Here is a 57,671-nt window from a genome sequence, read left to right on the forward strand (position 1 = left end):
GGCAACTGCCAAGCCCAAAATCAAACATAAAAGTACAATTCCCATAAAGGCAGGACCTCCTTGGATAAACTGTTCTTTTAGTATTTGGGTGAAACCTTTACTGGCCGTAGCTGCAGCTTCTTCTTGTAAAACAGCCGCAGAAGCAGTTGTCGTTCCCATAACAAACATTCCGGCGATGGCCAGAGTAGAGGATATTTTCTTCATTTTGTTCAAACTTAAATTTAGTTAGTTAATAATGTTAAAGATATAAAAAAATTATAATTGAAAAACTAATAATGCTCAGCAGAGAGGAAGGGATTCGAACCCTCGATACACTTTTGGTGTATACACACTTTCCAGGCGTGCGCCTTCGACCACTCGGCCACCTCTCTATTATTATAGTTAGGTCGACCAAATAACAAAAAAATAATTAGTTAATAAAATTTGAGGCGTTAATTTTACTGCATTTCACCACGAAGTGAGGTTTCAAAAATAGTCTTGAAGAGTTTTCCCGAAACATTACTGCCCAATAGGTACATTGCCTTGGTAAGAGCAGCCTCTGTTGTAATATCCTTTCCGTTAATCATTTGCATTTCTTTTAACCTTTCACTTGTTTTGTAATGTCCCATTGAAACACCTCCTCCCGAGCATTGTGTAACGTTAATAATGTGAAGGCCATTTGTTATGGCTTCTTTTAGTGTATTTAAAAACCATTCATCTGTAGGGGCATTGCCAGCCCCATAAGTTTCCAATATCAATGCTTTCAATCCTGAAATTTTTAAGGTCGATGTCAAGACAGAAGGATTAAGTCCCGGAAACAACTTAAGAACAGCAACATTAGTATCCATTTTTTTATGCACCTTCAATTTTTTTCTTGAGTTACCATAGGGCTTAAAAAGGTAATTGTAATGAACGTTTAAATGAACACCGGATTCTACCAATGGCGGATGGTTCAATGAAGTAAATGCCTCAAAATGCTCCGCGTTTATTTTTGTCGTTCTATTGGCCCGATACAACTTATATTCAAAATACAGCCCTACTTCTTGCACAACTGCTTTTCCCTTTTCTTTTAAAGCTGCTATTTGGATAGATGTGATCAGGTTTTCTTTTGCATCCGTCCTTAAGTCGCCAATGGGGAGCTGTGACCCTGTAAAAATCACAGGCTTACCAAGATTCTCCAACATAAAGCTGAGTGCTGAAGCGGAGTAGCTCATGGTATCGCTGCCATGTAATATCACGAATCCATCATATACATCGTAGTTTTCTTCTATCATCGAAGCTATGGTCACCCAATACTCGGGGTTCATGTTGGAAGAATCTATGGGCTCATCGAAAGATATTCCCGTTATCTTACAATCCAATTGGTTCAATTCTGGAATATTCCCCATAAGCTCTTCAAAATCGAAAGCTCTGAGGGCTCCAGTCTCATAATCCTTCACCATACCTATGGTTCCGCCGGTGTAAATGAGCAATATGTTTGTTTGGTTTTGCATCTTGTCCTAAATACTGAACACTTCTTTAGAATTTTCGGTTGTTATCGCAGCTATTTCCTCTTTGGTTTTTCCATAAATTATAGAAAGTTTTTCCAAAACGTTCAAAATGTAGGAACTTTCGTTTCTTTTTCCTCGATATGGAACTGGTGCCAAATAGGGCGAATCCGTCTCGAGCACGATATGTTTTAAATCAATTTTGTCCAAGAATTGGTCAATCTTGCCATTTTTAAAAGTAGCAACACCACCTATGCCCAATTTCATATTATAAGATATTGCCTTATGCGCTTGCTCCAATGTTCCCGTAAAGCAATGAAAAATACCGTATAGATCATTGGCTTTCTCTTGTTCTAAAATTTCAAATATTTCATCAAAGGATTCCCTGCAATGTATCACAATGGGCAATCGATGCTTTTTAGCCAATCTAATTTGATGTACAAACGCCTCTTGCTGTTGTTTCAAAAAAGTTTTGTCCCAATATAGATCGATACCTATTTCGCCAACCGCATAAAACTTTCTATTTTCCAATTGTTGCTCCACATGGGCTAACTCCTCCTTAAAATTATCTTTTACATGGGTTGGATGTAATCCCGTCATCAGAAAAACATTTTCAGGATAATTGGATTCTAAATCCAACATGGCTTTTGTATACGTTGAATCGATTGCTGGAATAAAAAAACGTTCAACACCAGCTTGAATGGCTTTTTTCATGATATCGTCACGATCCTCATCAAAAGCCTCACTATACAAATGTGTATGTGTATCGGTTATAATCATAAAGCAAAAATAGGTTTATCTTAGACGTTTGTAATAGTTGATTCGAATAAAAATAGCCCTGTAAAATGCTTCGATTAGCCCAGCATGAAAAGTGGAACAATAAAAATGCATGAAATCACTCCAAAAATTTCTTAAATCCAAAGATTATACCAGAATACCCTTATCGCTTACCGAGACCAATCATTTTGAAATTGAAGCTAAAATCAATGGAGTATCAGGACGGTTCATTTTAGATACCGGAGCTTCCAACACCTGTGTAGGCATAGACAAAATCGAATTCTTTAAAATGGTTTCCGAAGTATCGGACATTAAGGCAGCAGGAGCAGGAGCCACAGAAATGGAAACCCTGGTTTCCACCAAGAACAAAATTAGAATTGGGGAGTGGAAAAAAAGCAAACAAAAAATAGTATTGTTTGATTTGATACACGTAAACCATGCGTTAACCGCACACAATGTAACGCCAGTGGATGGCATCATAGGTGCCGATATTCTTAAAAAAGGTAAAGCGGTTATTGATTATAACAAGGAATGTCTGTTTTTAAAAAACAGATGATAGCTGTTGATTCGAACATGGTCGAAGGTTTTATATCCGTTACATAAAACTCTCGACCGTGCCCAAACAATCTTGTTTTTAAAGCTCTAATGCTTTCTTCACATCGCCATCCATTAATAATTCTTCCGGGCTTTCCAAAGCTTCTTTAACCGCTACCAAAAACCCTACGGATTCCTTACCATCTATTATTCTATGGTCATAAGAAAGCGCAACGTACATTATTGGAGCAATTGCGATAAGACTATCCTTAACAATCGGTCTTTCAACAATATTGTGCATTCCTAAGATGGCGCTTTGTGGCGGGTTGATTATTGGTGTCGACAGCATGGAACCAAATACGCCACCATTAGTGATGGTAAATGTACCGCCGGTCATCTCATCCACGGTAATCTCACCTTCCCGTGCACGAATGGCCAATCGTTTCACTTCAGCTTCTACTCCTCTGAAACTTAGATTTTCAGCATTTCTGATTACCGGAACCATAAGTCCTTTTGGACCTGAAACAGCTATACTGATATCACAAAAGTCATAAGATATCATCTCTTTGCCATCGATCATAGAGTTTACAGCCGGATACAGCTCCAAAGCCCTAACCACAGCTTTTGTAAAAAAGGACATAAAGCCTAAACTCACCCCATGTTTTTCCTTGAAGGTTTCCTTGTATTCTTTCCTAAGCTCAAAAATGGGCGACATATCCACTTCGTTAAAAGTGGTCAACATTGCGGTTTCATTTTTGGCTGACACCAAACGCTCAGCAACTTTACGTCGCAACATAGAGAGTTTGGAGCGTGATTCGCCTCTATTGCCGCCCGTAGGAGTTCCCATAGAAGGAACGGCTTTTACTGCATCTTCTTTGGTGATACGACCATCTCTTCCTGAACCTGAAACAGAAGCAGGCGCTATACCCTTTTCATCAAGGATTTTCTTTGCTGCTGGTGATGGGGTGCCAGACGCATATGTTTTGGTCTCTTCTACCTCCTTCTTCTGAGGAGAGGTTTCTTTAGACTCAACCGTTTTGGGTTCTTCCTTCTTTACAGGTTTTTCCTCTGCTGCATCGTCACCCTCTGGTTTTTCTGCACTGGTATCAATTAAACAAACCACCTCCCCTACTGCAACGGCGTCTCCCTCTTCAGCTTTTAAGGTAATGATCCCGCTTTCCTCCGCCGGGAGTTCTAACGTCGCCTTATCCGAATCTACCTCAGCGATTGCTTGGTCTTTCTCAACATAATCTCCATCTTGAACCAACCATTCTGCAATTTCCACTTCTGTGATGGATTCCCCAGGCGAGGGAACTTTCATTTCTAAAACCATGTTATTCTAGTTTTGATGCTATAAAGTTATCTTAATTTCATGTTGTCCTTGGTCTTATCAAAGACGTAATCTATTATTTGGGCGTGCCTTCTTTGGGATCTCACCGCACTACCAGCCGCTGGAGCACCATAAAATCTTCTGGAAGCCACTCTAAATTGTTTTGCTTCATCAAAATGCATTAATAGATGGCCCCAAGCCCCCATATTTCTAGGTTCTTCCTGTGCCCAAACCACATCACCCGCATTTTTATATTTTTTTAGGATACTTTGTATTTCTTTGGTCGGTAGCGGGAACAATTGTTCTAAACGTACCAAGGCCACATCGTCCCGTTTTTCCTTTTCTTTTTTATCCAGTAGGTCATAATAAAACTTACCCGTACAGAAAACCAACGTTTTAATTTTTGAAACAGCCGCTTTTTCATCATCGATCAATGGCTGAAAACTTCCGTTTGCCATCTCTTCTTTTGTTGACAATACTTTGGGATGCCTCAGCAAACTTTTCGGTGTAAAAACGACAAGTGGCTTTCTAAAATCGGCTTTCATTTGCCTACGTAACAAATGGAACATGTTTGCAGGTGTGGTCACATCTGCCATGTACATGTTATCTTTTGCGCAAAGTTGAAGATACCGTTCCATTCGTGCAGACGAGTGTTCTGCACCCTGACCTTCATAACCATGTGGCAATAACAATACAAGTCCGTTCTGTAATTTCCACTTATCCTCTGCGGAAGAGAGATATTGGTCAATGATAATTTGCGCTCCGTTACTAAAATCACCAAATTGTGCTTCCCAAATGGTCAATGTTTTTGGACTCGCCATTGCGTATCCGTAGTCAAAGCCCATTACGGCATATTCGGATAAGAGCGAATTATAGATATGGAATTTTCCATTTTGATTTTTGCCCAAAGTGTTTAATAACGTAACCTCTTCTTCGTGCATTTCAGTTTTGATGACCGCATGGCGATGTGAGAAAGTTCCACGTTCCACATCTTGTCCTGTCATCCTAACATCGTATCCCTCCTCTATCAATGAGGCATAAGCCAAGAGTTCCCCCATGGCCCAGTCCAACTGATTATCCTCAAAATACATTTTATTCCTGGCCGCCACCAGTCGTTCCAACTTTCTAAGAAACTTCTTTTCCTTGGGTAGAGCTGTAATGCTTTTGGCAACCTCATCCAGTTTTGAAAGTTCATAGGATGTATCTATAGGACTGAGCATAGCATCTTCCGTCTTTTGGCTAAACCCTTCCCATTCATCCTTCATAAATGGGGTGATCCTAGTTTTTTCCACTTTGCGCGAATCAAGCAAATCTTCTTCGAGATTCTTCTTGTACTCCGCTTCTAGTTGCTTTACGTAGTCTTTATCTATAATCCCCTGTTCAATCAGCTTTTCAGCATAGATATCCCTTGGATTTTTATGTTTGGATATTAACTTATAGAGCAGTGGTTGGGTAAATTTAGGTTCATCTCCTTCATTATGTCCGTATTTGCGATAGCCCAACAAGTCAAGAAAAATATCCCTTTTAAAGCGCATCCTATACTCCAAGGCAAAAATGGAAGCATGTACTACGGCCTCCGCATCATCTGCATTTACATGAAGTACCGGCGAGAGTGTAACCTTCCCAACATCGGTACAATATGTGGATGATCTAGCATCCAGGTAATTGGTCGTGAACCCTATCTGGTTATTTACTACGATATGAATGGTTCCACCCGTATGGTATCCTTCCAAACGGGCCATCTGTATAATCTCGTAAACAATGCCCTGACCTGCAAAAGCTGCATCGCCATGTACCAATATGGGCAGTACTTCTGAAATATTTTCTTGATGATCACTATCTTGTTTTGCCCTAGTGATACCTTCTACAATCGAATTGACTGTTTCTAAGTGCGAAGGATTTGGGGCAATGTTCATGTTCACCACTTTCCCGGAATCGGTTTCCCTTCTGGAAGTCCAACCTAAGTGATATTTTACATCCCCATCAAAAATGGTTTCCTCATAATCCTTTCCATCAAACTCGCTGAAGATATCCTTTGGTGATTTACCAAAAATATTGGTAAGCACGCTTAACCTACCACGGTGCGCCATTCCCATGACAAACTGCTTCACCCCGGCATCTGCAGCCTTTTCAATGATTACGTCCAAAGCTGGAATGAGCGATTCCCCTCCTTCCAACGAAAAACGTTTTTGTCCTACGTATTTTGTGTGCAAAAAGCTTTCAAAAGAAACGGCTTCGTTTAGCTTTCGTAAGATGTTTTTCTTTTCATCCGGTGAAAAAGTTGGGTGATTATCGTTGACATTTAAACGGTCTTGAATCCACTGAATACGCTCTGGGGTACGTATGTACATATATTCGACCCCTATGGCATCACAATAAATACGTTCTAAATGGGAAACAATCTCCTTTAAGGAACTGGAACCTATCCCAATAATTTTCCCTGCATCAAATACGGTATCCAAATCCGCTTCGGACAAACCAAAATTGGATATTTCCAAAGTAGGTTCGTATTTTCTACGTTCTCTTACCGGATTTGTTTGTGTGAACAGGTGCCCACGAGAGCGATATCCATTTATTAGTCGAATAACCTCAAACTCCTTTTGAAGGGTCTCGGGCATTTCGATTTCCCTTCCATTGGAAAGAACAACCTTTCCTCCATTTTCAGATTCGATACCAAGCTCTTCCAGAGAACCTTCCTGACCAAAATCAAAACCTTGAAAAAAAGCCCTCCAACTGGGCTCAAGACTATCGGGACTCGTTTGATATTTATCATACAGCTCCGCAAAAAATGAAGTATGCGCAGCATTTAAAAAAGAATATTTATCCATAGACAGTTTACAGCTAAAACTTATCTGAAAAATTTAATCAAAAATACAATAAATAATACTAAAGACAGACCTCTCAACATATTGATAGCCTTGAAAATCTTTCAAGAACTATATCTGTGCTTGAACCAAACTTTCTGCCACTCTCTTTTCAACAATAAAAAGCAGACCTCGTCCGAAACATCAACCTCATCCATAGCGCTTATCCTCTGTATCGCCTGTTCTGGAATATCAACAACATAGAGCAGGTTTAAATATTGTTGATGTTTTTCCAATAGCAAGAAATAAATCTTTTCATGCACCAGTTGTTTTAAATCGGCTGGAAGTACATCCAATGAAAAGTCCATCTTTATGTTTACCAATGAAAAGTCTTTTTTCAATTGCAGCAGAAAATTTTCATAAAGCGGTTCTTTATGAACAAATTCCAATAGTTCAATACTGTTGTTAAAGTCGGGTGACATCTTTATGTTTATATTTCTACTTCAAACAAACAATTATTCCGATTTGTATACTTGTCCTTCTTTCATAACAAAGACAACATTTTCCAAGGTTTTGACGTTCTGCTCGGGATTTTCATCCACAGCAATGATATCGGCCAAAAAACCTTCCTTTAGCTGTCCTAAAGTATCCCCCATTCCTAAAAGTTCTGCATTGGTAATCGTTGCGGATTCGATTGCTTTCATAAGAGGCATTCCAGCTTCGACCATATAACCAAATTCCCTTGCATTTTCACCATGTGGGAACACCCCTGCATCTGTACCAAAAGCGATAGGCACTCCTTTTTTATACGCCTTACGAAACATCCCTTGTATTTTAGGGCCAATATCGCTTGCTTTTTTCGCAACAACTTCAGGAAAATAACCAGGAATTTTGGCTTTTTCCGTTACCTGCTTTCCTGCTGTAATCGTTGGAACCAAAAAAGAATTGTACTGAATCATTAAGTCCATGGTTTCTTCACTCATCAATGTACCGTGCTCAATTGTTTTTATCCCTCCTTTCACGGCACGTTGCATCCCTTTATCCCCATGTGCATGTGCAGCAGTCAACATACCATAGTCTTTGGCAGTTTCGGTAATTGCCTTTATCTCTTCAATGGTAAATTGAGGGTTTTGACCGCTCTTTGCCATACTTAAAACACCACCTGTTGCTGTAATCTTAATTACATCGGAGCCATCTTTATAACGTTGTCTCACTGCCTTTTTTCCATCTTCGGGGGAATTTACCACACCTTCTTTTGGCCCAGGGTCTCCCATATTGGAACCTTTCATTCCATTTGTAGGGTCGGCATGCCCTCCAGTTGTTGCAATTGCCTTACCCGCCGTAAATATTCTTGGACCAATTACCGTTCCCTTATTGATCGCTTTTCGTAACGCTATATTCACACCAGTACCCCCTAAATCGCGCACGGTAGTAAAACCAGCCATTAATGTGTTTTTTGCATATACCGTGGATTGAAAGGCTACATCCGCATCATTTAAAGTAAATCTTTCAATATAGGACTGCGGGCTTGACTGACTCTCGATATGGACATGCATATCAATGAAACCGGGCAGCACAGTCTTGTTCTTCAAATCAATGACCTTATCTCCAGCATTCCCGGTTTTATATCCATTTTGAATTGATTTGACAATCTTACCAGAGACTACTATTGTTTTTTCTGATAGGGTTTTACCGGATTTTACATCTACAATACTTCCACAGTGTAAATACGTTTCTTGTGCAAACAGGAAAGAAGTAAAAAGGAAAAATGATACAAAAATATTTTTCTTCATCTTGATAGTGTTAGCTGATTATGTTTCTAAAAATAAGCATAGATTCCAGTTCTACCATGGAATGTACATCAACTTTTATCTAAAAAGAAAAGCCCGTCCAGAGGACAGGCTTTATGTAAAGGGTACATTTTTTCAACTTCTAATCTTTTGCTCCCAATCCCATGCAGATTTTAGGGAGTCATCTAGAGAAGAGGTTGCTTTCCAGCCTAGGACTTCATTGGCTTTTTTTGTATCGGCATATGCCTGAATTACATCCCCAGGCCTTCTATCCATTATTTTATAGTTCAGTTTTTTTCCAGAAACCCTTTCAAAGCTCTGAATCACTTCGAGAACCGAACTTCCTTTACCTGTCCCTAGATTAAAAACTTCGTAATTTGAATCATTCTTTTGGTCCAGTAAGCGCTGTAATGCCTCAACATGGGCTTTGGCCAAATCAACGACATGGATATAGTCCCTGATACAGGTACCATCTTCGGTTGGGTAATCATCTCCAAAAACCGAAAGTTGTTCTCGCAGACCTATACCTGTTTGCGTTATGAAAGGAATCAGGTTTTGTGGAACACCTATGGGCAATTCACCTATTTCAACTGACGGATGAGCTCCTGTGGGATTAAAATAACGAAGTGCGATTGCATTCAACTGTGGGTTTACCTTGCACGTATCTTTTATTATTTCTTCACCTACTTGTTTTGTGTTCCCATAGGGTGATTCAGCTGGTTTTACCGGTGCGTTTTCTGTTATTGGCATAGTATCCGCCTGGCCATAAACCGTGCAGGAAGAGCTAAAAATAAAACTAGCTTTTTCTTTTTTTATTAGCTCTTGCAAGATATAAACCAATACCCCAAGATTGTTTTCATAATACAACAAAGGCTTCTCAACACTTTCACCAACTGCCTTTGAGGCCGCAAAATGAATTATCCCATCAATATCATTATGTTTTGTGAAAAACGCTTCAACTTTGGGTTTTTCCCGTAAATCCATTTTCTCAAAAATGGGTTTCTTTCCGGTTATGGATTCAATACCATCCAAAACTTTTTCATCCGCATTGGAAAGGTTATCTATAATTACGACTTCAAAACCCTTATTTTGAAGTTCAACTACGGTATGGGAACCTATAAATCCTAATCCTCCGGTAACAAGTATTTTCATTCTTTCATTGGTTTACAAAGTCTATGACCAAGCTTGTGATAAATTCAATCTGTTCATCATCCAATTCCGTATGCATGGGCAGTGAGATGACCTCCTCTATCAGTTGGTTCGTTACGGGAAAATCGGCTTCGTCATAACGGTCATCCACATACGCTTTTTGTCTGTGCAAAGGAATGGGATAATATACACCACATGGAACGCCGTTATCATTCAAATGTTGCACCAACGCATCTCTTTTACCGTTTACAATCTTTAGGGTATATTGATGAAAAACATGGCAATCGCACGTATCGCATATACCCTCACAACCATTTACAGTTTTGGGCGTAACAATGTTGGCCTGTCCTTCAAATGCCTTGGAATATTTTTTTGCGGCTCCCCTTCGCTTTTCATTGTAAGCGTCCAAGTTTGGTAGTTTAGCTCTTAAAACGGCTGCTTGAATCGAATCCAATCGCGAGTTTACGCCTACCACATCATGATGGTATCTTTTGTACATTCCATGGTTTACCATTCCACGTATGGTGTGGGCCAAATCATCATCATTCGTAAAGATAGCCCCTCCATCCCCATAACATCCTAAATTTTTGGAGGGAAAGAAAGAGGTCGATGCCACATGGCCTATTGTCCCTGCCTTTTGTTTTTTTCCGTTCTTAAACGTATACGTGGCACCAATGGCCTGTGCATTATCTTCAATAACATAAAGCCCATGCTTTTCGGCCAACTCCGTAATGGCATCCATATTGGCACATTGTCCAAAAAGATGGACGGGGACAATGGCTTTTGTTTTTGGAGTGATTGCTTTTTCAATCGCTTTAACGTCTATGTTAAATGTATCGGGCTCAACATCCACCAATACGGGGGTAAGATTTAATAGCGCTATAACCTCAACAGTTGCGGCAAAGGTAAAATCGGCAGTAATTACCTCATCGCCGGGTTGCAAGCCAAGCCCCATCATGCATATTTGGAGTGCATCTGTACCATTTGCGCACGGAATAACATGTTTTATATCCAAATAAGTTTCTAACTCTTTTTGAAACTCATGAACTTGTGGGCCGTTTATAAAAGCTGAAGAATCCAAAACTTCCGTTATGGAAGCATTCACCTTATTTTTAATACCCTCGTATTGACCTTTAAGGTCAACCATCTGTATTTTATTCATCCAAATAAATTATGCCCTAAAAATAAGAAATTAACACACCATAACAACCTATTGATGAAAGAATGTATTTTAGCGGAAATATGATGTCAGTGCGATTTATCTACACTATTCTAATTTCTCTATCTTGGATTGTTTTAAAGGTTATTGCTCTTTTTAACCCCAAAATAAAATTATTCGTCTCTGGAAGAAAAGAGGTGTTTCAAAAACTTGAAGCAAAAGTTTCCAACGGCAATCGATTTGTTTGGATGCACGTAGCATCTTTAGGGGAATATGAGCAAGGGCTCCCGATTTTGGAACGAATAAAATCCAAGTATCCATCCCATAAAATTGCACTCACCTTTTTCTCGCCATCAGGTTACGAAGTGAAAAAAAATGCAGGAGTAGCAGATGTTGTTGTCTATCTTCCAATGGATACGTTATCCAACGCAAAACGGTTTTTAGACAACATCGATCCTGAAATCGCCATATTTATAAAGTATGAGATTTGGCCCAATTATCTGCATGAACTTAAAAAAAGAGGTATTCCAACACTATTGGTTTCAGCTATTTTTTCCAAACGACAGATTTTTTTCAAGGCATACGGTGGATTCATGCGAAAAAGTCTAAAGTCCTTCTCTCATTTCTTTGTTCAAAATGAATCCTCAAAACAACTATTGACCTCTTTAAATTTTGAAAATGTTACTGTAAGTGGCGACACTCGTTTTGACAGGGTTTCTGAGATTTTAAAGCAAGACAATGCATTGGAGTTTATGAAAGACTTCAAAAAAAGTGATTTTTGTTTGGTTGCGGGAAGCACCTGGCCTGAAGATGAAGAAATACTTGTTGATTTCATAAATTCTTCGGAAAAAACCGTAAAACACGTAATTGCTCCTCATACCATAAAGCCTGCACACATAGAAAAAATACAGACGAGCATAACTAAAAAATCAGTTTGCTATTCTAAAATAGCACAAGAAAACGTAGCGGATCATGAAGTCATTATTATAGATACCATTGGACTTTTGACAAGAATTTATAGCTATGCAGATGTAGCTTATGTAGGCGGGGCTTTTGCCACCGGGCTCCACAACACCTTAGAACCGGCAGTTTATGGCATTCCTGTAATAATAGGGCCTAATTATAAGGGATTCAGGGAAGCGGAGGACTTGGTGGACAGAAATGGAATCCACGTTATCACGGACAATGCGTCATTTAAAAGTTTGATGTCCCACTTTATTTCGGATAATGATTTCAGAAATGAAACAGGAAATACAAACACAGATTATATAAAGGAAAATTTAGGAGCAACTGAACTTGTTATGGAGTTTATACATGCGCTTCTTTGATTTTTTCCTAGTTTTAGCGAAATCAACCTATCATGAACAACCGTATTTTTAGAATATCATTGACTGCTGCTTTAGCGGGTTTTCTTTTTGGTTTTGACACTGTAGTTATCTCCGGTGCAAATTTACCCATTAAGGAACTTTGGGACACGACTCCATTATTCCATGGAATCTTCATTATGAGCATGGCCTTATGGGGGACTGTGCTTGGCTCACTATTTGGTGGCATACCTTGTGATAAACTAGGAAGAAAGAAAACATTGATATGGATTGGCATTCTGTATTTTGTTTCCGCTTTGGGTTCTGCAATTGCACATGACCCCTATCTGTTTTCCTTTTTCAGGTTTATTGGTGGTGTTGGGGTCGGTGCCTCCTCAGTAGCTGCACCCATATATATTTCTGAAATTTCAACACCGGATAACCGTGGCAAACTAGGTGCCATGTACCAGTTTAATATTGTTTTTGGAATTTTCATTGCTTTCATTTCCAACTACTTGTTAGAGGGATTTGGCGGTGCAAATGACTGGCGCTGGATGTTGGGCGTAGAGGCAATTCCAGCACTGGCTTATACCTTTATGGTTTTGAGCATCCCCAACAGTCCAAGATGGTTGATGATGAAACGACAAGATGAAGATGGAGCCCTTAGGACTCTGGAATATATCTCCAATAAAGAAATAGCTACTAAAAGATTGAATGAAATAAAAGAAGCTTTAGGGAAGACATTTTCTAAAGACAGTTTGTTTTCAGGGAAGTATAACAAGCAATTGTTACTGGCGTTTTTTCTTGCTTTCTTCAATCAACTATCAGGAATTAACTTTATACTCTATTATGCCCCCGAAATTTTGGAACGTGCTGGATTGGCAGCTAAAGAATCACTTTTTAGTTCTATATCCATAGGAATTGTTAATTTGATTTTTACTTTGGTCGGTATTCGTTTGATTGATCATTTGGGTCGAAAACAGCTCATGAAAATAGGCTCGATAGGCTACATCGTTAGCTTGGCCGTAGTTGGATGGTGTTTCTATAGTAATGCGAGTTCAACCTTACTACTTTCATTTATTTTGGTTTTTATTGCCTCACATGCTATTGGACAAGGTGCGGTAATCTGGGTTTTTATTTCTGAAATATTCCCGAACAAAGTACGTGCATCCGGTCAATCCTGGGGTACGGGAACCCATTGGATTTTTGCAGCAATCATTACCTTGGTAACGCCCATTTTCTTAGATGCTGAAAAAGGAATTTTCAAAGACAATCCTTGGCCCATCTTTTTGTTTTTTGCCCTAATGATGGTTTGCCAACTTGCATGGGTACTGTTCGTTATGCCAGAAACAAAAGGGGTTTCTTTAGAAGAGTTGGGTAGAAAATTGAGTGCTAAAAATACCAAGTCTAGTTAGCGATAATACGGAACATGAGTTAAAAATGCCCGTTAATCGAATAACCACATGGTATTTAGGATTGATGAGTGAATATTTCCGTACATTGGAAAAAATAACACTATTATGACTGATCAAGTTTCTTTTGGCAGTAAAATGCTGGTTGGCTTTTTACGGCTAATGGTATTCGTTCTTGTACTTATTCTTATCGCTATTCCTGTTTGTATAGTATTGGATTTTCTAGGAATTTTAGGGTAAGTGACAAATAATCAAGAATAACTAACTGTGTATACCGTTGCCAAGTAAGTGGGTTTTTCTTGCAAGAAGGTTAGCTATTTTTAAAAAATAACATCTTGCTCCTTCATTGCATTGGCTATGGTCTTCACATAGGAATCTATAGTTTTTTCAATTTTTACAGGTTCCATAATATCTAAATTACCTCTCCAAATAAGCTCTATTTCCTTATCCACACAAATGCAATACAATGAGGTTTCTGCATTATAGATATTGAAGGTCTCATGATCTTCAGAATTGTAATAAATATTTTGATTATCAAGATAATCTGTACTAAAACGAGTGTACATATCATTGAACCTATTTATTTTCCCTTTCAACGTACGCTTGTTTTCCGTACCAACAACCTTAGTAAAAAGAATGGCATCAAATCCCTTCTCCAATAACTGTTCTTCAACTTCTGAAAGTTCCTTCTCTGATTTTTCCGAAGATGTAAATTCAACATCAAAAAGGTCTATGCTCCGCATTGCCTCCACTCCCTTCGTTTTTAGTTTTTCGGCAAGTCTTGTCTCAAATGCCGTACGTACATCTTCATCCTCGGTCATGCCTACCACAAGCACTTTATAGGCATCGAACAAAACGATATCTGGACTCTTCCATGTGCTAACGAGCTTTGTAGATGAACAACCCGCTAGGAGCAACATGCAAAGGGCTACTAATTTTGGTTTCATCGGAGTAAGTTTTATACGGTTACTTTGGAATTTTCATACGCTAGTGCCTAATAAATACACCTTGTCGTTTTTCGAGCTGCTTGTTGAGTTCATGAATGGTTTCGGCCATTGACTTTTCAAAATTATCCGTTTTGGATTTTGCAAAAAGGCGAGGTCCAGGGGCACTTAATTCAATTTCACATATATTACTTTCTTCTCCCGTTTTATCATTCTCCAATTTGAAAAGTACATTGGCTTTTATGACCCAACTGTATTTTTCCCCTAACTTATCCAGTTTTTTGAGCAATATCTCGTTCAAGGATTCACTGGTTTTCATTTTTTGATATTGAATATTCACTACCATAACAAGTTGCTTTTTTGATTTATACCAAATCTAGGAACTTGCTATACACAAAAACATGACATCTGTCAGTTTTCAAAAAATGAAAAACTATTTAATTGAAAAAGGTTGACCTGTACTCTGTAAAACAGAGAACCAAAACTCGCTCTCCAAATCTATTTTCTTTCGTTTTTTTGTCACTTCTACTATAGGCGCATAAACAAATCTATTGTTCACGGTACTGACAACAAATTTAGTCTTTCCTGCCATTGCTCCATGCACGGCATGGTACGCTAATCTACTACAATAAACACTATCACTGGAGTTTGCAGGCGCACTTCTAATAATATAACTGGGGTCTATATATTTTATGGTTACTGGAAAATCAACAAAATGTTCTGCAATTTTATCTTTTAAAAATAGACCAATATCCTCATGCTTTACATTTCCAGATGCATCTTTGACCGTATTTTCACCTTCAAAAAGATGTTGGCCCGCACCTTCTGCAACTACAATAACAGCATGTTTCTTACGGTCTAAACGCTCTTTAAGAACCGCTAAAAATCCATTTTCACCTTCTAACTTAAAATCCATTTCGGGTATAAGCACAAAGTTTACGACAGGCATGGCCAAGGCCGCAGAAGCTGCTATGAATCCACTGTCCCGCCCCATAAGTTTGACGATGGAAATTCCGTTAAACGCACCCGCGGCTTCATTATGGGCATCCCGTAAGATTGGACTTGCCACATCAAAAGCAGTTTCAAAACCAAAAGATTCGTCTATCAAATCAATATCGTTATCTATGGTTTTGGGTATTCCCACCACACTGATGTTCTCATTTCTTTTTTGGATTTCTTCACCTATGGCATTTACTCCTTTTAAAGTTCCGTCACCACCTATGGCAAACAACATATCTACCTTGTTTGCTACAAGGGTATCTACCATTTTTGAGACATCTTGGCCACCACGAGAAGACCCTAGGAAGGTTCCTCCAAATTGATGGATATCCTTAACTTTTTCTGGACTTAGCTCTACAAAACCATGTCCTATATCAGGAATAAGGCCTTCATAGCCATACGGTATTCCGATTACTCTTTTTATATCGTAAAAGTAATGGAGTGCCATTACCACACCGCGTATGACATTATTGATTCCTGGGCACAATCCGCCACAAGTAACAATAGCCGCTGTCGATTTACTTGGTTCAAAAAAAACATTTTGTCGTGGGCCCGCCTTTTCTAAACACTGGGGTACTTCACTATTTTTTAGACATTGGTTGTAATTCTCCAAGGAGAGGTCGTATACCAATTTATCATCTTCCTTGATAAAACTAAAAATATTATCTCCCCTAACAGTACTTAGCTGAAGGGGAGATTTAAATTTAGGTTCACCTAGACTTTCAATCTTAAATTTATTCTTGTTACTCACGTTTTCTTTTAATTAAAAATGGTCATCCAAACTATGATGTGAATCAATTAATGGACCACCGTTAAGGATTTCCTCTGAGGCTTGACTTGCAAATTTATCAAAGTTAATGTGGAACGAGTGTGCCAATTGAATGGCTTTACTAACATATGCTCCTTTTTGCAACCACGTGTTCATAGGATCTAATATTTCTGTTGGTACCCCGGGACAATACTTTGGCATATGCAACCCAAAAACAGGATGGGCATCAAAATCCACATCGTCCAATTTACCTTCCAAGGCCGCAGATATCATTGCTCTGGTATACTTTAACTTTATTCTTGATCCAACTCCGTAAGGGCCTCCGCTCCATCCAGTGTTGACAAGCCAAACATTGACTCCTGCTTCTGTCATCTTTTTGCTCAACATTTCAGCGTAAACTGCTGGATGCAATGGCATAAAAGGCTCTCCAAAACATGCCGAGAACGATGGTACGGGCTCGTTAATACCAGCCTCTGTACCAGCAACCTTGGCAGTATATCCCGAGATGAAGTGATATGCTGCTTGACCAGGGGTCAATTTAGACATTGGAGGCAAAACACCAAAGGCATCGCACGTTAAGAAAAAGATATTTTTTGGGTTCGATGCATACGAAGGTTTTTGAATGTTATCAATATGGTCGATTGGATAACTTACTCTTGTATTTTGAGTGATTGAGCTATCAAAATAATCAACTTCTTTGGTACCTTCTTTAAAAACAACATTTTCCAACAATGCACCAGGCCTGATCGCCCTAAAAATATCTGGTTCCTTTTCTTCGGTAAGGTCAATTACTTTAGCATAACACCCCCCTTCAAAATTGAAGATAATATTTTCGGCTGTCCAACCATGTTCGTCATCACCTATCAGTTTTCTATCGGGATCTGCGGATAAGGTCGTTTTTCCAGTACCTGATAAGCCAAAGAAAATTGCGGTATCCTCTTTTTCGCCAACGTTTGCAGAACAGTGCATTGGCAAGACGTTCTTATCAACGGGCAATATTAAGTTCAATGCAGAAAAAATTCCTTTTTTTATTTCACCAGGATACTCCGACCCACCAACCAAGGCGACTTTACGCGTAAAATCAAGGATAGAGAAATTTCCAGCAATAATGCCGAACTCCTCTGGATTAGGTGCTTCGTATCTAGGCGCACAAAGTACCAGCCATTCTTCTTCAAAGTCTTTCAGTTCTTCATCAGAAAGCCTTAAAAACATATTTTTGACGAAGTAGTTGGACCATGGAAATTCAGTAACCGTACGAACATTCATAGTATAATCTGGATGAGAGCAAACAGCGGCATCCCTTGCATAAACCTCTTTATTAGAAAGATATTTAGTTATTTCGTCATAGAGTTTTTTAAAGTTATCTGGTGAAATTGGTTTATTGATTCTACCCCACCATACCCTATCTTTGGTATAGTCATCTTTTACCAAAAAACGATCTTTGGGCGAACGCCCCGTAAACTTACCTGTATTTATGGATAGTGTACCATTTTCGGTTTCGGTGCCCATCCCCTTTTCAACAGTAATTTTTTGGAGGGTTTCAGGATCTAAGTTCCAATGTACTCTGGCATTCTTAATTCCATACTTTTCCAATTCTTTTGTCTCTCTGATAATAGCTTTCATGATATTATTAATTTAAAAATTTGTGTCCAAAAATCATAGACCAACGGTACAACTGCAACGCGGTTACAAAAACAATACTAGTGGCCACTTACCTTATAAATCAAAAAAACTATTAACGGGACTACATCGTTACCTCACTCAAATTTTTATGGGCTTGAACCCGCATGCCCAAAGACGAAGCGGGTTCCACCCAATCTAAAAGGTTTACACCACTATAAGAACTTTAACTTCATTCATCAAATGTTATTCACTTTTTTAAGATTTAAATATTCGTTCATAATCTTCTACTGAACCATTGTCCAGACAACATTCAATTATATGTTTACCCAACGGGTTCAACGTATCATCCTGAAACTGTGCCAGTGTCTGGATAAAGAAATCATACAATATTTTAGCACCTTGATCATATGCTTCCTTTCCTACTTCTTCCTGATATTCCACTTTTAGGAACCATTTTGGAATTTGCCGTCCTTCAACTTTCATTGTGTTCATGGCATAACCCAATAGGCTGCATCTAGAAGCGCTTAGTCTATGCGGGGAAAAGTTTGCGTTACCTCTACGTGCAAGATATTCACGGCTAATCCATTGCGGCATAAAGCTTGTTTTCCAAGCACCAATATGCTGATTTGGCGTGAGAATGTACTTCACCTTTGGGGTATTTTGTATTTGCTCGAGCAACAGATTGGCTTGTTTTACTTTTTTACCCGTGGCAAATGGCCAATAACTACCTACACCTTCACTACCAATACCTTTGGTCTGGATAATACTAGGATTTGCGTGCCCTCTAGGTGCTACCAAACGCCATAGCCAAGCCAATGCCGGAGGCAATATGTGCATCATACCAACAATTCCATAATTTGGGTTTTCCATGGTACAAGGTGGTGTTCGGAAACCAATGCTCCTGATATCGACCTTTACCGGTTTCGAGTATACGCCCGGTACCGATTCACGTGGTAAAATCACCCTTGGATTTGGACAGGGCACTCCGGGTTCATCTTCCTTGTGGTCCCAAATCATTGCATGTCCACCCGGAACAGCTTCTATATTTAAAAACAGTAAAGGATTTTTTGGTTGTGCAGTGATTTTTTCAAGCATGGTATCCTTCCCATATTCATCAATATGGTCAACACGGACGAACCAAGCGTCTTCCGCATCCTCCAACCATAACTTCTTCTTATCTTTTTGAAGATTAGGATGGCACAACGCCATATCATCGGTTACAGGTTCTAGATCACAGGTTCTTGGAAGTTCTATTGTACGCTCTTCACCAGTGAGCACATTCTTACCCAATAACAGACTACCATCTGACTTTCGGTGGGGCAGTTGCAGCATTTCACTTTTACCGCCACCACTTGCTCCTTCGTGCATCATGGTTATCACATTGTCATAAGGTGTAATAACACGTACTGTAGAACAGTGAGCCGTAACCCAACCTTCGTCTTCCCCTTTACCGATCAACATTCCATATACACCTTTTTTAGCACTTGGCCCTGGATATAAATTGTATGCGAACATTTCGTATTTACCCGGTATTCTGTTGTGTACCACGACTTGTTTTCCTTCAAAATGGGTATGGCGAAAAGGTGGGGCAGCATATATTACTGCTTCTGGCGCAAAATCTTCAGGTAGTTTATCTGGATCAAGTATGCCTTGTAAAAGGGCCAGTCCCAGTCCAAAAAAACCTGTATTGGCGGGAATGATAGCTACTGCAGCATACCCCATGCCAGGTTGGCCGGCATTAAAATAGAATAGTGCCAAATCCTGTGTTTTCAGCCATTCAAATGTTTCTTCCCTTAGCGAATCAAAAGCATAACCAAACCGTTTTTCAAAGGTAGGTTTATCTGTGGGCAGATCATCAGCTATCACCATACAGTCTGGATCGCGTCGACGCATGTATGCTTCGGTATAGTTGGCTGCAATACCATTTTTTGTACGGGCCACTTCAGCTTCAAGATAGCTGCGCCCATCTGGCAAATAGAATCGCACTTCATGAAAGTTGCTCTCTTTACCGCCAGCGGCCAGCTCTACCAATTCCTGTGCATTTCTTGCAACGGTAACACTTGGTGCTACTTCCAGCAAGTCTTCTAGTTCCTTAATGCTACCAACCGGGAGCTTTTCTAGGGTCATTTCCATTTCGGTCATTTTATATTTGATTTATTGCGTGATATTCTTATTATGATTAGTATCTCTTATTCAATTCAAAAGTTAAATTCAAAAACTCCAGACCAATGGTACAATCAATATCGTTGCTATAAAAAATAGCAGTAATAGCGGGCCACCTACCCTTATATAATCTATAAACTTATATCCCCCAGAAGACATTACCATTGCATTTGTAGTAGTGCCTACAGGAGTTAAAAATGCTGTTGAAGCACTTATGGCCACCGTTATCAAATAGGGTTTTGGAGAAACACCCAATGATGTTGCCGCCAATAATGCTATTGGCGCCATGAGCACTGCCGTAGCTGAATTATTAATGGTTTGGCTAAATGCTGTGGTCAGTAAAAAAATTCCTCCTAAAAGAACCGTTGGGTGTATACTTCCCAACATATCTACCAATCCGTTAGCTGCCATTTCGGCAACCCCTGTCTTTTGAAGAGCAGTCCCCATGGGTATCATAGCGGCAATCATAACAACACTTGTCCAGCTAATGCCTTTATATGCTTTTGATATAGGTACGCATCGTGTCAACAACATAATTCCCGCACAAATGAGCGCAGCTATCGCGCCGGGGAATACTTTAAACACTAAGAGCAATATCATTAAGATAAGCGTTCCCATAGCTATGTAGCTTCTTGTGCTGAGTGTAGCAACATTTTTGGAAAGTGCTTCTGGACTACCAGAAATAACTACATTCTCGTATAGCGACTTTAAGGTTTCTATGTTTTCCCAAGGACCTCTTATTACAAAAGCATCGCCTGCTTCCATTTTTATTTTACCTGAAAGTGGTCTGTTATTTCTTGATGCGGCCAGCAATTGGACCCCAGCCCTTTTTAAATAATTACCCAAGTTGATGGTTCTCCCTACGAAAATAGAGTTCGGTGTCAATAGCATTTCTGCCATACCTACTTCTTGATTGATCAATTCGTTTTTCAATGTATCCATTTCCGCAGGTGTTGGAATGACGCCCAAACTAAATTTTAATACCAATTTATCGACTGCCTCAGGCGTTCCCTTCACGGTAATGATATCATGATACCGCATTTCCGTATCAGGTTCTGGAAGCTCTACAAATTGTGGCACCCGTTTATGAAGTGGGCTTGGATGTCTTCGTTTTAAACGCATCACGGCAATTTGATATTTCGATTCAAAATTCCAATCTCCAATTTTAGTATCTATTAAAGGGGACATTGAGCGAATTCGAAGTCGGTATAAATTGTCTCCAATACTATAGTTTGAAATCCATTTGTGCATCTCTGCATCAATATCGGCAGGTCTTTCATTCGTCTGCCTTTTGGGCAACAATCTATATCCTACATATCTGAAATAAATGATGGCAATAATCAACAGTGGCAGACCTATCAGACCAAATTCGAAAAATGAAAACCCCTCAAGATTGTTTTCAATAAGCGTATTACTTGCTATGATATTTGGCGGCGTACCTGTTAAGGTCAACAACCCTCCTGTATTGGAGCCGAAAGCCACTGGCATCAATAACTTTGATGGCAACGTTCCTGCACTCCACGCCGCTGAAACAGTTACCGGAAGCAAAGCTGCAACCGTCCCTGTATTGCTTACAAAACCTGAAAGAACACTGGCACCCAATGTAACAATGACCAATAATTTTGGAACACTTTTGCCTGCCCAGCTTACAAAACGCTGACCGGCCAGAGCCGTCCAACCAGTTCTCGATAATCCCTCACCAATAATGAACAGTGCGGCAATCATGATTACCGTAGTGTTACTAAAACCACTTAGGGTCTCACTTACATCTAGTATCCCTGTCAAATAGAGCGATAACATCGACATTAGTGCCACAACATCTGGTTGAAATTTTCCCCAGATAAACAAAGTAATTGTAATACCTAGTATTACGAGTAGTGTTAACATAGTGTTTTTGTTGAAGTTGTCATTAATCCAAAGTTAAAACTGGGATTTCAGAATGCAAAGTCAACAGTTTTGTCAAGCGCCCCTCCGATGGAGTGCTGTTTTTTGTATGATTTCTGGGCAAAATTGCCAAAAGGTCAATATTCTTTTTCGTAATATAATCTAGAATTCCTTCCTCTACATCTTCATTTTTACTAAAAGCATGTTCTTCGTAAAAATGCTCCAAGTAGTATTTGAGTAGATTTTCATTACTATCCACAACAGTCTCCTCTGCATAAACAGATTCTTTATAGATTGTTAATACGTGCACCTTGGAGTCAAAAGTTCTAGAAATATCCAAAAGTGTACGCAACACTTCTCTATCGTCTATTTTCTCGTTGCCCAAGACCAATGCTATGTCTGTAGGTTCTTTGATTTCACATCCAAAAGGAACTGATATCATTGGACAATTGGCCTCCAATGCAAGCCTGGATGTGTTCGTTATAGCCTCATCCGTACTTTTATCTACCATGGTACCCATAACTATTAGGTTAGCTCCATGTTCTACTTGTGTTTCAAGAATTTTTTTTATGATTTCACCCTTGGCAGTAATAAAAGAGGGAGGGTTTTTCACCTTTCTTTTAAAAGATTTCAAAGCTTTGGAGAAATCTATTTTTAAGGTTTTTTCTTCGGACTCTGTTATCGGCATAGCGGCTACATATAACGCCAATATCTCTATATCCCTATTTGGGCCAGCAAAACTCATTGTATACTTCAAAGCATTTATCGAGGCTTCTGAAAAATCAAAAGGGATTAAAATTTTAGTAATTAGATTCATACCTGAAAAATTTAAATGAAAGAATTCATGACCTCAAAATTATAGCTGGACACCGACCTAAAACATGATGGAAATCAGGTTTTGGATATTTAGCGAGAGAAAACTCGATTTCTATTTTTTCACAATGGACAAAGAAGAAATTTTGGACATATTGGCTATCTTTAAAATCATTTTAAAAAACGACTGAGCACATGGAAATTGTTATAGGAATAGACATTGGTGGAACCAAGACCAAAATTGGATTGGTGGACAAAAATGGAAAATGCCTTGTCAAAACTTTCTTTAGAACCAAGGAGTTTCCAGATTTGGATACTTATCTTGATAAAATCCGTAGCACATCGGAAGAACTTATTGAAAATTTAGGAAAGAAGGTCACTGTTCTGGGGTGCGGTATTGGAGCACCAAACGCTTCCAGCAAAAGAGGAACTATAGAAAACGCCAGTAATCTGCTTTGGAAAGGCAGTGTTCCCATTCTTGAAAAATTGAAAGAACGCATGGATATGCCCATGAGAATCATGAACGATGCAAGCGCCGCTGCATTGGGCGAAATGCTTTTTGGAAGAGGTAGAAACATGACCGACTTTATAGTAGTAACATTAGGCACAGGATTTGGTGCTGGCATTGTTGCCAATGGTCAACTTATAGATGGTTATGACGGTTTTGCCGGAGAATTGGGCCACGTAGATATGACTATAGGGGATGGAAGATTAACAGGATTGGGTGTCCGTGGCGGATTAGAAGCTTATGTTTCCGCTACAGGTCTAAAGCGTACCATAATGTACATGCTGAGCAAATATATTGTGGACTCAAGATTTAAGGATGTGGCTTACAACGACCTTCATGGAGAGGATATCACAAAAGCTGCAGAGGAAGGTGATATTATTGCTATAAAGGCATTTGATTATACTGCAAAAATAATGGCACTGGCTTTGGCAAATTTTACAGCTTTCACCCAACCGGAAGCTTTTATTTTAATGGGTGGCCTTGTCAATAGTGGAAAATGGATAAAAGAACCCCTAGACAAATATTTTAACGAATACCTTTTAGATGTGTATAAAGGTAAGGTAAAACTACTGGAATCTGGAATGGATGGTAAAACTGCTGCCATTTGTGGCGCTGCTGCGCTCATTTGGGAAGACAAAAAATAATTTTCTTGTTTACCTTTCAATTGGGCATTGTATTTTTTAGAAATTTCCTAGGACTTTTTAACTATTTACGGCCCACAAAATCAATTTCTTAAATCATAGGGAAATAATTTCATTTAGAAATAGACCTGTTTCAACATCGTCTTATTGCTTTCATATTTTAAGGTTCGGCCTCTGGAATGATAAGTATCATATTTATCCGATTCATTAAAACCAAAACTTTGCATATCAATATTCAAAGCGGCTTTTATGGGAGGTGCAAAGCAATTTCCATTTTTTGTTTTTTTCACAACATTTTTTATTCTAACCAACACAACTTCTTACGGACAAGGCGATAGTGAAGATAGGTCTGGCTCTTGGCTCGTTCTTTACGGTACCAACAAGGTTCATGAGAAATGGAGCATTCCGCTCGTAGGTATCCTTAGACATCACGACATGTTCGAGAAATATGAATTTGCCTTTGTTAGGACGGGTTTGTCGTATAAATTCAATAACTCATCTGCCTTGACAGCGGGGGTCGCTTATTTAAGTTCAAAGAACTACACCGGATCAGAAGAATTTCCAAATGCCACACAGTTTTGGGTTTATGAAGAGTACAGCCTAAAATCAAAATCTAAAAAAAACAAGATTTCCCACAGATGGAGATTTGAAACAAGATGGAAAAAAAACACCAATAATGTTCGTATCAATAATAGATTAAGGTATCGACTTCAATTTGTTAAGCCCCTTTATAAGAATGTATATTTTAGAACATTTAATGAGTTCTTTATAAATATAGAACCTCAGCTGTTCAATCAAAATAGATTCTACATTGGTTTAGGACAAACAATATCCCCTTCTCTTAAAGTAGGTATTGGATACTTAAAAAATCATTTTGATAAATCCGACCATGATGTGGTTAGGATGTCGCTAACATTCAAAACCGATTTTACAAAAAAAGATATGGCACATAATACCGCTGAGTAAAGCTATCATAGCACAAGAGAGCTATTTATGATTCATACCTGATTATTATCATATTTTATTTTTTAACCCCTGCATAACTTTATCTCAATTAAATAAGAAAAGTCATGAAACCAAAAAAGAACCCCAACGCTGATATAGGACGCAATAGCAGTCTTTATTTTATGATAGGTCTTACTTCTGTGCTCTTTGTAACGTGGCAATCATTAGAAGTGAAGACATATGAGAAAGAATCCGATTTTGCAAATGTAATCGAAGTAGTGGACGATCTTAAAGAGGATGTCCCGATTACGGAAACCGTGTTGACCGCCCCGCCACCGCCACCGCCAGCAGCTCCGGATGTTATAGAAATCGTTGAAGATGTCGAGGACATCGAGGAAACCATTATTGAAAGTACGGAAAGTAGCCAAGAAGTTTTTGTTGACGATGCCGTAAGTATAGACGATGTTGAGGTTGGCGAAATGGAAGAAGAAGAGGTAGTACCTTTTGCCATTATTGAAAATGTTCCGGTATTTCCAGGATGTGAAAACTTAAGTTCAGAAGAAGAGCGTAAAGCTTGTTTTAACAGAATGGTGCAAGAACATGTGAAAAAACACTTTAAGTATCCCCCCACCGCTCTTGAAATGGGAATTACCGGCAAAGTATATGTACAATTCGTGATCGATTCCAAAGGTAGAGTAAGGGATATTAAAAAGAGAGGGCCTGATAGATTGCTAGAAGATGAAGCGGTACGAATCATCGCGGCACTTCCGACAGTGAAACCTGGTGTACAAAGAGGAAAACCTGTTAAAGTAAACTACGGGATCCCTATAAATTTTGTAATGCAGTAACTAACTTAACCATCTATAATAGAGGCTCCAGAATATTTAATCGGAGCCTCTTTTTTTTGTATTAAAACCAGTCAGTATTCAAGTATTCTTTATTTCTGGAAGCTGTTTCCCGACTTTTGACTACCAAATGTGTTTTATCAAACTGTCTTGCCCTGTAGCCTAGAAGGTGAAAAATAGACTTGGCCAGAAACCTTGCCACTCTTTGATCGACCAACAACGCATCTTTTTGTAACGATTCCCATCGAATCCCAGGAAATCTTACCAAAAGATGGTCGGCCTTTATTTTGCGAAGGCCTTTTGACATCCATAGAAGTATTTTGGGAATCGACCTGATATAATAAAACCCTTCATTGCCTTGATTTTGGTATAAAGGCATAAAAATCTGTTTTCTTCCCTTGGCTTTTAGAATGGCATTATTCTCCAAAGCAACATTCTCCCCGTCCGAAATCTCCTGAAAATTCACAAACCCCGGAAGCATCTTAAAATCGATTCCATGTTTTATATCGTACTGATAATAAATTTCGTAAAACTTGTTCGATACTTTACTGGAGTTCATAACCCCATTTTTGAGTGCGGTCAATTCTTTCTTGGATAGGTTTACAGAATTAGTTAGTGCCAACGTAAAATGAACAAAATCGATACAATTTTTTATAGCATTGATATCGTCATGTTGACCACTTTCATATCCGAGGGATACATAGCCCAACTCATTGATGAAACTTAGTAAAGCCCCTACCAAATATTCCTCTATTCCCAAAACAACGGGCAATGGATAGTTCATTGCGAATTTCCTATTGAGTAAGCTATCGTTTAAAACTACAAATGGTGAAGTTTCACTGGATGTGGTATGTAAATCTATAAAGTAAAATGGCGGGGTACTTTTCTCTAAAATTTCATTGAATAACGCATATAATGCCAACAATTCCTTTTCTTCATCCGTGCCCTGTTCTTCTTTACCCTTAATTTCATCAATCCTATCAGGTGACCAAATCCTATTCAAATCTTCAGTCTGAAATCGCACATTCCTTTCAAGTGCCCTTAAATTTCCCGCTATGGCATACATTTCCCCGTGAATTGATTTTTGCCGAAGCTTTAATTCACGGATAACATGTTTAAGGGCAAATATACCAGCTGGTTCATTGCCATGTATCCCCGCAAAAAAAATCACAGTTGGGCCACCTTCATCACCTTTAAGATGGTCTATGATTCGTTCAACCTCAGTTGTTTCGTTAAGGGCATGACTATATACTTTTGGCATGTTTTAAGTCTACTTTACTGATTATACCCACCAAATTTGAACCTATACAAACTGGCAAACAGCCAATTTCGTAATCGTTCATTAATTGTTTTGCGGTTTCTATGGTTGTTCTTGGCTGGACTGTCACTACTTTTTTTATCATGATGTCGGCGATTTTAGCATCCCTTTCTTCTTGTCGGTTTTTCAGCTCTTCAATATGGCTCCAAGTTAAAAGCCCGATAAGCTCTCCATTGTTATTTTCAACAGGAATGTGATGAATATTGTTCCATTGCATTATAGATACGGCCAAATCAATATAATCATCTTCGTACAACTTCATGAGCTTGGTGGACATAATTTGTCCTACCCACTTGTACGATGAAGATTCGTCACCATTTATATCTTCTAGGTTGGGCCACTTGTGTACAGGTATGTCTTTCAGTTGATTGTCAGAGATAGCTTTTGTCAATGCGACCAAAACACTATCCAACTTCATATGTTTTCTGAGGTTTCTAAAATTCTCTACTTGCCATTCCGCTCCAGTACCCTTTTTTGTTCTGGCCCTTATAATACCAAGCAGCCTATCAATATCTTTTTCATCAACCCCATGTTTTTTTAAACCTTCATAAGCTATTGGCAGCAATTCATTTACAAGTAGCTTTTTAAGTGTTATGGGTTTCCCAAGCCAGAAAAATACAGTTTGCCTACCCGTTCTCGCAGCTTTTATAAAATTGAGTTTGGCTTCTTTGAAATCCATAACACTTGGCATGTCGTCAAACTTTTTGGGTCTTCCAACCATAAGTCCAACCCAAAATGCAAAATTCGCTAGTTCGTCTATTGCAGTAGGCCCAGACGGAATGTACCTATTCTCAATACGCAGATGGGGCTTTCCATTTCCAACCCCATAACATGGGCGGTTCCAGCGATAAACCGTTCCATTATACAGATTGAGGGCATCTAACTTAGGGGCACCCCCATTTTTTAAGACCTCCAATGATTCTTTCTCTATGGCCTTGGTCAAAATAATGCGATGTGCTGAAATATCCTCTTTAAAAATTTCTACTACGGAATCTTTCTGCCAATGATTTCCAAAACCCACTCTGGCAATCTGCTCTTTGAGCGTATTGGTCCATTTTCTTGTGTCCAAACTTTGTTGGAACAAAGCAATACGGGTCTCTTTCCAAAGTTCTCTGCCCAACAAAAAAGGAGAGTTACAACATATTCCCAAAACTGGACCCGCTATAGCCTGTGACCAATTATAGCTTTTAATAAAATCATTGGGGGGAATTTGTAAGTGGAGTTGGAAACTGGTGTTACATGCTTCAAAAAGAACGGAATCATGGCGTAGCGTTAATTCATCTACCCCTCTTATTTTTAATGAAAAGTGATCCCCTCGGAACGACTTTAAAGTTTCATTCAGTTTATAGTAACGTGGAATTGGTGTCATAAAATCGATTCCCAATTCATTTTTACTGATGGTAGGCAGAATACCGGTCAACAAAATATGTATTCCCAGTTCTTTTGCTTTTGTACGAGCCTTGTTGAGCAATTGCCCTAGTTGCTGTTCCACTTTGGAAAAACAATCACCGCCCAACTGAAATGGATCTAAGTTTATTTCAAGATTATAGCTCGCCAACTCTGTAGTAAAATGCGGATCATCAATACGCTCCAGAAGATCTAAGGATTTCCCGGAGGGCCTGAATTCGTTATCTACCAGACACATTTCTTGTTCGGCACCAATTCTTATGATACCGTCCTCAATCAAATTACGCTCTAAGAGAAGTTCAAGAGCTTTAATATCATTAAGCAAGTGCCTTACAAAAGCTTTACGCTCCAGATCATCGGACTTACTTTTAGGAATATGTTCTCCCATGTCTAAGAACTTGATAGTTGTTGTACATCCACTAAACTACAAAGCCTCAATCAATTAAAATATGACGGTTGTCATATGTAAGAAATACCGCATACCTGATAATTATCATGTTTTTTAAGCGTGTCCCCCATTAATTTTGAACTATAACAACATCCTACTATGTGCCAACTTGTTCAAAAATATAATGTTCCAGGTCCCAGGTATACCAGCTATCCTACGGTACCCTATTGGGATTTGGACAGCTTCTCTGGCAAACTCTGGAAGGATACCGTTGTGAAAGCGTACAATGACAATCCGGAAGATGGTATAAGCATCTATATCCACCTTCCGTTCTGTGAAAGCATGTGCACGTTCTGTGGTTGCCATAAGCGAATTACAAAGAGACACGAAGTTGAACTGCCCTATATTAATACTGTCTTAAAGGAATGGCAGTTATACTGCAATCTTTTAGGGGCTAAGCCAAAAATCAAGGAAATTCATCTTGGTGGAGGCACCCCAACATTTTTCTCACCAAAACATTTAAAAATACTTGTAGAAGGAATACTTAGGCTTGGAAAAAAAGCTTCTGATTCTCAATTTAGCTTTGAAGGTCATCCAAATAACACTTCAAAGGCACACCTACAGGCTCTTTTTGATGTGGGGTTTAGAAGAGTCTGTTTTGGTGTGCAAGATTACAACCATAAGGTTCAAAAAGCCATAAACAGGATTCAACCTTTTGAGAATGTTAAAAAGGTAACCGAATGGGCAAGAGAAATAGGATATACATCCATTGGACACGATATCATTTATGGATTGCCTTTTCAGGATTTCAAGGATGTAGAAACAACCATTGCAAAGACCAATGCGCTCAAACCCGATAGAATTGCTTTTTACAGCTACGCACACGTACCTTGGTTAAAAGGTAACGGTCAACGTGGTTACAAAGAGAATGACCTTCCTACTTCTTTGGAAAAAAAGGAACAGTACGAATTGGGCAAAAAAATGCTGACGGATTTTGGATATAAGGATGTGGGCATGGACCATTTTGCACTTGAAACAGATAGTTTACATGAGGCCATGGTCAAGGGAAACCTTCACCGTAATTTTATGGGCTACACCTCGTCCAAAACCAAATTAATGATCGGTTTGGGAGCCTCAAGTATTGGGGACAGTTGGTATGGTTTTGCACAGAATGTAAAAAGCTTGGAAGAATATGAGCACTTGGTATCATGTGGTGTAATCCCAATTTATAGAGGACATATTTTAACCAAAGAAGATCAACTTATAAGAAAACATATACTCAATATAATGTGCCAGTTTGAAACAAACTGGGGATTGGGCGAGGCACAGATACGAGATTTTCAGAAAATCATTGATAATTTATCGGAACTGGAGTCAGACGGTTTGGTGAAAATTGAATCTGAAGGAATTAAGGTAACTAAAAAAGGAAGACCTTTTGTTAGAAATATTAGCATGGCCTTTGATTTAAAATTACATCGAAAAAAACCAGAGACCCGATTATTTTCAATGACCGTTTAACCATTAAAAAGAAACAAATGAAAAGTATAATTGTACCCGTAGATTTTTCAGAACAATCAGAAAAAGCCCTAAAAGCTGCAGCTACTTTAGCAAAAAATGGAGATGCAGAACTGATAGTGTTGCATATGCTAGAACTTTCTCCGGCTATTATGAGCGAATCTGGTTATGTATCACAAGAGCAAGTAGTACACCTTATAAAAATAGGAGAGCAACGTTTTTCTGACTTTTTGGACAAACCCTATCTAAAAGATGTAAAAATCATTCCTGTAATTAAACATTACAAGGTATTTAGCGAGGTTAACGAAATCGTGAAAAAGCACAATGCCGACTTGGTAGTTATGGGGTCACACGGTACAGATGGACTACAGGAGGTATTTATAGGGTCCAACACCGAGCGTGTGGTACGAACTTCTGACGTTCCCGTACTGGTCATTAAAGGCGACGAGAAACAGTTCACTCCTGAACGTTTTGTTTTTGCATGTGATTTTAAGGAGGAAAATGTTCCGGCACTTAAGCGAGCTATCAAAATTTCGGAATTGTTCAAATCCAAATTACATCTTGTTTATATAAATACACCTGGTGATGAATTTTTAAGCACCGAGGATGCTTATAATAGAATTTCAAGATTTTTGAATATTGCTAAACTAGGCTTGGAGGTTGAAATCTATAATGATTATACTGTTGAAAAAGGAGTCCTCAATTACAGCGAAAGCATAGCTGCCGACCTTATTGGAATTCCAACACACGGTAGACGAGGATTATCCCATTTCTTTATGGGCAGTATTGGGGAAGATATTGCCAACCATTCCGAAACTCCGGTCATCACATTTAAAATATAGTTGATTGATTTTTTTTGATTTTTTTGAGATTACAAAAATGGGGAGCTTTTAAAAGCTCCCCATTTTACTTTTTGCTTTTCTAATAAGTTTATAAGCCCAATCATAATGACTCGATAATACCCCAATCAAATAGGCTCCTACAGCATTATTACCGGTCCATCCATAACGTTTGCGCTCAAACAATTCTTCATTGGTATGTGAATCTACGATTTTCATAACTTCCGCATGGGTTGCATCAAATCGTGATTTAATTTCGTTCAAATGCAAAGTGGAGTATTTTTCACGAATTTCCCTATTCAATGCTGGAATTGTACGCCAGTTATATCCCTTGGCAGGAATATCTGGTTTTTCCCCTTTCATACCAACGGTGTACCAGTCCAAGAACATTAAATGCCAATGGTGCAGATGCCCCAGTACATCCCTTATATTTCTATTCATAGTTCCTTCGGGGAAATCCTTCTCTTGCTCCTCCTGGGAAAAAGAAGCAATGTAACCATTCAACTTTTTAAAGTTCTCCGTACTTAATTCCAGTAAGTCCTTTTTTATTTTCGGTCGTGCCATATCATATACGTTTTTTTAGTTGTTTCAAGTGCTTTTTGATGTGGGCGTCCACTATTTGCAAATGTTCCAGTCTCGTATAATCCCTAGAGCCTTGTTTGTAAGGAATATATTGGATCGAAGTATTAAAAATATGCCTTTGTATACTTCGTTGGGCTTTGCCAAACCTATCTAATAGTGTAGCTATATCTACATCACGCATCGAATCGACGCTCTGTTTGTTTACATCAGAAAGCTTGCCTTTTAAAACATTTGGCTTAAGCCCCGTCGCAACACATTTAAGGTTACGTTCAAAGCTCTCATGCCAAAACACAAGATGACCTAAAATATCTTTAGCACTCCAAAGCGTATTGATTCTTTTGCTGTAATCGTAATGCTTAGTAAAGAAAAAAACAAATTCTTCTATGGTTTCATTCAACCTTTTCAGTGAGTCTTTTATATCTCCTTCAAAATTGTTCATCTTCCCTAGAAGAGGAAACAGTTATCTATTGAAACGCTCAAAAGCAGCCTTTTCCAATGTTGCACGATGGTCTGGATGCGCAATGGAAATAAGTTCCTTTGCACGTTGTTGTAAGTTTTTACCATAAAGATTCACAACACCAAACTCGGTTGCTACATAATGAACGTGTGCCCTTGTCGTGGTAACGCCTGCACCCTCCTTTAAGAATGGTGTAATTTTAGAAATTCCCTTATTGGTGACCGAGGGCATTGCAAAAATAGGCTTGCCCCCAGGTGAAAGCGAAGCTCCTCTTATAAAGTCCATTTGGCCACCCACCCCAGAAAATTGATAGCTTCCTATAGTATCTGCACAAACCTGGCCGGTCAAGTCAATCTCAATGGCACTATTGATAGCTGTCACTTTAGGATTTCTACGAATTCTAGCGGTATCGTTGGTATACCCCGAATCCCTAAAGTCACATATTGGGTTATCATCTATAAAATCATATAGTTTTCTAGACCCAACCGCAAAACAGCTAACGATCTTACCCCGTTTAACTGCCTTTTCCTCTCCGGTAATTACACCACTTTCGATTAATGGCAGCACTCCATCAGAAAACATTTCTGTATGAATGCCAAGACGTTTATGATTATTGAGGTTGGCCAGTACAGCATTGGGAATATTACCGATGCCCATCTGCAACGTAGCACCATCTTCAATTAAAGAAGCTACATTGATACCAATTTTTTGCTCTATATCGGATATTACGCCACTTTCGTGTTCATGTATGGGGCGATCTACCTCTGTGGCAAACTCAATTTCATCTACATGTACAATACCGGTTCCATGCGTTCTGGGAACGCTTGGATTAATTTGTGCTATTATCTTCTTCGCAGTTCTAATAGCCGGCAATGCAACATCTACGGAAACGCCCAAAGAACAATAGCCATGTTTATCAGGAACAGAAACCTGTACAATGGCGACATCCAGTGGTAAAATGTTTCTTTTGAACAACCAAGGAATCTCACTTAAAAAAATTGGAATATAACCAGCATTGGGGGTGTTTACGCTTTTCCTTACGTTACCTCCGACAAAACAAGAATTTAAAGCGAAAGAGTGAATATAAGGCTCTTCCGTATATTTAGCATCTCCTTCTGTGTGGATGGAGACGATTTCTATATCCTTTAATTCTTTGTGACGGTCGCAAAGTGCATTGACAAGTTCATTGGGAGTCATTGCAGCTCCTTGAACAAAAACACGGTCACCCGACTTAACTACTTTTACTACTTCTTCTGCTGATGTTATTTTCACTTTTTATATATGTTTTTAGGGTTCATGACATTCAATTGCCGAGGATACCAAATCTGTTGGAGCAACTTTGGGTGAAACATACGGAATACCCAATCCAAGCCCTCTGATGATAAAAAGTACCCCGATCAACAATACAAATATCGGAACCAATTTTCGAATTTTAGATTTTATCGGACTTCCCAATAATCCTTCGGAAAAGACCACTAACGTCATTAATGGAATAGTACCTGCTCCAAACAACACCATGTAAAGTCCCCCTTGCAATGGGTTACCAAAGGCAATGGCACCCAATAACGCCATATACACCAATCCACAAGGCAAGAATCCATTTAAGAACCCAATGGTCAAAAAGGCATCTGGAGTCTTTTTTTTAAGTTCTGCTCCTAATTTTGATTTCACTTTTCCCAGAACCCTATATGTAGGTTTTGAAAGTTTATACTTATTGAAATATTTACTTGGCAGCACTACCAAAAGAATCATGATCACACCTATACCAATGGATAATTTTTGCTGCATTCCAAACAAGGATAGCCCCTTGCCAAAAAAGCCAAAGAGCATACCAATTATTCCGTATGCCAATAAGCGTCCTGAATGGTAAATAAAAAGTTGTGTTGCCTTTTTGACCTTGTTATCCCTTTCCAACGGCAACATAAAGGCTATGGGTCCACACATGCCCAAACAATGCAGACTTCCCAACAAACCCAATGCCAGTGCGGATAACAACATATTCTAGTAGACCAGTTTCTCTTTGTGCAAAAAGTGTTTACCTTGGTATTGCCATTTTATTTTAATGTCCCAGCGACCGTCCAGCAAGCTATTGTCAGGTATGAGCAAATGTGTTTTGGATAAACTTATAGGAAAGTCAACATCCAAATGCTTGTTAGACGGTCTATAAAGGGACACTGTACCTTTAATTTTTTTATAATCGTACTGTTCTGGGAAGAAAATCCTTAAACCTCCTTCGGATTTCTCCAGTTTTAGGTCTGCACCCATCTCTGAAGCTGAGTTAGAAGCATCGATTTCTTTTTGATAGGCCAATTCCTGTTTGTAGTAGTCATCGGTTACCAAATCATGGTTTGTACTATCGTCCATGCTCATTCTTACTACAAAGTAGAGTATAAAAGCAATGAACGCTATAAAAGCCAATACGATACTTGTTCCCCAGTTTAATTTCATATTACTGTTTTAGGCTCTAAGCACATGGCCTAGAGTAATTTTATAATAACCACGATCGTTATTCATTCTTACTTGCCAAAAAATCAATTCGTTATGGATTTTCAACATACTACAACCATCAATGATAGCTTCGTGGCGCCAAAAATTGGGTCACGGTAGTTTCTATAAGTTCCCCTCCACTATATACTCCAATTTTCAACCTATCCTTATCGCCGGTTAATGCCGAACTATTGATTTCTATGAACAACGTTCCCTCGGCAAGTTGTTCTGCCGAAACCTTGAAACCAGCTTGGGACACCATCTTGATCTCGCCCTTGTGGGACATCAGCTGAAAACTGATATTATCTATGTCATCAGATGTTTTGTTCAACAGTTTATAGGTATACACATTACTGATGATATTGTTGGCTTTCCTTTCATATAACTGACCGGGAAGTCTTAAGATATTTGCTTCCAATTCATTTCTTAGGAAAAGCATTCCTATCAAAACCCCTATAAGCACGGTCAAAACTGCCGTGTACCCCTTCATACGGGCAGTAAACTTAAACTTAGACTTCTTATTTATCTCATCTTCACTGGCGTAACGAATAAGTCCTATAGGTTTTTGAATGCTTTCCATAATATGGTCGCATTCGTCTATACATGCCGTGCAGTTCACACATTCCAATTGTGTTCCGTTACGAATATCTATTCCCGTAGGGCAAACATTTACACATTGAAAGCAATCGATACAATCACCATTCCCCAAGGCATCCCTATCTTCATTTTTCCTAAATTTCTTCCTTCCGTTGTCCCCTTCTCCACGCTGGTGATCATAGGCCACCACTATGGATTTATCATCCAAAAGCACGCCCTGCAATCTGCCGTAAGGGCAAGCTATGATACAGACCTGCTCTCTAAACCAAGCGAACACAAAATAGAAAACTGCCGTAAAAATCAATAAGGAAATCATTGTTCCTAAATGTGCCATTGGGCCATCTAAAATGTATCGAATCAGTTTATCGCTTCCTATTAAGTATGCTAAAAAAACATTGGCTATCAAGAATGAGATGATAAAAAAGACAGTCCATTTCAACACTCTTTTTCTAATTTTTTTACCGTTCCATGGTGATTTGTCCAACCGCATTTGCGCTCCACGATCACCATCGATCCAATATTCTACCCTACGGAACACCATCTCCATAAAAATGGTCTGTGGACACATCCAGCCACAAAAAATACGTCCATAAGCTACTGTGAAAAGTGCGATAAAAATAACACCTGCAAGCATTGAAATGACTACAAGGTGAAAATCTTGTGGCCAAAAAGGAAATCCAAAAATATTGAACCGTCTCTCCAGCACATTGAACATTAAGAACTGATTGCCATTTATTTTTACAAATGGTGCGGCAAACAAGAAAAGTAGGAGTCCGTAACTTACATACTTGCGGTATTCAAAAAACCTGCCTTTTGGTTTTTTGGGGTAAATCCAAGCTCTTTTGCCGTCTTCGGCTATAGTTCCTATGGAATCTCTAAAGTTCTCCTCCATTCAGTTTAATTTTCAGCTCCTCCATCTTTCAAACACCTTTCTGAAATCACCAAAAGATGTTATTGTTTCTTAGTTCATGGCAACATCCGTAGAATCTGTAACCTGTTCTGCCGGCGTTGCTTCTTCTTCTGTCTTTTCTGATTCGGGAGCATCTGGGTCTACCCAAATCTCACCTTCAGGCGCTTTAGGGTTTGCTGGTGTTGTGCCTCCCATCGTCAATATGTAGCTTGCAACTTGAGCCATTTCAACAGGTTTTAAACTCTGCTTCCAAGCTATCATCCCCTTACCATCGCGTCCACCTTCAGATATCGTATTAAAAACATTTTTGATACCTCCACCCAAAATCCAATACTCATCTGTTAGATTTGGGCCAATTCCACCACCACCATCTGCCATATGACAGGCAACGCAGTTAGTGGTAAAGATTTTTTCACCTGCACTTAAATCCGAAGCATCGGCAAGGAACTCAACGGTGTTTACGTCCACCAAATCTTTTGCCGTTTTCTTATATTCTTCTATGGCAATTTTAGCGGCGGCAACTTCTTGTTCGTATTCCAATTTTTGGTCATAGTCCCCTGCAACATGAAAACGTATCAAATACACTATTGCAAAAATAATGGTTGCGTAAAACATGTATACCCACCAAGGCGGCAGAACATTGTCAAGCTCACGTATACCATCGTAGTTATGATCCATGATGATCTCTCCTTCTTTTTCTATGGCACGGGTCTTTGTAAGACGTGCGTATACATTATTGATCCAGGTCCATTCCCTTTTCTTGTTCTTAGCCGCCAGATAACGCTCTTTGGCCTCGGGAGAAAGGGTTTGAAACATTACATTTTCAATAGAACTCAAAATCAATTCGATAGCAATCAAAATCAGCAATACCATCAGCATAAAGAACTGCGTAATAGGATATTCGATGATTGCTGGTTTATCACCTGAATCTATAAAGTACTCCATTAATCCGAAGATGATGAAGAATAGGGCCGGAATGCGTATCCACCAAGGTGTTCTTGTGCTCATAATACTATTTTTGGTTATGGTAATCTTTATCTAAAGGGAGTTCTTCCATTTCTTTTATATGTGCCTTGGTAGCAGTAAAAACCCACCAAAACAGCAATACAAAAAACACGAAGAAAATCAATAGGGATATCATAGGGTAACTTGCGATACCTTCTATACTCTCCATATGGTTCTTAACAAATTTCAACATCGTTCAATAGATTTTTAGATGTTAGATATGAGATTTTAGACTGTAATTCCAAAAGTCTTGTGTCTTTTATCTTTCATCTTAATTCTTAGCTTATTCTTTATTTTCTGATAACAATCCGTTGTTGTCCTTAATTTTAATGTCCGTACCCAATCGCTGTAAATAAGCTATCAAGGATACTATTTCCCTATCGCGCATCTGTATAAAATCCTCACCGTTTTCTTGGGCGTATTTCTTATCCGCTTCATAGGTTTTTACAAACTCTGGGTCAGAATACAGATTTTTCTCGATTTGTAATGCTTGTTCCTCCATAGAATGCTCCGCGTTGGCTATATCTTCTGGCGTATAGGGAACCCCTAGCTTGACCATCACCTCCATTTTACTCTGGACCGCACTTCTATCATGTTCGCTGGTGACCAACCATTGATAGGCGGGCATTATGGAACCTGATGAGGTACTTTGCGGATCGTACATGTGATTTAAGTGCCAGTTATCAGAGTATTTTCCTCCCACTCGCAATAAATCCGGACCCGTTCTTTTACTTCCCCAGAGGAAGGGATGATCGTAAACGAACTCTCCCGCTTTGGCATATTCACCATAGCGTTCCACCTCGCTCCTAAACGGTCTGATCATTTGTGAGTGACATCCCACACAACCTTCGCGTATGTACAGGTCACGTCCTTCCAATTCCAAAGGTGTGTACGGTTTAACACTTGTAATCGTTGGGATGTTGGATTTTACCAATATGGTCGGAACAATTTGAATTATCCCTCCTATTAAAATTGCAACTGTAGCCAGAATCGTAAGTTGTACAGGTCTACGCTCCAACCAATTGTGGAAGGTTTCTCCGGCAACACGTTTCTTGGACACTCGTGTCAATGCTGGCGCTTCTGCCAATTCATCTTCTACGGAGCTACCTTTTCTTATAGTGACTACAATGTTGTATACTAAAATTAGCATACCAACGATGTACATTGTACCTCCAATGGCACGCATCCAATACATTGGAATAATTTGGGTAACGGTCTCTAGAAAGTTTCCGTATACCAAGGTGCCATCTGGATTAAAATCCTTCCACATTAACGCCTGGGTAAATCCTGCTACGTACATTGGCAGTGCGTACAATATGATTCCCAAGGTACCTATCCAAAAATGTAGGTTGGCCAAACCTTTTGAGTAAAGTGTGGTCTTGAACATTTTAGGAACCAACCAATAAATCATACCAAAGGTCAAGAAACCGTTCCAGGCCAATGCCCCTACGTGTACGTGTGCAATAATCCAGTCACTAAAGTGAGCAATGGCATTCACATTTTTTAGGGACAACATGGGTCCTTCGAAAGTGGCCATACCATAGCCCGTAATTGCCACTACCATAAATTTTAATGTAGCATCGCTTCTTACTTTATCCCATACACCACGTAGTGTCAATAATCCATTGATCATACCACCCCATGATGGCGCAATGAGCATTATTGAAAAAACTACTCCAAGGTTTTGGGCCCAATCCGGTAAAGAAGAATATAATAAATGGTGAGGTCCTGCCCAGATATAGATAAATATCAATGACCAGAAATGGACTATGGAAAGACGATAGGAATAAATTGGTCTGTTTGCCGCTTTAGGAACAAAATAGTACATCAATCCTAAAAATGGTGTGGTCAAGAAGAAAGCAACAGCGTTATGGCCGTACCACCACTGTACCAAGGCATCTTGTACCCCTGCATATACCGAGTAACTCTTTAGAGTCGCTACCGGCAATTCCAAACTATTAAAAATATGGAGCACCGCAACTGTAACAAATGTGGCCAAGTAGAACCATATTGCTACATACAAGTGACGTTGTCTTCTTTTTAGGATGGTACCGATAAGATTCCAACCAAAAACAACCCAAACTACAGCAATGGCTATATCTATAGGCCATTCCAATTCTGCATATTCTTTTGATGTGGTATACCCTAAAGGCAATGTAATGGCTGCCGCTACGATAATCAATTGCCAACCCCAGAAGTTAAAATTACTTAGAAAATCATTGAACATTCTGGCTTTTAGGAGTCGTTGTGTGGAATAATACACCCCTGCAAAGATGGCATTCCCCACAAAGGCGAAAATCACCGCATTAGTGTGCAAAGGACGTAACCGTCCAAAACTGAGCCATGATATACCATCCGTAACATTGGGAAACAAAAACATAAAAGCCAGTAAGAGTCCTACTAGCATTCCAACAACACCCCATAGCATGGTGGCATATAAAAACTTTTGTACGATCTTATTGTCGTAGCTAAATTGTTGTATTTCCATATTTATTGGTTTGTACTTTTAGTTAGTTTAATTTCTTTTTCGTTAGTGCTGTCTTTTGAATTAGATAGGAGTTCATCCTCAAAGAGCATGCGAACGGAAGGTGTGTATGCATCATCGTATTGACCGCTCTTTACCGAAAGGACAAAGGCGGCAAAAAAAACTATCGCCACGGAAATGCTTATGGCCAATAACACATATATAACACTCATACCTACCTTAATTTACCGTAAATCTACTTTTACCTTTAATTTCAAAAAATGATATATATCAGCTTTCATTAATTTTTATTCTTCTTCCCAGAACATTAGTGAAGAGTGTCGTAAAAACAACAATACTTATTGAACTCAAAGGCATTAGAATAGCAGCTACCACGGGCTGTAACTGCCCTGTAACCGCAAAATATAATCCAACAACATTATAGCATAAGGAGAGGAGAAAACTCAATTTTATAACTTGAATCGATTTTCTGGACATTTTGATAAATAAGGGCAACTTACTAAGCACAGAAGCATCCAAAATAGCATCACAAGCGGGTGAAAAGACATTGATATTTTCTGAAACAGAGATTCCAACATCACTTTGCGCCAAAGCTCCAGCATCGTTCAGACCATCACCAACCATCAACACATTTCTATCTTTTTGTAATCCTTTTATGTATTCAAGTTTGTTTTCAGGTTTTTGATTGAACAACAAATCAGTATTTTCTGGAAGTATTTTTTTTAGTTGTTGCTTTTCTCCGTCATTATCCCCGGAAAGAATTCCAAGTTGCATATGTTCCCCCAAAGAATTGAAAAGTTTACCCACTCCCTGCCTGTATTTATTTTTGAATACAAAACATCCTTTATAACTCTCATCTGAGCTTACATAAACAGCCGTACTTGCAATAGTATCAGAAGAATTACGTCCTACATAACTTGCAGAGCCCACTTTAATGGAATGTTCCTTCGACCTACCCTCTATCCCCTTACCGGTATACTCTTGAAACTCATCTAAGGTCATAATCGCATTTGATTTTAAAATTTCGTAGAGAGATCGGCTCAAGGGATGGTTCGAAGCTCGCAACGTAGTTTTCAGCAATGCTGTTTCGGCTTCGGTAAGTGCTACTCCTTCATATAAAATAGTGTCCTTTTCCGTAGTGGTAATTGTTCCCGTCTTATCAAAAATTGTTGTATTTATCTTTGCCAAACGCTCAATTACGTTCGTATTCTTGAGATAGAACTTGTTTTTGCCAAATATGCGCAACATATTTCCCAACGTAAATGGAGCTGCTAAGGCGATGGCGCAAGGGCATGCGATAATAAGAACTGCCGTGAATACATTAAGGGCCATACTTGGCATATGTAACAACCAGTATGCAGTAGCTATAAAAGCGATAGTCAAGATACCAATGGTAAAGCGTTTTCCAATACTGTCCGTTAGTGTTTGGAACGCCGTTACTTTATCTTTTGCAAAAACCGAATTCCCCCATAGTTGGGTAAGGTAGCTTTGGGACACAGATTTCAATACCTCCACTTCCAGAGCACCCGAAAGCTGCTTTCCGCCCGCAAAAAGTTTCTCTCCAGATTGTCTAAAGACCGCTTGTGACTCTCCTGTAACGAAGCTATAATCTATTTCTGCCATTCCTTTAATAAGGATGCAATCCACGGGAATGAGTTCGTTGCTCCTAATTAAAAGACGGTCTCCTATCTTTATTTTATAGATTTGGATATTTTCCTCATCGCCATTCTTCTTTAATTTGGTCACGGCAATTGGAAAATATGATTTGTAATCACGTTCAAAAGAAAGAAAAGAGTATGTTTTTTGCTGAAAGAACTTTCCAAGCAATAAGAAGAACACCAGTCCGGTGAGGCTATCAAAAAAACCAGAGCCTAGATCGAAAACAATATCTACGGTACTCCTTAAAAACAACATTAGAATACCCAAAGCAATGGGAACGTCTATATTCAATAACTTAGAACGCAATCCTTTATAGGCCGACACAAAATAACCGCTGCCCGCATAAAATACCACGGGCAAAGAAAAAGCAAACATTAACCAGCGAAATACGGGTTTGTACCGATCCAGCCAGAATTCCTCTACCTCAAAATATTCTGGAAACGAAAACAACATTACGTTCCCAAAGGCAAAACCTGCAACACCCAACTTATAGGTTAGGGAACGGTCTACCTTTCTTTCTTTTTTATTGTATTCATCCAAAGAAATATAAGGTTCATAACCTATGCTACTCAACATAAGCACTAAGCGCTTCAACGAGAAATCATTAATAGTATAGGTAACTCGAATCGTTTTTTTAGGGAAGTTTACTTGAGAGCTTGTAATGGATGTATTGAGACGGTTAAGGTTTTCCAATACCCAAATACATGAACTACAGTGAATGGACGGAATACTTAAATTGACGACCTGAACTCCTTCATCATTGAACGTAACCAGCTTTTCAACAATATCCTGATTTTCCAAAAAATCATATTTACGTTGAATCTCATTAGGTGCAGTACCAGCCCTTTCCTCTATATCGTAGAAGTTGGACAGTCCATTGGTGGTAAAAATCTCATAGACCGTTTTACAGCCGTTACAACAAAACTCCTTTTCATCAAAAAGCACCTTTGTCCTATTGCAATCATCACCACAATGATAACATTTGGAAACAATCATACACATTCGCGTTTATACCTGACGCAAAGGTGTGCCATGGTGGGCGGAAAAAATATGATAAATATCAGTTTTTAAGGAAGTTACCACCGTTACCTTTGCGGTATGGAAAGGTGTACGATTATAAAGGCACAACAATTGAGGAATTTTGAATCGCTCTCCAAAATGGCCTTAGATAGGGTTTTGGAAACTTCAGAATCATTATTTGTTTCCAAGGGTGCTATTGTTTTTAAGGAAAATCAACTTTTGAACAAACTGTACTGTATTAAGGAAGGTGCTTGCAAATTCAGTACGTTCGATAATTTGGGGCGAGAACATATCTTACGTTTTTTGGGAAAAGGTGACATTATGGGCAAACGTTCCATAATATCGAACAAAGGAGCAAATGTAACGGCCACAGCCTTAACGGAAACCGTATTATGCTGCTTTGACAAAAGTGAGATACAGTACAATCTTAAGACAAATACTGATTTTTGTAACGACTTGTTACATGCATTTATAGAAGATGCCAATGCTGTTGATAAAACCAGAATCATTTATTGCGCGAACAAAGGCATTAAACAACGATTAGCACAACTATTGCTATATCTGGCAGAGAAATTTGGACAAGATCCTAACGGAAAATTAATGATACGGCTGAAACGTGAAGACATGGCTTCTGTTCTAGGGACTTCTCAAGAATATATCATCAATTTATTGACCCATTTTAAGAACAAAGGATTTCTAAATGTAAATCGTAGTGAAATCGTTCTAAATTCAAAAGAAGGGCTTAGAGAATTGATTTAATATGAACCTAAAAAATTATAGTTTTTTTTAATTTAATAAACCGTAATTTTACGTGTCAGGTAAACCAAACAGTCATGGAAAGCAGATGTGAGAATTGTATCGTACGTCAGTTCAACTCTTTACGAGCTATGAGCAAAGAAGAGTTAAAGGCCGTTTCCGATTCCAAAACGACCAAAACAATTAAAAAGGGAGAACCTTTGTTCGAAGAAGGTGATAAGTTAAATGGGGTATATTGCGTACGCAATGGTGTCTCTAAACTTTCCAAACTTAGCTCAAATGGCAAAGATCAAATTGTTAAATTAGCATCTACAGGTGAAGTAATAGGACAACGTTCCGTTGTTGCGCAGGAATGTGCCAATCTCTCAGCCATTGCAGTCAATGATATGGAAGTTTGTTTTATTCCAAAAGAAACCATAAACCATACACTTCAAAAAAATCCAAACTTTACACTCGAGGTATTGCGACATATGGCCCACGACCTAAAGGAAGCGGACGATGTAATCGTGAACATGTCTCAAAAGACTGTAAAACAACGTATTGCAGAAGCTTTCTTATACCTGAAGAATAATTTTGGCGAAGATGAAAATGGTTTTTTGGCACTATCATTGTCTAGAGAGGATATCTCTAATGTTGTGGGTACCGCTACAGAATCTGCAATACGGATTATTTCAGAATTCAAGAAAAAAGGACTAATTCATACCTCTGGGAAGAAGGTAGGCATAAAGAATGAGCGCAAGTTGGTGGAACTCGTAGAAGGGTTCTAAATAAACACCTCTACCAAAAGCTGATAATTGTCATAGTCTCCCCTTTTACTTAACGCTAATTTTATTACATCTTTAGAAATAGCGTGATGCAAAAGATTTTAATACCTACAGATTTTTCAGACAATGCATGGAATGCCATTAATTATGCCATGCAGTTGTTCCGCAACAAACGTTGCACTTTTTATTTACTCAATACGTACACCCCCGTAATTCCAAGTAGCCGATTCATGGCCAAAATGATTGATGGGGTGAGCATAGTAGATGCTGTAAGAAATGCTTCTGAACAGGGCTTGAACAAAACGGTGGATAGAATTAAGAGCAAGTATGGTAATACAAACCATAGTTTCGAGACCATTTCGTCTTTTAACCTGTTAGTTGAGGAAGTAAAAGATATAGTGGATGCCTTTGAAATAAATTTAGTGATTACGGGAACCAAAGGAGCTTCGGGAATAGATGAAGTCTTTATGGGAAGTAATTCTGTTCGTATTATCAAGAACACCAAAAGATGTCCCGTTTTGGCAATTCCACAGTACTTTGACTTTATTACACCTTCGGAGATTGCCTTTGCAACAGACTTTAATCGTTTTTACACGATGTCCGAACTGAGACCGTTATTGGATTTGGCCAAAATGTTCCAAGCGACCATTCGTATAGTACATGTTCAATATGGCATAAAGGCACTATCTGAACTACAGCAGTTTAATTTGAACATGTTAAGAAGGTACTTGAGCGATACGGAGCATTATGTGCATACCGTATCCGAACTCAACTCGGTTTCCAAGACTTTAGAGATATTTTCTCAGGAACTGGATATTCATTTGTTGGCACTTTTAAACTACCAGCATAGTTACATGGAAAAAATGACCCGTGAACCTATTGTTAAACGAACTGCGTTCCATACACAAATTCCTTTACTGGTCATACCAGAATTGGGGATGAACGGTGTTTCGAAGCAACAAACAAGAAAAAAACAAACGGTTTCAAAATAGGTTAAATCTCTAGTCGTTTTTACTGATTCGCATCGCCAAAGCCTTGCGATTTTCATTGTCCTTCCTATCTTTATAGGAACATGTTGTTCTAAAGAACGACAATGGTACTTAAAGAGACACATGAACAAAACCACCCTTATTGAATGCCATAATCGGATAAAGCCATTTATTCACAATACCCCAGTACTTACATCAAGATTGATTGATGCCATGGTTAATTCCAAGCTTTTTTTTAAGTGCGAGAATTTTCAAAAAATGGGCGCTTTTAAAATGAGGGGGGCAACCAATGCCATTATGCAACTTTCTGACCAACAAAAAGACAGCGGGGTCGTTACCCATTCTTCCGGTAATTTTGCACAGGCACTTTCTTTGGCAGCCCAAAGTTTAGGTGTCAAGGCATATATTGTAATGCCTTCCAATGCCCCACAAGTAAAAAAAGATGCCGTTAAGGCCTACGGTGGACAAATCATAGAATGCGAACCAACGCTAGCAGCTAGGGAAAAAACCACAAAAAAAATAGCACAGGGAACAGGAGCAATATTTCTTCATCCCTCAAATGACGATGCTGTCATTTTGGGGCAAGGTACCGCCTGCGTAGAGTTGCTGGAATGTTATCCTGATCTAGACTATGTAATAGCTCCGGTAGGAGGAGGCGGTCTTATCGCAGGCACAGCATTGGCAGCCCAGTATTTTGGCAACAATTGCAAGGTAATTGGTGGAGAACCTTTTGAAGTGGACGATGCGTATCGCTCTTTAATAAGTGGGGTCATTGAAACAAATAAAACTACCAATACCATTGCCGATGGACTTAAGACCCAATTGGGAGATAGGAACTTCCCGATTATCCAACAGTATGTAGAACGGATAATACGGGTAACGGAAGAAGAAATAATCAGTGCTATGCAAATTATCTGGGAACGTTTAAAAATTGTGTGCGAACCTTCTTGTGCTGTTGCATTAGCAGCGGTTTTAAAGGAAAAGCATCTGTTTTCCAATAAGAAAATCGGGATAATCATTTCCGGTGGCAATGTAGATTTGGGAGAATTGCCTTTTTAAGATTCAAAATTCACTTCAAATTGCATTAAGAATGCACTAGAAGAGCTTCAAAAATGTCTTGTCTACGTTTAGTTCAAATTTCCTTGGTCTATTCTAAAGAAAAAACTGTTTCATTTTTTCCAGCTTTTACCTTTTTTTTATGCTTTCCCCAATATATGAGGAATCCAGTTACTGGCAGACTTGCAATCAAAATACTTATCAAAAATGCTAAAACCTTACCTGGCAATCCAGCTATGGCCCCTACATGAATATCATAGTTCATACGAAGGATTTTATCCGACAAGGCCATATCTTTGTATTTTCTATAAATAGTTTCTGAGGGTATTGCCGCTAAAGTGTTCTGGTCAAAAAAAAGATAGTCAGAATCATAATATACGCCATCAGTATTGGAAACTTCTACATAAATACTACTTGTTGCTGCATGTGGATAATGTATTTCAAAACTATCGGCTTGAGGGTTTTCGCGCCAAAGCTTTGGTAAAAGCTTATCTATCGGTTTCTTATCATAGGTATCTATGTATTCTTGACTACTTTCAGGAATAAGAAATATCGAATTTTTTTGACCGCCTATAGTTTTATAAAGACCTGACTGAAACCAGTCGTATGACATCGCAAGCCCCGTTATGGCAAATATGAGCGCGAAAAGACAAACATAAAATCCACTTATGGAGTGTAGGTCAAAGTTTTTACGCCGCCATCGCGTTGTAGATTTCCACTGAAATTTAAGGCGCTGCTTAAGATGTTTGCGCTTTTTGGGCCACCAAAGTATAATTCCAGATAAAACCATTACCAAAAACATAAGGATAGAAATTCCAACAACCTGTTCTCCTATTACATGGGGCAACCAGAGATACATATGGCCGTCCAGTACAAAAGCAAAAAATCCGCTCAAATGATCTTCTATATGCAATAATTCCCCAGAATAGGGGTTTAGGTAGACACTTTGATAAAACAGGGGTTCTTCTTGGTAGTAAATTGCTTCAATTGCTTGTCCCGGTTTGTTATAGACCGTACCATGCAAAGAGACACCAGGGTATATGTCCTGGGCCACTTCTTTTACCTCCGAAGGAGATAGAACAGACCTGTTTTGTACAGTTATCTTTTTGTATTCATCATCTAATCCTTTAATTTCATCTTTAAACGCCCACATTGCACCAGTAATTGCTACAATAAAGACCACTATCCCACTAGTTAGCCCTAGTATTTTATGTATGGTTCTTATTAATCGTTTAAAACTCATTTTAAGGATTGCCCATTCGTATTTCGTGAAAACAAAACTAAAGAATATCTAAAATCTATACGTTACATTAGCCAATACAGCACGTGGCTGCTGTGGATTAATGGTAGACCAACCCTTATAGTATTCTAGATTGGTTGCATTGTTCAGTTTTAAGGTGATACGGTATTTATCGGCTTCATAAAAAGCAGAAGCATTATACACTGTGTATGCCGGCAAGGTAAAATCCCCTGTGGTCGTATAATTTTTAACAAACCGCTCACTTGCACCGTTAAAGCCGAAGCCAAGTCCAAAACCCTTGAGTTTTTCATATTGAAAAGCATAGCTTGCCCAGAAATTATATAAATTTCTTGGACCGGCTTCAAGAGGTCTTTTATTGAGTATCAAAGGGTCATCCGTCCTTGTGGTTTCACTATCATTGTAACTATAGCCTCCACGAGCGTTAAGCCCTCTTATAGGATTTGCATTAAGTTCCAGCTCAACTCCCCTGCTTTCAATTTCTCCATTCGCAATAAAATTGAAAGGGTTTGACGGGTCCTGTATAACACGATTTTTTACGGTAATATCGTAATAGCTTATCGTGCCGTTCAATCTATTTCCGAGAAAATTTGCTTTCATACCGCCTTCAAACTGGTTTGCCTGTTCGGGATCAAATGTTTGTAAAGTCTGTGCACCTGCTTCTGGATCTCCGACCAATTGTGGGGCTACATTGTTAAATCCATTTTGATAGTTAGCAAATACAGATAGTTTGTTCGCTATGGGTTGATACATAATACCAACTTTTGGAGAAAGGGCGGTTTGTGCAAAATCATCTTCCTCGTCGAGCAAATCACCATCATTGTCAAATCTATCCAATCGTAAACCAAGCATTACGGAAAGCTGTGGGGTAAAGTTGATTACATCGGAAACATACAAACTGTAAATACTGTATTCTGAATTATTATTCCCGATAGCTGTATTTTCCAGTGCCGCATCAACTCCAGCGGTTGAAAGTGGGAATGTATCCTCCTCGATTACATCTGGGGTAAAGGGGTTGTCACCACTCGATACACCTTCGGGTGTGGTATTGCCGTAGAAAACAAAACCACTACTGTTATCCGTCGTAGTCACATTTAGGTAATCCAGACCAATGACCATTCTGTTCCTTAATCCGGCAACCTTAAAATCACCAATAAAATTTTGCTGTATATCAGTGGTGTTGGTATTGGAATTCTGCTTGCTCACAAAACGCGTAAACGTATCTCCGCCCAAAATGCCAAATTCAAACAAATATGTGTAATATCCGTTTGTTGAAGTCGCGCTTGTTGACAACAACGTTTGTGATTGCCATGCATCAGAAAGTTTATAATCCATCTCCAACCGATAATTCTGCGTGGGATTTTGAAGGGTGAGCTCATTGCTCGTAAAAGATAGCTTGTTATTATAATTAAGTTCATCCAAATTTTGCGCTTCTGTAGGTGCGGTCCTGTTCAAAAATAAAAAGGTGGGATTGGTCTGCTCTGCTTGGGTAATTTCACCATAGAAGGAAAATGACAACCTATTGTTGACCCTGTAGGACAATGATGGCGCAACAAAAAAGGATTTTCTAAATCCAGCATCTTGAAAGCTTTGCTCTGTACTGTATGAAGAATTAAGCCTAAAGTATAGGTTTTCATCTTTATCCAGCGCCGTATTGAAATCCCCGACTATTTGGTTAAAGCCAAAAGAACCTGAGGTAAAAGAAAGTGAACCGCCAGAGCCTATGTATGGCTTTTTGGTGACAACATTGATGAGACCGCCATAGGATGAAACCGCATTCCCGAACAATGTGGCGGATGGACCTTTAATGACTTCGATACGCTCTATATTTGCGGGGTTTATTGTTCCATTGGTCAATCCCGGAAGACCGTTTACCAATTGCGGTTGTACCGAAAAACCCCTTAACGCGTAGTATCCCGCACCATCGCCTCCACGTCCTGTAGATGCCCAAAGGTTCTCAACACCAGTGGCATTTTTAAGTGCGTCGTCAAAATTAACGACTACTTGCGATTCCAATAATTCAGTGGTAACCGTACTATATACCTGAGTATTCTCTATATCTTTTAATGGAAGCTTGGAAACATAGGCTGTCTCCTTTCTAGAAAATTTATTGCGGCGCTCTCCTTGGACTACAACCTCATTGAGAACCTCATTCCCTTCATATAAAACTATAGTTCCTAGATTTTCATTCGCGCCAGAAACTATTGTTATATTGATTTCTCTAGATCTGAACCCCAAATAGGATAGTTTGAGCACATTGTCACCAGTTGGAATACCAGTAATGGAAAAACTGCCATCTGAATCAGTCTGCCCACCAATAGCGGTATTCAAGACCATGAGGTTAACGCCCATGAGCGGTTCGTTATTACCATCGACAACGATTCCGGAAATGGTTCCTGTTTGTGCATTTACAATGGTAAAGAAGAGTAAAAAAGCAGTTAAAGAAATACCAAATTTCATTTACGGTTATTTAGAATTATTAAAAATAAAGTGCAAATGTAAACGTTATTTGGAATGATTCTAAGAAATTTACATTAATCTTTTTCTCCTTTTTGCAACTAGTTATTAAGCAACGAATTACTGGATAAAATAGTTCCATGAAAAGATTACGGAATCTTTGTTGGAGCACGCCTGCCACAACGATTACAAATACCTAAAGTGAATAAAAGCAGCTTCGGTTTGGGTTGGAATTGGGATTAATTTGTAGCATATAATGTATAAAAGACTATACAAAATAAGATTTTCAATTGTTCTAAATTAAAACACCCATCGGACTCATTTACTACTCACTAACTATCCTTAGAGATAGATTGAAACACCGGGGTCTTTTTCTCATCAAAATCAGGTATCGTAACTAACTCATCTTCTGAATTCTCCAATATATGCTCAGAATCTTTTTTAGTGTTTAAATAAAATTGGCATATAAGCAAACCAAATACGCCAATAATAAGCCAAGTTGCATCTACGCTAAATACATAGTATTGTCCGTTCACTAATGTTTTCCAAATCCAATCACCCGTAATGATACCATTTATCACAGGTATACAGAGTCCAAAAACACTTCCCAAAAAGATATAGTTACGGTTTAGTTTGCGATAGTTGTTCCAAAAAAGACCTATGAGTGTAAGTAACAGCCAACCCAAAAAGAAAATCGTATTCACGTAAAACACCCTTTCAATCATTTCTAAAGGAACCAGTTTATTGGCAATGAATATAAGCGCCAATGCCGGAAACATGGATAAGCTAATCGCCAGATATAATTTTGTTACCCTATGGTGAAACCTACGTTGTTTATCCGTATACTTATTGTTGTCACGTCCTGTACGCCAAATCATTACACCGCTTAGGATGATATAGCACGTAATCATTGCGAGGATAAAATAGATAATCTTGAGAAAAATACCCCCAAAAGTGGCGTAGTGCAATTTTATCAATACGCCATATGTTCCCTTTGAATAGGCTTTGTTGTTAGGTTCTATGGCTTGCAACAATTTACCATCCTTATAACCATAAACAAAAATACCATCGCCCGTGATTCCTTTTTTATCATCGAATAGTACATTAACGGTACCATCTTCTTTTCCAAAATTCCTTGCATAGATATAAGTTATGGGGTTTTCAGGGTGTGAAGTGCTAACATTTTTATAGATACTATTAATGCTCACTCCATCATCGATTACCATGGCATTCTTATCGTATTTGATTCCAGCATCAGGACGTACGGCCTTAATGACTTCATTGGTATCCCCATCAAACATAAGAAAAGCACTAGGTGCCAATAAGAGTAGGGACAACCCCAAAAGCGCACCGGTAACTGCATATATGATTTGAAATGGCAAGGTTATGATACCTAGTGATATATGACCATTGGTCCAAACCTGTTTCCATTTACCTTTTATTGTAAAGGAATAGAACTTGTTTACAATATTTTTCCAATGTGTTAGCACACCCGTAAAAACAGCAAACAAAAAGAAAAATGCTACAAAACCAGATAGATAAATACCAATAAGGGGTAATTGATGAAAGTAATGAAGCTCATAAATAGTCCGGGCCATATGGGTCATGGGTTCTGTTCCATATGACAATATTTTATATTCTGTTGGATGAATGGAAGCCGTAAATCTTTCGGTAACATTGGAACTACTGGTTTTACTACCATAAAACTCAATTAAGGGATTTACCTTACTCGGTGGAACAAAACCAAATTGTTCACTTTGGTCAAAACCTTCAATATTTGCTGCAACAGTTGTTACAATTTTATCATAGTCAACTTCTGCTGGATTTATAGCTTCAATTCTGGCGTTTGGATTTTCCCATTGATAGAGTTCATCCATAAATAGCGCCACGGCACCAGCATAGAAACAAACAAACAAAGCAAAACTTATCACAATACCAGATACGGTATGTGTATGGAACATCGCATTGTGCAATCTTGGTTTTAAAGCTTTTAATTTCATCAAACTAGATTTTACGCATTAGTTCCTTTAACTACTTGTTCAAAAAAATGATTGAAGCAAAAATGATAGATAATAGAATATATAACCCCCAAACTTTCCAGCCATTTTTGGCCATAAATGACAAAACCAATAGTAGGGCCCACAGTAAAAAGGAAGTATATGCCGTGGTTATTATTAAACCTCCCTTTTCCGTTAGGAGACTCCCAAGTGCATTATGGGCAAAAATGGTAACCAAATAACCTCCTAAAATACCCGCACTGATCTTTAAAAAACGTTGCCCCGTGCTCGATAAGTGTTTTTTATTTGCTGGCATTTTACATGAGATTTTCCATTACTATAATTACCAGGCTCAAACCCGCAAAGAGATACACATATTTTTGATTTAAAGGCAGCAGGGTAATTATTAATCCTAAGGCAAGCATTACCGTTATCATGAATATGACCAAAGCTGTGGCAAAATCAAATTGGACAGTAAATATTAAAATAGAAAGCAAAAAAACAATGTAAGCCACTACCCTAGTTAACACTGGTTTTTGCCGTGCTGTTATTCCAACGAAATTTAAAAATTGTGGAAAATGCTTCGATTTTGCATAGAGCAATAAACTACCTATAAATACAAGTATTACACCCACGCTTTTTAGTTTTTGGTGTATCTAAAAATTATGCTCACAAACATACTTATTATTTTTAATAATTCTAAATAAAAATTGCTGAGCATTAAAAGATAAGCGTTGTTCAGTTATAAAAAATTAACAGTATTCAAGACGAATTTCTGCTACACAAATCAATGTTCCCATTCGGAATATTTGTAATTTTCGAGTAAAGAAAACCTTCCATGCAACACCACATACTTGTTAACATCTGTGCTATTTTTGGGGTGGCAACAGTCGTTATAATAATCTGTAAATTTTTAAAAATCAGATATATTATTGGCTATTTGATAACGGGAGTACTTCTTAGCCCAAACACCAGCCAGTATTTTGCCGATATGGAAGAAGTAGATGTCTATGCAGAGATTGGCATTATATTACTGCTCTTTACGGTAGGGTTGGAATTTTCATTCAGCAACTTAAAGAAAATCCAGAAATATGTTTTGGGTGGTGGAAGTGCCCAAGTTTTTTTCACCATTATATTGACCGCCGCACTTATTTGGCTATTGATGCGCCCAAGTGTAGAAGAAAGTATTTTTTGGGGATTCTTGTATGCTCTAAGTAGCACGGCAATTGTTGTAAAGACCTTGCAGGATAGAAATAAGATTACCACCCCACACGGTAAATTCATTCTGGCGGTATTGTTGTTTCAAGATATTATGATCGTACCGTTGATGCTTTTTACACCAATTTTAGCGGGTGCTGGTGACGATCCCCTGACCGCTTTGTTATGGTTGCTTGGCAAACTGGTCTTAATGGGCGGTATTGCTTATGTTTTGGCTAGGTTTGTCATTCCTTTTTTCTTAAAAACGGTGATGAAAGTACAAAGCCAAGAAGTGTTTTTAATTGCCACTGTTTTTATTGTAACGGGCATTGCACTGCTTACGGAACAATTAGGACTATCACTGGCCCTAGGTGCTTTTATCGCCGGATTGATCATTGCCGAGACAGACTACAACCATATGGCCATATCTTGCTTTTTGCCTTTTCGATATGTATTCATGAGTTTCTTTTTTATCTCTATGGGAATGCTTTTGAACTATGAAATATTTCTTACGGATTTAGGTTGGATCGTTTTCTGGACCTTATTTGCTTTTGCAGTGAAAGCTATTGCCGGAATCTTGGCCGTAAAAGTCATGAAATTGGATTGGAAAACCGCCATAGCTGTTGGGTTTTCAATTGCTCAAATAGGGGAATTTTCCTTTGTGTTGGCACAAAGTGGTTTGGAATACGAACTTATAAGTGCCACAAATTATCAAATATTTTTAGCGGTATCCATTATCCTCATGTCATTGACCCCCTTCATTGTCGGTAACGCAGAAAAAATACAGCCAGCTTTGTTAAAATTAAAATCTAAAAATGCCTAGTCTAAAACTATACGGAACCGATTGGTGTATGAAATCTTCCGCCTTGCGAAACTATATGCAGTCAAAATGGATAACATTCGAGGACTTCAATGTAGAAACCGATAAGGAAGCTGAAGAAACTGTTCGCTCATTGTATGATGGCAAATTAAAATTCCCCACTGTAACCTACGGGCCCGAATTTATTAAAAATCCAAGCGTACAAGAACTCTCTGCATTTCTAGCAAAAAATGGGATTTCAGACTAATGCTATCAAATCCTAAGAGTAAACAATTCATGAAATAATCACAATCTGGACTTCTCAGAATCGGCCCCTGTTTTTGTTTTTGCATCCCTCACTTTCTTATTGCCAAAAGGATAAGAATACGCAACTCGGAAAATCTGGGAAAAACCGGATTCCGGCCTATACCTTACATTGAACATATCCCCAAAAGCTTCCCTAGTGAGTGTGCCTACACGGGAATGTATATCAAACGTCCTGAAAATGTCGTTTACCGAAAATTGAAAACTACTTCCATTTTTAAATTCTTTTTTCAGACCTGCATTTAAAACACCAAAACCAAAAACTTTACCACTTCCGTTAAAGTGACGAGAAGTATACCAACCCGATAGCTCCAAAGAGAAATTCTTTGGGAAACGCATGGTTTGGTTTCCATTGAAGTTAAAGTGTATGTAATCATGAGTGATTTTTTCATCCGTATGCGATAATTTGAATTCACGAACTCCCAAAGTACCATTAAGATTCATACTCCACCAATGGGTAAAACGAATAGGGATATTGGTCTGTACATCTATACTTCGCTGATAATCCATGTTTACCGGTGCTATAACCGCTACATTGCTCTGTGCGTTACGGGTAATTTGAAAACGGGAAATTGGATTTTTCTCATTTGAAGCCAATATCGAAATGCTAAATGATTTGTTATTGTAGGTAAGGGCAATATTGTCCGTAATTGCCGGAAGCAATTGTGGGTTCCCACTAAATACGGAAGTAGGACTATTGTAAATCAAAAACGAGGCCAAATCTGCATAGTCGGGTCGTGTAATACGTTTGTTGTAGGCCAGATTTAATGCTGTAGTATCCGAGAAAGAATGGGTCAAGAATACCGAAGGGAAAAGTCTTCCAAAGCTACGGTTCAATGTAGTATCATCAAAATTCTGGTCCCAATACTCGTAGCGCAGTCCAACTTGACCCTTTAGCTTTTTATTAAATTCGTAGTCGGCAAGGGAATACATGGCACCTATTCTTTCTTCATTTTCGATACTACTTATAAAACGATCATCGGCTACAAACTCATCGCCTTGTAAAATTTCGATACGGGCATCATTCACCGTTTTGGACAATGACCCTTTTACTCCGGCTTCTATCGATAAATTTTCGTTTGCGATGTGTTTGTAATCCAATTGTACTACTCCCACATTGATATCGGTTTCATTAACCCCGCGGTTGCCTCGATTATAGATTTCATTGTCAGGCTGAAAAGGATTTCCATTTTCATCCAGATACGAACTATCTACTCTGTTGGGCCTTTGGTTATTGTAATTGATATAATCTGCGGTAATAGCCAAGGTATTTGCATCGGTCTTCTTTTCGTAATAGGCAGAGGCATTGACATTTTTCAACCTACCATTGGCATTCAACCTTATAAGAGCTTCTAAAAAAGGGTCATCTACAAAATCATACAATCCCCTATTGCGAACTACACTCATTGATCCTGATTGATTGTACAACAGATTTGCTCCAAAAGAGGATTTTTCCGAAAGTTGAAGATCATACCCTAAATTAATATTATGGTTTCGGTTGATCTGTTGTGTACGATTGGTGAAATCAATACTCGTATTACCACCTAAAGCGGGAATTTCTGTGGTGCCAACCCCTCTGAAACCTGAAAAGGTATCATCATATGAAAAGGTATACGAACCAAATACACTAGCACGTTCACCACCATAATTAAGAGAAAGTCCTGTGGTCTGCTTTTCCCCTTCCCCATAACCAGCACTTAGATTTAGGTTTCCACGGATGCCAAGATTTTCGTTTTTTGCCATGACAATATTAATGATTCCTGCATTGCCATCTAAATCATATCGTGCGGAAGGATTGGTCAACAATTCTATTTTCTCTATATTATCGGCACTCATTCCGTTGAGCATCGTAATCAAATCAGCAGTTGGAATCCGTTGTGCTTTGCCATTGATCATAATAAGCGTACCGCTCTTTCCATTAAGGGAAAAACTGTTGTTCTGCAGGTCTAAAATAACACCGGGAGAACGCTCCAATAATTGCAGCGCCGTACTGCCTTTCGTCAAAATACTTTGTTGAACGTTGACGACACTGCCCTCTTGGGTACGCTCAATAAATCTACGCTGCCCGGTAACCTCAACACCTTGTAACAAGGTAACTTCTTCTGTCAATGCAATGGCAGGAAAATGTTTCTTCAAATTGGCATTTGAAAGAACAAAGGGTTCAGAATTCCATGTTTGAAAGGATAAAAGAGAAACACGAAGGAAGTATGTGCCTTCTTTATTGAACTCAATTTCAAACAGACCATCATCATTGGTAATGGTACCGGTTTGCATGATAGAGTCAAGGATACTGTGCACCATGACATTGGCATATGCAATTGGATTGCCATCAGCATCCGTGACAGAACCCGATACTTGCCCGAACATCATTTTTGAACATCCTAAAAAAAGAAAAATGGAAATGCAATACAACTTCATTTGTTTGGGTTTGAATGCAAGTAGCATCAATCTGTAGTATCTTAAAAAAGAGAATGACCAAGAGGGCATTTATAGGTATCACAGGAAGAAATAGTTGTTTTTTGTACTGATTTGCATCGATACCAACTATCAAATGTATTTGGTCAATAAAAACTCACCTGACGTCAAGTTGGAAAGGACGGTATTTCATAAAGAAAGTTTATCGTTGTACCTTGTTATTTACAACCCATTAATTCTCAAAGAAAACTATGCCCACAAATGCTATCTGGGTCTTTTTAGAACGTTATAAGCTGCATCATGTGCTGTTTTGGGCAGGATACCATTTTGCATGGTGGACCTTGTTTTCGGGCAGTATAAACGAAGTATTGGAATCACTCACAAAACCCCACGCAATCGTAAAGTATCTTGGTTATGTGGTATACCAAGCGGTTGGCGTCTATTTTTGTTTATATGTCCTTATTCCCAAATTATTACAAAAGGAGAAGTACCTTGCCTTCTTTCTTTCAACTATCGCCGTGATTTTGTTGATGTCTACCGCTATTACCGGAAATTACTTTGTTGCGGCGACCATAGCAAATGTGAATGTATATGAACTCTTCAACATTGCGCCCGCTACTCCTTTTAGTATTTTTAGATATAGTGCATTTTCATCCTGTATAGCAGCCACGACATTGGGCTTGAGCATTAAATTGGCTAAAATCTGGATAGTCGCCCAAAAGCGGCAACAAGTATTGGAAAAAGAGAAGTTGGAAACCGAGCTAAAATTTCTAAAATCACAATTCAATCCCCATTTTTTGTTCAATACGATTAATTCCATTTTTGTATTGATCAATAAGAATCCGAAAATGGCATCCGATTCCTTGGTGAAATTTTCCAATCTGCTTCGGTACCAACTATACGATTGCAACAGTCCTAAAATTCCCCTTAAAAAAGAACTAGCTTACATTGAAAGCTTTATCGAATTGGAAAGTCTGCGACAAAATCAAAATTTTGAGCTAAAGGTCCATATTCCTGAATTGGAAGAGAGTTTGGCCATCGCTCCTTTTATTTTATTACCTTTTATAGAAAATGCCTTCAAACATTTATCAGAAGACCAGAAACTCAAAAAATGGATTCGTTTGAATATTG

Annotated in this window: 51 protein-coding genes and 1 tRNA gene (2 of these 52 running past the window's edge); 16 read left to right on the forward strand and 36 right to left on the reverse strand. The window is 38.7% G+C overall.

Translation table 11 applies throughout. The features are described 5' to 3' along the window. The 4 genes from KIM67_RS00485 to KIM67_RS00500 form a co-directional block, all read right to left on the reverse strand. Positions 1 to 204, reverse strand: the start of a protein-coding gene (locus KIM67_RS00485; RefSeq protein WP_213829418.1) for a MotA/TolQ/ExbB proton channel family protein. It extends 531 nt beyond the left edge of the window; the window shows 204 of its 735 coding nt (coding positions 1-204); it begins with the start codon at positions 202 to 204; its stop codon lies off the left edge, out of view. 79 nt (positions 205 to 283) lie between these two features. Then, positions 284 to 371 (reverse strand) — tRNA-Ser (locus KIM67_RS00490). A 66-nt stretch (positions 372 to 437) separates the two neighbouring features. Continuing rightward, positions 438 to 1,472: an asparaginase gene (locus KIM67_RS00495; RefSeq protein WP_213829419.1), complete on the reverse strand. Its 1,035-nt coding sequence runs from the start codon at positions 1,470 to 1,472 to the stop codon at positions 438 to 440. A gap of 6 nt (positions 1,473 to 1,478) precedes the next feature. Further along, positions 1,479 to 2,246: a TatD family hydrolase gene (locus KIM67_RS00500; protein WP_213829420.1), complete on the reverse strand. Its 768-nt coding sequence runs from the start codon at positions 2,244 to 2,246 to the stop codon at positions 1,479 to 1,481. A gap of 109 nt (positions 2,247 to 2,355) precedes the next feature. Here KIM67_RS00500 and KIM67_RS00505 point away from each other — a divergent pair, with 109 nt between their 5' ends. Beyond that, complete coding sequence (locus tag KIM67_RS00505; protein ID WP_213829421.1) at positions 2,356 to 2,799, forward strand: TIGR02281 family clan AA aspartic protease; 444 nt, start codon at positions 2,356 to 2,358, stop codon at positions 2,797 to 2,799. A 78-nt stretch (positions 2,800 to 2,877) separates the two neighbouring features. On the opposite strand, the gene odhB is transcribed toward KIM67_RS00505, so the two are convergent. From odhB to KIM67_RS00535, 6 genes are all read right to left on the reverse strand, one after another. Beyond that, entirely contained in the window at positions 2,878 to 4,110 is a 1,233-nt protein-coding gene (odhB, locus tag KIM67_RS00510) for a 2-oxoglutarate dehydrogenase complex dihydrolipoyllysine-residue succinyltransferase (protein ID WP_213829422.1), read from the reverse strand. 26 nt (positions 4,111 to 4,136) lie between these two features. Continuing rightward, positions 4,137 to 6,935 carry a 2-oxoglutarate dehydrogenase E1 component gene (locus KIM67_RS00515; protein ID WP_213829423.1) on the reverse strand — a complete coding sequence of 933 codons (2,799 nt, stop codon included), beginning with the start codon at positions 6,933 to 6,935 and terminating at the stop codon, positions 4,137 to 4,139. A gap of 101 nt (positions 6,936 to 7,036) precedes the next feature. Further along, positions 7,037 to 7,393, reverse strand: coding sequence for a hypothetical protein (locus KIM67_RS00520; protein ID WP_213829424.1), 357 nt, complete (start codon positions 7,391 to 7,393; stop codon positions 7,037 to 7,039). A gap of 33 nt (positions 7,394 to 7,426) precedes the next feature. After that, entirely contained in the window at positions 7,427 to 8,704 is a 1,278-nt protein-coding gene (locus KIM67_RS00525) for an amidohydrolase family protein (protein WP_213829425.1), read from the reverse strand. Between the two features lie 132 nt (positions 8,705 to 8,836). Then, entirely contained in the window at positions 8,837 to 9,853 is a 1,017-nt protein-coding gene (galE, locus tag KIM67_RS00530) for a UDP-glucose 4-epimerase GalE (protein ID WP_213829426.1), read from the reverse strand. A 4-nt stretch (positions 9,854 to 9,857) separates the two neighbouring features. Next, positions 9,858 to 11,012 (reverse strand): DegT/DnrJ/EryC1/StrS aminotransferase family protein, encoded by a 1,155-nt coding sequence (locus KIM67_RS00535; RefSeq protein WP_213829427.1) that lies wholly within the window; start codon positions 11,010 to 11,012, stop codon positions 9,858 to 9,860. An 80-nt stretch (positions 11,013 to 11,092) separates the two neighbouring features. Between KIM67_RS00535 and KIM67_RS00540 the strand changes: the two genes are divergently transcribed. The 3 genes from KIM67_RS00540 to KIM67_RS18670 all read left to right on the forward strand — a co-directional run bounded on the left by KIM67_RS00540 (position 11,093) and on the right by KIM67_RS18670 (position 13,965). Further along, positions 11,093 to 12,337: a glycosyltransferase N-terminal domain-containing protein gene (locus tag KIM67_RS00540; RefSeq protein WP_313788414.1), complete on the forward strand. Its 1,245-nt coding sequence runs from the start codon at positions 11,093 to 11,095 to the stop codon at positions 12,335 to 12,337. A 32-nt stretch (positions 12,338 to 12,369) separates the two neighbouring features. Beyond that, complete coding sequence (locus tag KIM67_RS00545) at positions 12,370 to 13,728, forward strand: sugar porter family MFS transporter (protein ID WP_213829428.1); 1,359 nt, start codon at positions 12,370 to 12,372, stop codon at positions 13,726 to 13,728. Between the two features lie 105 nt (positions 13,729 to 13,833). Beyond that, entirely contained in the window at positions 13,834 to 13,965 is a 132-nt protein-coding gene (locus KIM67_RS18670; protein ID WP_256442749.1) for a hypothetical protein, read from the forward strand. 80 nt (positions 13,966 to 14,045) lie between these two features. Here KIM67_RS18670 and KIM67_RS00550 read toward each other — a convergent pair whose 3' ends face one another. The 7 genes from KIM67_RS00550 to KIM67_RS00580 form a co-directional block, all read right to left on the reverse strand. Further along, positions 14,046 to 14,672, reverse strand: a complete 627-nt coding sequence (locus tag KIM67_RS00550) for a hypothetical protein (protein WP_213829429.1) — start codon at positions 14,670 to 14,672, stop codon at positions 14,046 to 14,048. 40 nt (positions 14,673 to 14,712) lie between these two features. Beyond that, positions 14,713 to 15,015, reverse strand: a complete 303-nt coding sequence (locus KIM67_RS00555) for an HPF/RaiA family ribosome-associated protein (RefSeq protein WP_213829430.1) — start codon at positions 15,013 to 15,015, stop codon at positions 14,713 to 14,715. A gap of 87 nt (positions 15,016 to 15,102) precedes the next feature. Next, positions 15,103 to 16,419, reverse strand: a complete 1,317-nt coding sequence (locus KIM67_RS00560) for an ATP-dependent 6-phosphofructokinase (protein WP_213829431.1) — start codon at positions 16,417 to 16,419, stop codon at positions 15,103 to 15,105. A gap of 12 nt (positions 16,420 to 16,431) precedes the next feature. Then, complete coding sequence (pckA, locus tag KIM67_RS00565; RefSeq protein WP_213829432.1) at positions 16,432 to 18,060, reverse strand: phosphoenolpyruvate carboxykinase (ATP); 1,629 nt, start codon at positions 18,058 to 18,060, stop codon at positions 16,432 to 16,434. Between the two features lie 255 nt (positions 18,061 to 18,315). Beyond that, complete coding sequence (locus KIM67_RS00570) at positions 18,316 to 20,202, reverse strand: DUF4914 family protein (protein WP_213829433.1); 1,887 nt, start codon at positions 20,200 to 20,202, stop codon at positions 18,316 to 18,318. 69 nt (positions 20,203 to 20,271) lie between these two features. Next, positions 20,272 to 22,110 (reverse strand): SLC13 family permease, encoded by a 1,839-nt coding sequence (locus KIM67_RS00575; RefSeq protein ID WP_213829434.1) that lies wholly within the window; start codon positions 22,108 to 22,110, stop codon positions 20,272 to 20,274. Positions 22,111 to 22,132: 22 nt separating this feature from the next. After that, the gene (locus KIM67_RS00580) at positions 22,133 to 22,924 is read right to left on the reverse strand and encodes a universal stress protein (RefSeq protein ID WP_213829435.1); all 792 of its coding nucleotides are present in this window, start codon (positions 22,922 to 22,924) and stop codon (positions 22,133 to 22,135) included. A 191-nt stretch (positions 22,925 to 23,115) separates the two neighbouring features. On the opposite strand from KIM67_RS00580, the gene KIM67_RS00585 reads away from it, so the two are divergent. The 3 genes from KIM67_RS00585 (at position 23,116) to KIM67_RS00595 (ending at position 25,862) form a co-directional block, all read left to right on the forward strand. Continuing rightward, positions 23,116 to 24,072, forward strand: a complete 957-nt coding sequence (locus tag KIM67_RS00585; RefSeq protein ID WP_213829436.1) for an ROK family protein — start codon at positions 23,116 to 23,118, stop codon at positions 24,070 to 24,072. A 246-nt stretch (positions 24,073 to 24,318) separates the two neighbouring features. Next, positions 24,319 to 25,035, forward strand: a complete 717-nt coding sequence (locus KIM67_RS00590; RefSeq protein WP_213829437.1) for a DUF2490 domain-containing protein — start codon at positions 24,319 to 24,321, stop codon at positions 25,033 to 25,035. A gap of 104 nt (positions 25,036 to 25,139) precedes the next feature. Further along, on the forward strand, positions 25,140 to 25,862 hold the full coding sequence (locus KIM67_RS00595) for an energy transducer TonB (RefSeq protein ID WP_213829438.1): 723 nt from the start codon (positions 25,140 to 25,142) through the stop codon (positions 25,860 to 25,862). 61 nt (positions 25,863 to 25,923) lie between these two features. On the opposite strand, the gene KIM67_RS00600 is transcribed toward KIM67_RS00595, so the two are convergent. Then, positions 25,924 to 27,120: a succinylglutamate desuccinylase/aspartoacylase family protein gene (locus KIM67_RS00600; RefSeq protein ID WP_213829439.1), complete on the reverse strand. Its 1,197-nt coding sequence runs from the start codon at positions 27,118 to 27,120 to the stop codon at positions 25,924 to 25,926. Beyond that, on the reverse strand, positions 27,104 to 28,972 hold the full coding sequence (locus KIM67_RS00605) for a CBS domain-containing protein (RefSeq protein ID WP_213829440.1): 1,869 nt from the start codon (positions 28,970 to 28,972) through the stop codon (positions 27,104 to 27,106). Before KIM67_RS00605 ends, KIM67_RS00600 begins: the two co-directional genes overlap by 17 nt. Before the next feature lie 159 nt (positions 28,973 to 29,131). Here KIM67_RS00605 and hemN point away from each other — a divergent pair, with 159 nt between their 5' ends. Both hemN and KIM67_RS00615 read left to right on the forward strand, forming a co-directional pair. After that, positions 29,132 to 30,490, forward strand: coding sequence for an oxygen-independent coproporphyrinogen III oxidase (hemN, locus tag KIM67_RS00610; RefSeq protein ID WP_213829441.1), 1,359 nt, complete (start codon positions 29,132 to 29,134; stop codon positions 30,488 to 30,490). Positions 30,491 to 30,507: 17 nt separating this feature from the next. Then, positions 30,508 to 31,329, forward strand: a complete 822-nt coding sequence (locus KIM67_RS00615; RefSeq protein WP_213829442.1) for a universal stress protein — start codon at positions 30,508 to 30,510, stop codon at positions 31,327 to 31,329. A gap of 48 nt (positions 31,330 to 31,377) precedes the next feature. On the opposite strand, the gene KIM67_RS00620 is transcribed toward KIM67_RS00615, so the two are convergent. The 11 genes from KIM67_RS00620 to KIM67_RS00670 all read right to left on the reverse strand — a co-directional run bounded on the left by KIM67_RS00620 (position 31,378) and on the right by KIM67_RS00670 (position 42,504). After that, the gene (locus KIM67_RS00620) at positions 31,378 to 31,890 is read right to left on the reverse strand and encodes a ClbS/DfsB family four-helix bundle protein (protein WP_213829443.1); all 513 of its coding nucleotides are present in this window, start codon (positions 31,888 to 31,890) and stop codon (positions 31,378 to 31,380) included. Position 31,891: 1 nt separating this feature from the next. Beyond that, positions 31,892 to 32,347: a hypothetical protein gene (locus tag KIM67_RS00625; RefSeq protein ID WP_213829444.1), complete on the reverse strand. Its 456-nt coding sequence runs from the start codon at positions 32,345 to 32,347 to the stop codon at positions 31,892 to 31,894. Between the two features lie 21 nt (positions 32,348 to 32,368). Then, positions 32,369 to 33,637: an acetyl-CoA hydrolase/transferase C-terminal domain-containing protein gene (locus KIM67_RS00630; protein ID WP_213829445.1), complete on the reverse strand. Its 1,269-nt coding sequence runs from the start codon at positions 33,635 to 33,637 to the stop codon at positions 32,369 to 32,371. A gap of 15 nt (positions 33,638 to 33,652) precedes the next feature. Then, positions 33,653 to 34,363, reverse strand: a complete 711-nt coding sequence (locus KIM67_RS00635) for a sulfite exporter TauE/SafE family protein (protein WP_213829446.1) — start codon at positions 34,361 to 34,363, stop codon at positions 33,653 to 33,655. Positions 34,364 to 34,366: 3 nt separating this feature from the next. Then, entirely contained in the window at positions 34,367 to 34,813 is a 447-nt protein-coding gene (locus KIM67_RS00640) for a FixH family protein (RefSeq protein ID WP_213829447.1), read from the reverse strand. Between the two features lie 118 nt (positions 34,814 to 34,931). After that, positions 34,932 to 36,341, reverse strand: a complete 1,410-nt coding sequence (gene ccoG, locus KIM67_RS00645; RefSeq protein ID WP_213829448.1) for a cytochrome c oxidase accessory protein CcoG — start codon at positions 36,339 to 36,341, stop codon at positions 34,932 to 34,934. Positions 36,342 to 36,410: 69 nt separating this feature from the next. Continuing rightward, entirely contained in the window at positions 36,411 to 37,367 is a 957-nt protein-coding gene (locus KIM67_RS00650) for a cbb3-type cytochrome c oxidase N-terminal domain-containing protein (protein WP_213829449.1), read from the reverse strand. A 4-nt stretch (positions 37,368 to 37,371) separates the two neighbouring features. Continuing rightward, positions 37,372 to 37,557 carry a CcoQ/FixQ family Cbb3-type cytochrome c oxidase assembly chaperone gene (locus tag KIM67_RS00655; RefSeq protein ID WP_213829450.1) on the reverse strand — a complete coding sequence of 62 codons (186 nt, stop codon included), beginning with the start codon at positions 37,555 to 37,557 and terminating at the stop codon, positions 37,372 to 37,374. A gap of 90 nt (positions 37,558 to 37,647) precedes the next feature. Then, complete coding sequence (ccoN, locus tag KIM67_RS00660; RefSeq protein WP_213829451.1) at positions 37,648 to 39,852, reverse strand: cytochrome-c oxidase, cbb3-type subunit I; 2,205 nt, start codon at positions 39,850 to 39,852, stop codon at positions 37,648 to 37,650. Between the two features lie 2 nt (positions 39,853 to 39,854). Then, the gene (gene ccoS / locus KIM67_RS00665; RefSeq protein ID WP_213829452.1) at positions 39,855 to 40,061 is read right to left on the reverse strand and encodes a cbb3-type cytochrome oxidase assembly protein CcoS; all 207 of its coding nucleotides are present in this window, start codon (positions 40,059 to 40,061) and stop codon (positions 39,855 to 39,857) included. A 58-nt stretch (positions 40,062 to 40,119) separates the two neighbouring features. Further along, the gene (locus KIM67_RS00670) at positions 40,120 to 42,504 is read right to left on the reverse strand and encodes a heavy metal translocating P-type ATPase metal-binding domain-containing protein (protein WP_213829453.1); all 2,385 of its coding nucleotides are present in this window, start codon (positions 42,502 to 42,504) and stop codon (positions 40,120 to 40,122) included. A gap of 102 nt (positions 42,505 to 42,606) precedes the next feature. Between KIM67_RS00670 and KIM67_RS00675 the strand changes: the two genes are divergently transcribed. The 4 genes from KIM67_RS00675 to KIM67_RS00690 all read left to right on the forward strand — a co-directional run bounded on the left by KIM67_RS00675 (position 42,607) and on the right by KIM67_RS00690 (position 46,096). Next, positions 42,607 to 43,287 (forward strand): Crp/Fnr family transcriptional regulator, encoded by a 681-nt coding sequence (locus tag KIM67_RS00675; protein ID WP_213829454.1) that lies wholly within the window; start codon positions 42,607 to 42,609, stop codon positions 43,285 to 43,287. A 74-nt stretch (positions 43,288 to 43,361) separates the two neighbouring features. Further along, positions 43,362 to 44,051 (forward strand): Crp/Fnr family transcriptional regulator, encoded by a 690-nt coding sequence (locus KIM67_RS00680; protein ID WP_213829455.1) that lies wholly within the window; start codon positions 43,362 to 43,364, stop codon positions 44,049 to 44,051. Positions 44,052 to 44,137: 86 nt separating this feature from the next. Further along, a complete protein-coding gene (locus KIM67_RS00685) occupies positions 44,138 to 45,040 on the forward strand; it encodes a universal stress protein (RefSeq protein WP_213829456.1) in 903 nt (300 codons plus the stop codon). A gap of 120 nt (positions 45,041 to 45,160) precedes the next feature. Further along, a complete protein-coding gene (locus KIM67_RS00690; protein WP_213829457.1) occupies positions 45,161 to 46,096 on the forward strand; it encodes a pyridoxal-phosphate dependent enzyme in 936 nt (311 codons plus the stop codon). 88 nt (positions 46,097 to 46,184) lie between these two features. Here the strand turns inward: KIM67_RS00690 and KIM67_RS00695 are convergent, their stop codons facing one another. The 5 genes from KIM67_RS00695 to KIM67_RS00715 form a co-directional block, all read right to left on the reverse strand. After that, the gene (locus tag KIM67_RS00695; protein ID WP_213829458.1) at positions 46,185 to 47,336 is read right to left on the reverse strand and encodes a PepSY domain-containing protein; all 1,152 of its coding nucleotides are present in this window, start codon (positions 47,334 to 47,336) and stop codon (positions 46,185 to 46,187) included. 48 nt (positions 47,337 to 47,384) lie between these two features. Further along, entirely contained in the window at positions 47,385 to 49,811 is a 2,427-nt protein-coding gene (locus KIM67_RS00700; RefSeq protein ID WP_213829459.1) for a TonB-dependent receptor, read from the reverse strand. Between the two features lie 329 nt (positions 49,812 to 50,140). After that, a complete protein-coding gene (locus KIM67_RS00705) occupies positions 50,141 to 51,808 on the reverse strand; it encodes a PepSY domain-containing protein (protein ID WP_213829460.1) in 1,668 nt (555 codons plus the stop codon). 31 nt (positions 51,809 to 51,839) lie between these two features. Then, positions 51,840 to 52,121, reverse strand: a complete 282-nt coding sequence (locus tag KIM67_RS00710) for a hypothetical protein (RefSeq protein ID WP_213829461.1) — start codon at positions 52,119 to 52,121, stop codon at positions 51,840 to 51,842. Between the two features lies 1 nt (position 52,122). Further along, positions 52,123 to 52,440, reverse strand: a complete 318-nt coding sequence (locus KIM67_RS00715; RefSeq protein WP_213829462.1) for a hypothetical protein — start codon at positions 52,438 to 52,440, stop codon at positions 52,123 to 52,125. A gap of 203 nt (positions 52,441 to 52,643) precedes the next feature. Between KIM67_RS00715 and KIM67_RS00720 the strand changes: the two genes are divergently transcribed. Both KIM67_RS00720 and KIM67_RS00725 read left to right on the forward strand, forming a co-directional pair. Next, complete coding sequence (locus tag KIM67_RS00720) at positions 52,644 to 53,825, forward strand: cation:proton antiporter (protein ID WP_213829463.1); 1,182 nt, start codon at positions 52,644 to 52,646, stop codon at positions 53,823 to 53,825. Continuing rightward, complete coding sequence (locus tag KIM67_RS00725; RefSeq protein ID WP_163416609.1) at positions 53,818 to 54,069, forward strand: glutaredoxin family protein; 252 nt, start codon at positions 53,818 to 53,820, stop codon at positions 54,067 to 54,069. The genes KIM67_RS00720 and KIM67_RS00725 overlap by 8 nt, the downstream gene beginning before the upstream one ends. Positions 54,070 to 54,107: 38 nt before the next feature. Here the strand turns inward: KIM67_RS00725 and KIM67_RS00730 are convergent, their stop codons facing one another. Further along, entirely contained in the window at positions 54,108 to 56,543 is a 2,436-nt protein-coding gene (locus tag KIM67_RS00730; RefSeq protein ID WP_213829464.1) for a TonB-dependent receptor, read from the reverse strand. A gap of 248 nt (positions 56,544 to 56,791) precedes the next feature. Here KIM67_RS00730 and KIM67_RS00735 point away from each other — a divergent pair, with 248 nt between their 5' ends. Then, on the forward strand, positions 56,792 to 57,671 hold the 5' portion of the coding sequence (locus KIM67_RS00735) for a sensor histidine kinase (protein ID WP_213829465.1). 245 nt of this gene lie beyond the right edge of the window; only the first 880 of its 1,125 coding nucleotides appear in the window; its start codon is at positions 56,792 to 56,794; its stop codon lies beyond the right edge, outside the window.

Source organism: Flagellimonas sp. 389, assembly GCF_018449435.1.
Classification (GTDB): Bacteria; Bacteroidota; Bacteroidia; order Flavobacteriales; family Flavobacteriaceae; genus Flagellimonas.

What these genes read in the sequence shown, in the direction of transcription:
- KIM67_RS00495 (WP_213829419.1), bottom strand. Translation starts at nt 1,472, where the DNA reads ATGCAAAACCAAACAAACATATTGCTCATTTACACCGGCGGAACCATA.
- KIM67_RS00500 (WP_213829420.1), bottom strand. Translation starts at nt 2,246, where the DNA reads ATGATTATAACCGATACACATACACATTTGTATAGTGAGGCTTTTGAT.
- KIM67_RS00505 (WP_213829421.1), top strand. Translation starts at nt 2,356, where the DNA reads ATGAAATCACTCCAAAAATTTCTTAAATCCAAAGATTATACCAGAATA.
- odhB (WP_213829422.1), bottom strand. Translation starts at nt 4,110, where the DNA reads ATGGTTTTAGAAATGAAAGTTCCCTCGCCTGGGGAATCCATCACAGAA.
- KIM67_RS00515 (WP_213829423.1), bottom strand. Translation starts at nt 6,935, where the DNA reads ATGGATAAATATTCTTTTTTAAATGCTGCGCATACTTCATTTTTTGCG.
- KIM67_RS00520 (WP_213829424.1), bottom strand. Translation starts at nt 7,393, where the DNA reads ATGTCACCCGACTTTAACAACAGTATTGAACTATTGGAATTTGTTCAT.
- KIM67_RS00525 (WP_213829425.1), bottom strand. Translation starts at nt 8,704, where the DNA reads ATGAAGAAAAATATTTTTGTATCATTTTTCCTTTTTACTTCTTTCCTG.
- galE (WP_213829426.1), bottom strand. Translation starts at nt 9,853, where the DNA reads ATGAAAATACTTGTTACCGGAGGATTAGGATTTATAGGTTCCCATACC.
- KIM67_RS00535 (WP_213829427.1), bottom strand. Translation starts at nt 11,012, where the DNA reads ATGAATAAAATACAGATGGTTGACCTTAAAGGTCAATACGAGGGTATT.
- KIM67_RS00540 (WP_313788414.1), top strand. Translation starts at nt 11,093, where the DNA reads ATGATGTCAGTGCGATTTATCTACACTATTCTAATTTCTCTATCTTGG.
- KIM67_RS00545 (WP_213829428.1), top strand. Translation starts at nt 12,370, where the DNA reads ATGAACAACCGTATTTTTAGAATATCATTGACTGCTGCTTTAGCGGGT.
- KIM67_RS18670 (WP_256442749.1), top strand. Translation starts at nt 13,834, where the DNA reads ATGACTGATCAAGTTTCTTTTGGCAGTAAAATGCTGGTTGGCTTTTTA.
- KIM67_RS00550 (WP_213829429.1), bottom strand. Translation starts at nt 14,672, where the DNA reads ATGAAACCAAAATTAGTAGCCCTTTGCATGTTGCTCCTAGCGGGTTGT.
- KIM67_RS00555 (WP_213829430.1), bottom strand. Translation starts at nt 15,015, where the DNA reads ATGGTAGTGAATATTCAATATCAAAAAATGAAAACCAGTGAATCCTTG.
- pckA (WP_213829432.1), bottom strand. Translation starts at nt 18,060, where the DNA reads ATGAAAGCTATTATCAGAGAGACAAAAGAATTGGAAAAGTATGGAATT.
- KIM67_RS00570 (WP_213829433.1), bottom strand. Translation starts at nt 20,202, where the DNA reads ATGACCGAAATGGAAATGACCCTAGAAAAGCTCCCGGTTGGTAGCATT.
- KIM67_RS00575 (WP_213829434.1), bottom strand. Translation starts at nt 22,110, where the DNA reads ATGTTAACACTACTCGTAATACTAGGTATTACAATTACTTTGTTTATC.
- KIM67_RS00580 (WP_213829435.1), bottom strand. Translation starts at nt 22,924, where the DNA reads ATGAATCTAATTACTAAAATTTTAATCCCTTTTGATTTTTCAGAAGCC.
- KIM67_RS00585 (WP_213829436.1), top strand. Translation starts at nt 23,116, where the DNA reads ATGGAAATTGTTATAGGAATAGACATTGGTGGAACCAAGACCAAAATT.
- KIM67_RS00590 (WP_213829437.1), top strand. Translation starts at nt 24,319, where the DNA reads ATGGGAGGTGCAAAGCAATTTCCATTTTTTGTTTTTTTCACAACATTT.
- KIM67_RS00595 (WP_213829438.1), top strand. Translation starts at nt 25,140, where the DNA reads ATGAAACCAAAAAAGAACCCCAACGCTGATATAGGACGCAATAGCAGT.
- KIM67_RS00600 (WP_213829439.1), bottom strand. Translation starts at nt 27,120, where the DNA reads ATGCCAAAAGTATATAGTCATGCCCTTAACGAAACAACTGAGGTTGAA.
- KIM67_RS00605 (WP_213829440.1), bottom strand. Translation starts at nt 28,972, where the DNA reads ATGGGAGAACATATTCCTAAAAGTAAGTCCGATGATCTGGAGCGTAAA.
- hemN (WP_213829441.1), top strand. Translation starts at nt 29,132, where the DNA reads ATGTGCCAACTTGTTCAAAAATATAATGTTCCAGGTCCCAGGTATACC.
- KIM67_RS00615 (WP_213829442.1), top strand. Translation starts at nt 30,508, where the DNA reads ATGAAAAGTATAATTGTACCCGTAGATTTTTCAGAACAATCAGAAAAA.
- KIM67_RS00620 (WP_213829443.1), bottom strand. Translation starts at nt 31,890, where the DNA reads ATGGCACGACCGAAAATAAAAAAGGACTTACTGGAATTAAGTACGGAG.
- KIM67_RS00625 (WP_213829444.1), bottom strand. Translation starts at nt 32,347, where the DNA reads ATGAACAATTTTGAAGGAGATATAAAAGACTCACTGAAAAGGTTGAAT.
- KIM67_RS00635 (WP_213829446.1), bottom strand. Translation starts at nt 34,363, where the DNA reads ATGTTGTTATCCGCACTGGCATTGGGTTTGTTGGGAAGTCTGCATTGT.
- KIM67_RS00640 (WP_213829447.1), bottom strand. Translation starts at nt 34,813, where the DNA reads ATGAAATTAAACTGGGGAACAAGTATCGTATTGGCTTTTATAGCGTTC.
- ccoG (WP_213829448.1), bottom strand. Translation starts at nt 36,341, where the DNA reads ATGGAGGAGAACTTTAGAGATTCCATAGGAACTATAGCCGAAGACGGC.
- KIM67_RS00650 (WP_213829449.1), bottom strand. Translation starts at nt 37,367, where the DNA reads ATGAGCACAAGAACACCTTGGTGGATACGCATTCCGGCCCTATTCTTC.
- KIM67_RS00655 (WP_213829450.1), bottom strand. Translation starts at nt 37,557, where the DNA reads ATGTTGAAATTTGTTAAGAACCATATGGAGAGTATAGAAGGTATCGCA.
- ccoN (WP_213829451.1), bottom strand. Translation starts at nt 39,852, where the DNA reads ATGGAAATACAACAATTTAGCTACGACAATAAGATCGTACAAAAGTTT.
- ccoS (WP_213829452.1), bottom strand. Translation starts at nt 40,061, where the DNA reads ATGAGTGTTATATATGTGTTATTGGCCATAAGCATTTCCGTGGCGATA.
- KIM67_RS00670 (WP_213829453.1), bottom strand. Translation starts at nt 42,504, where the DNA reads ATGATTGTTTCCAAATGTTATCATTGTGGTGATGATTGCAATAGGACA.
- KIM67_RS00675 (WP_213829454.1), top strand. Translation starts at nt 42,607, where the DNA reads ATGGAAAGGTGTACGATTATAAAGGCACAACAATTGAGGAATTTTGAA.
- KIM67_RS00680 (WP_213829455.1), top strand. Translation starts at nt 43,362, where the DNA reads ATGGAAAGCAGATGTGAGAATTGTATCGTACGTCAGTTCAACTCTTTA.
- KIM67_RS00685 (WP_213829456.1), top strand. Translation starts at nt 44,138, where the DNA reads ATGCAAAAGATTTTAATACCTACAGATTTTTCAGACAATGCATGGAAT.
- KIM67_RS00690 (WP_213829457.1), top strand. Translation starts at nt 45,161, where the DNA reads ATGAACAAAACCACCCTTATTGAATGCCATAATCGGATAAAGCCATTT.
- KIM67_RS00695 (WP_213829458.1), bottom strand. Translation starts at nt 47,336, where the DNA reads ATGAGTTTTAAACGATTAATAAGAACCATACATAAAATACTAGGGCTA.
- KIM67_RS00700 (WP_213829459.1), bottom strand. Translation starts at nt 49,811, where the DNA reads ATGAAATTTGGTATTTCTTTAACTGCTTTTTTACTCTTCTTTACCATT.
- KIM67_RS00705 (WP_213829460.1), bottom strand. Translation starts at nt 51,808, where the DNA reads ATGAAATTAAAAGCTTTAAAACCAAGATTGCACAATGCGATGTTCCAT.
- KIM67_RS00710 (WP_213829461.1), bottom strand. Translation starts at nt 52,121, where the DNA reads ATGCCAGCAAATAAAAAACACTTATCGAGCACGGGGCAACGTTTTTTA.
- KIM67_RS00720 (WP_213829463.1), top strand. Translation starts at nt 52,644, where the DNA reads ATGCAACACCACATACTTGTTAACATCTGTGCTATTTTTGGGGTGGCA.
- KIM67_RS00725 (WP_163416609.1), top strand. Translation starts at nt 53,818, where the DNA reads ATGCCTAGTCTAAAACTATACGGAACCGATTGGTGTATGAAATCTTCC.
- KIM67_RS00730 (WP_213829464.1), bottom strand. Translation starts at nt 56,543, where the DNA reads ATGAAGTTGTATTGCATTTCCATTTTTCTTTTTTTAGGATGTTCAAAA.